A 50,000-nucleotide genomic window follows, 5' to 3' on the forward strand; every position below is an offset into this window, starting at 1 on the left:
ACGGAAAGCCGCAGTGAATAGGCCCAAGCGACTGTTTAGCAAAAACACAGGTCTCTGCGAAGCCGTAAGGCGAAGTATAGGGGCTGACACCTGCCCGGTGCTGGAAGGTTAAGGAGAGGGGTTAGCGCAAGCGAAGCTCTGAACTGAAGCCCCAGTAAACGGCGGCCGTAACTATAACGGTCCTAAGGTAGCGAAATTCCTTGTCGGGTAAGTTCCGACCCGCACGAAAGGTGTAACGATTTGGGCACTGTCTCAACCAGAGACTCGGTGAAATTATAGTACCTGTGAAGATGCAGGTTACCCGCGACAGGACGGAAAGACCCCGTGGAGCTTTACTGTAGCCTGATATTGAATTTTGGTACAGTTTGTACAGGATAGGCGGGAGCCATTGAAACCGGAGCGCTAGCTTCGGTGGAGGCGCTGGTGGGATACCGCCCTGACTGTATTGAAATTCTAACCTACGGGTCTCATCGACCCGGGAGACAGTGTCAGGTGGGCAGTTTGACTGGGGCGGTCGCCTCCTAAAGTGTAACGGAGGCGCCCAAAGGTTCCCTCAGAATGGTTGGAAATCATTCGTAGAGTGCAAAGGCATAAGGGAGCTTGACTGCGAGACCTACAAGTCGAGCAGGGACGAAAGTCGGGCTTAGTGATCCGGTGGTTCCGCATGGAAGGGCCATCGCTCAACGGATAAAAGCTACCCCGGGGATAACAGGCTTATCTCCCCCAAGAGTCCACATCGACGGGGAGGTTTGGCACCTCGATGTCGGCTCATCGCATCCTGGGGCTGTAGTCGGTCCCAAGGGTTGGGCTGTTCGCCCATTAAAGCGGTACGCGAGCTGGGTTCAGAACGTCGTGAGACAGTTCGGTCCCTATCCGTCGTGGGCGCAGGAAATTTGAGAGGAGCTGTCCTTAGTACGAGAGGACCGGGATGGACGCACCGCTGGTGTACCAGTTGTTCTGCCAAGGGCATAGCTGGGTAGCTATGTGCGGAAGGGATAAGTGCTGAAAGCATCTAAGCATGAAGCCCCCCTCAAGATGAGATTTCCCATAGCGTAAGCTAGTAAGATCCCTGAAAGATGATCAGGTTGATAGGTTCGAGGTGGAAGCATGGTGACATGTGGAGCTGACGAATACTAATAGATCGAGGACTTAACCATATAATATGAAGCAATGTTATCTAGTTTTGAAGGAACATCCTTCATAGTTTGGTGATGATGGCAGAGAGGTCACACCCGTTCCCATACCGAACACGGAAGTTAAGCTCTCTAGCGCCGATGGTAGTTGGGACCTTGTCCCTGTGAGAGTAGGACGTCGCCAAGCAATCAAAGACGAGTCAATTGACTCGTCTTTTTTGTATTTCAGGAAAATAAAAGTCAAAGATATGAGTTGAATGAATCATCAATGGAGAATAGAATGTCTTACTGATGGAAGTTTTATTTTATCCCGCTATTTGCGAGCAGTGTTAGGTCGAGGATAAACTGCCCGCGAATAGCGGATGTGTTTAACTAATGATCAGTGGAGGATGAAGAAAACCCCTACTGATCAAAGTTTCACTTTATTATATTGGGTGACAAACACGATGCCTAAATATCATTCATATAATACATATATAAAGAAAGGATGTATATTTTCCTGAAAATTGTTAAGGACTGTAAGTATATTAATTGAGTTAGTCTTATAAGAAAAAAACACACAAATGATCGAGAAATGGAAGTTTTACTATTTAAAGAGGGGAGGAAGTGTCTTGCATCGTTTCTTGTTATTCATGAAAGAGAAGCGATAAGGGCGTATATTATGAACATAGACGAAAAGGTTTGTATCGTATGCGAACATAAGAAAGATGATGGAATACATTTATATACCAGCTTTATATGCGAAGCTTGTGAAAGAGACATGGTAGAAACGGAGACAAATGACCCTAAATATATATATTTTTTACAACAACTGAGAAAAATACAAACATTGTATTCATAAATAGGCGAACATGCCTATTATTTTTTTTGCCCCATTCTCTGTATAATGGATAGAGAATGAAAAGTAAGGAAGAGGTAAGTATGAATCAAAAGCAAATGCCATTATATGAAGCGTTAATACAATTTAGGGATAAGCAGCCTTTGTCTTTACATGTTCCAGGACATAAAAATGGATTAAATTTTCCCAAGCAGGCTCGGGCTGGTTTTAATGATATACTTTCTATTGATGTGACAGAATTAACAGGGCTAGATGATCTTCATAGTCCTTTTGAATGTATAGATCAAGCACAACGTTTGTTAGCGGATGTATATGATGTACAAAAGAGTTATTTTTTGATTAATGGTTCTACAGTTGGAAATTTAGCAATGATTTTATCTTGCTGTAAGGAGCATGATATTGTACTTGTACAAAGAAACTGTCATAAATCTATTCTAAATGGTTTGAAGTTAGCAGGAACGCGTCCGGTCTTTTTAGAACCTTGGATTGATGAAGCATATGGTGTACCAGTTGGTATACAACATGAAGTCATTCAAAAGGCAATTGAACGACATCCAGAAGCAAAGGCACTAATTTTAACACATCCGAATTATTATGGTATGGGGATAGACTTAAAAGAGAGTATTAAATGTGCACATGCGCAAGGGATTCCTGTTTTAGTAGATGAAGCACATGGGGCACATTTTTGTATTGGAGAGCCTTTTCCAAAGTCAGCATTGGCATATGGTGCTGATATTGTGGTACATTCGGCGCATAAAACATTACCCGCTATGACAATGGGCTCTTACTTACATATAAATAGTAATGTAATTGATGAAGAAAAAGTATCTTCTTATTTAGCTATGTTACAATCTAGCAGCCCGTCCTATCCAATTATGGCTTCGTTAGATGTGGCTCGTTTTGCATTAGCGAAAATAAAAGAAGAAGGTTGTCATGACATTTTTAGATTCCTTCAGCGCTTTAGAAAAGAGCTACAATGTATTCCGCAAATTACGGTTTTACAGTATCCCCTTCAGGATGAGTTGAAAATGACAGTACAAACGCGTTGTCAGTTATCTGGATATGAATTGCAACGCATATTTGAAGAAGCTGGCATATACGCGGAAATGGCCGATCCATATAATGTTCTGCTTATTTTACCACTGCAAGTAAATGATAGGTACATAAAAGCGGTGCAGATGATAAAATCAGCCTTACATGTTTATGAGGTAACAGACAGAACGCCATCTATTCGGTATACTTACAAAGGGGCTTTTTCTTCTTTACCATTTACATATAAGCAATTAGAAAAGTATAAGAAGAAAGTTGTACCCTTGCAAGAAGCAATCGGGATGATTACAGCGGATATGGTTATACCGTATCCGCCAGGAATTCCTTTACTTATGTACGGAGAAGAAATTACTGCAGAGCATATTGAACAAATTTCTTATTTAGAAGAAACGGGCGCTCGTTTTCAAGGAAACATAAAATATATGACTGTATATGATATAGAGAGAAAGTAGGTTTTAGGATGAAAGGATTATTTGTAACAATTGAAGGGCCAGAGGGTTCAGGTAAATCAACATTAATTACAAAGATATTGCCGTACTTTGAACAGAAAGAGCAAAAGGTAATGGCAACGCGCGAACCAGGCGGTATTGCCATTTCAGAAGAGATTCGAACGATTTTACATAAACAAGAATATACGATGATGGAAGCGCGCACAGAGGCGTTATTATATGCTGCGGCACGTAGACAGCATTTAGTAGAAAAGGTAATGCCAGCTTTAGAGAAGGACTATCTTGTGTTATGCGATCGTTTTATTGACAGCTCTCTTGCCTACCAGGGTTATGCGAGAGGTCTTGGGGTTGATAAAGTATTTGAAATTAATCGTTTTGCAACAGAAGATTGTATGCCGGGATTGACTATTTATTTAGACATTGAACCAGAAGTAGGCTTAGCGCGTATTGAAAAAGATGCTGATCGTGAAGTAAATCGTTTAGATTTAGAAAGTATTGCATTTCATAAGAGGGTACATGAAGGGTATTTACAAGTTGTAGATCGTTTCTCAGATCGCATTGTCGTTGTGGATGCAAATAAACCAATGGAAAAGATTGTGGAAGAAGTCATTCAGCTTATAGAAGGAAAATTGTTATAATAGAGGGAAAGTATAAAACAAGTGAGGTATGCATTATGACGAAGACGTGGGAGCAGCTTTCTGCTATACAGCCCATTGGTGTAAAGATGTTGATGAATAGTATTGAAAAGGAGCGTATATCCCACGCTTATTTGTTAGAAGGGCCAAAAGGAACTGGAAAGTTTGAAACAGCAATTCAAATGGCCAAAAGCTTTCTTTGTTTACAAAGAAATGGTGTAGAACCATGTCATACATGTACGAATTGTCGCCGAATTGATTCAGGGAATCATCCAAATATACACATTGTGAAGCCAGATGGACTGTCTATTAAAAAACAACAGATTCATGACTTGCAGGAAGAGTTTTCGAAAACAGGTTTAGAAGCAAATAAAAAGGTGTATATTATTGAGCATGCAGATCGAATGACAGCAAATGCTGCCAATACTTTATTGAAATTTTTAGAAGAACCAAGTAGCGATACGACTGCTATTTTACTCACAGAACAAAGTCATCAAATTTTAAATACCATTTTATCACGCTGTCAAGTTGTTACATTTCGGCCGCTTTCTGCAGAATCTTTAATTCAGAGATTGCAAGATGAAGGCATTACAATTTCTTTATCTACCCTAGCGGCACAACTTACGAATAGTTTTGAGGAAGCATTATTGCTATGCAATGATGAATGGTTTGCACAAGCACGAGCTTTAGTGATAAAATTATGTGAAGCGCTCGAAAAAGATATAGCCTCTCTTTTTTTTGTACAAGAAAAATGGGTGAAACACTTTGGAGAGAAAGAACAATTACAACAAGGTTTAGATATGTTACTCCTTATTTATAAGGATTTATTATATGTTCACTTAGGAGAAGAAGATCGTCTTGTTTTTCAAGAGCAAAAAGAGATGTTCCAATCTTTCACCTATGCTCAGAAGCGCATTGTATCAGCTCTTTTCAATATATTAGAAGCAAAAAATAGAATCAACGCTAATGTAAATGCGCAGCTTGTATTCGAGCAGTTAGTGTTGCGGTTGCAGGAGGGATGACCGTTTGTACGATGTAGTAGGTGTTCGCTTTAAGAAGGCCGGAAAAGTATATTACTTTGACCCGAATCAATTTGATATCTCGGAAAATGAATTTGTGATCGTGGAAACAGTGCGAGGTATTGAATATGGGAAAGTGGTTATTACAAAAAAACAAGTTGATGAAAACGATGTTGTACTACCATTGAAGAAAGTCATTCGTATTGCAAATGAAAATGACCGGACCATTGTTGAAGAGAACAAGCATGCTGCAAAAGAAGCATATCAAGTTTGTCAACAAAAGGTAGGAGAACACAACCTTGATATGAAACTTGTAGATGTAGAATATACTTTTGATCGTAATAAGATTATTTTTTATTTTACAGCGGATGGTCGTATTGATTTCCGTGAGCTTGTAAAAGACTTAGCTGCAATTTTTCGGACAAGAATTGAGCTAAGGCAAATTGGGGTTCGTGATGAAGCGAAAATGCTTGGTGGCATTGGTCCATGTGGTCGTATGCTTTGTTGTTCTACATTTTTAGGAGATTTTGAACCTGTATCCATTAAAATGGCAAAGGATCAAAATTTATCATTAAATCCTGCGAAAATTTCTGGGTTATGCGGCCGACTAATGTGCTGTTTAAAATATGAGAATGATGAGTATGAAGCAGCGAAAGAACAGCTTCCTGATTTAGATCAAAGAATACAAACACCACATGGTCTTGGACGTGTAATCGGATTAAATATTTTAGAAAGATTAATTCAAGTGGAACTAGTAGACAAGGAACGGATAGTGGAATATACGTTAGATGAATTAATTAATGAAGGGGTCGTTTCGAGTCAAACCACAGATTAATGAGGTGGGTGCTTGTGGAGAAAAAGGATATTTTTGCAGCAGTTTCCAGTATGGAAGAGCAAATTGGACATCTATATAAACAGTTGGGAGAATTAAAGCAGCATCTAGCAGAGTTACTTGAGGAAAACCAACATATTAAAATGGAAAATGAAAATTTGCGACATCGTTTTGAAGAAGTGCAGAATAAAGAAAAACAAAAAACTCAGAAACGAAAAGAAATGAAACCTAAAACAGATATTGGCGAAGGATATGATAATTTAGCACGCTTATATCAAGAAGGTTTCCATATTTGTAATTTACATTACGGAAGTGTACGTAAAGAAGGAGATTGTTTATTCTGTCTGTCATTTTTAAATAAAAAATGAAATTACCTTTCCAATATATTGGAAAGGTAATTTTTTATACATGAAAACAAAATTAAGGTAAAACGAGTCTTACTTTCACGTTAGTGAGGGATAAAATAGGGCAGGTTAAGTATAAGAAAGGAAACAGTATATGCATTTATATGAAGATGAGCGTTTAGATTATCTACTAGCAGAAGAAATGAAAATTATTCAAAGTCCATCCGTATTTAATTTTTCTTTAGATGCGGTCTTACTTGCAAACTTTGCTTGGGTTCCGATTCAAAAAGGGAATTTACTTGATTTATGTACAGGAAATGCTGTAATTCCACTTTTATTAAGTACGAAAACAAAAGGAGTAATTACAGGGGTAGAAATTCAAGAACGTCTGTATGATATGGGTGTAAGAAGTGTTCAGTACAATAGGTTAGAAGAGCGAATTCATTTGATTCACGGAGATTTAAAGGATATGCCAGAAGAGCTTGGACGTCATCAGTACGATGTTGTGACATGTAATCCACCATATTTCCAAACACCAAAGACATCTGAGAAAAATATAAATGAACATTTAGCGATTGCTCGTCATGAAATTATGTGTACGCTAGAAGATGTGGTACGTGTTAGTAGCCAGCTTGTAAAGCAGGGCGGGAAAGTCGCATTTGTACATCGTCCTGGGCGTTTGCTTGATATTGTAACGCTAATGAGAAAATATAAGATTGAGCCGAAACGTGTGCAGTTTGTATATCCAAAGGCTGGTAAAGAAGCAAATACGCTTTTAATTGAAGGAATTAAAGATGGAAATGCAGATTTGAAAATTTTACCGCCACTTTTTGTATATGAAGACAATAATGAGTATACAAAGGAGCTTCGTTCAATTTTATATGGAGAAGAATAAGGATTGCTTTTATGTTGTAGAATGTTCAGATAGAAGTTATTATGCAGGATATACAAATAATATAGAGAAGCGACTTCAAACTCACAACAGTGGAAAAGGGGCACGCTATACGCGTGCTCGACTTCCTGTTGTTTTGAAGTATGTGGAATACCATGAGGACAAACGAACAGCCATGCAAGCAGAATACCATTTTAAACAGTTAAAACGAAAAGAAAAAGAGGCATATATGCAAAAAGGAGAACGTTATGTGGCAGCAAAAAAGCTTTCAACAAAATGAAAAAGGGGTCTTATATTTAGTTCCGACTCCGATTGGCAATTTAGAAGATATGACGTTTCGTTCCATTCGGATATTGAAAGAAGCAGATATCATTGCTGCTGAGGATACGAGGCAAACGAAAAAACTTTGTAACTATTTTGAAATTGACACGCCGGTTATGAGTTATCATGAACACAATAAGGAAGTAAGTGGACGTAAGATTTTAGATAAGTTAGAGGACGGAAAAACAGTAGCACTTGTAAGTGATGCTGGTATGCCGTGTATTTCTGATCCTGGCTACGATATTGTTGTAGAAGCTGTAGCAGGGCAATATCATGTTATTCCACTTCCAGGAGCAAATGCTGCGCTTACAGCGTTAATTGCATCGGGACTAGAAACGAGGCATTTCTATTTTTATGGATTTTTACAAAGAAACAAAAAGGAACGAAAAGCTGAATTAGAAAAACTTCGCTATGTTCCAACTACGATGATGTTTTATGAAGCACCGCACCGATTAGATGATACATTAATTTCTATGAAAGAAGTACTTGGAGATAGAGAGATCGTATTATGCAGGGAACTAACGAAAAAGTTTGAGGAATTTATTCGTGGTTCAGTGGAAGAAGCAATTGAATGGACGAAGCAAAATGAAGTTCGCGGTGAATTTTGCATCTTAGTAGCGGGTTCAAAAGAGGAAGTTGCCCCGCCAGAACAGTGGTGGGAATCTATATCTGTGTACGAGCATATAGAACATTACATAAATGAACAAGAGATGTCTTCGAAAGAAGCGATTAAAACAGTGGCAAAGGATCGAAGTTTGTCGAAAAGAGATGTCTATCAAACCTATCATGTCGATAAAAAATAAGCTTCTCATAATTGAGAAGCTTATTTTACTGCCTGAATATATTGTTGAAGTTCGTTTAAGATTTGTTCTGCGCCTTCTTTGCTTAAGATAATTTTACCTTCAGCTAAAGAAAGGTTACCGTCAGATACTTCACCAGTTATTTGGCAAGTCATATTTGGTTTATATTTTTTTAGGATGATTTTTTCTTCATCAACGTAAATTTCAAGAGCATCCTTTTCTGCAATACCTAATGTACGGCGTAACTCAATCGGAATTACAACACGACCTAATTCATCAACTTTACGAACGATACCAGTAGATTTCATGTTCGTTATCCTCCTCATATTTTGTAAGTTTGCGAGTCTATTTTTTGATTCGTCATTTTTCGACAAAATACCCTATGAACATATGATACCAATCATTTACATTTCCGTCAATTATTAAATTCTATATTTTATAAAAGATTTATATATTTTTTATCTTCCTTATATATACTAGAAAATGGAAGACTTGCACAAGGATTTTACTGCATTTTTAAATTTTATCAATATTTCAGAAAATATACTGTATATTTTTTTTGAATATGAGTAATAGATGATAAAGATATCGAGCATTCATTCGTCTTTATGAGCCAGTTTTTGATATACTGTTTATAAATACATATGAGGTCATTTGGGAGGTTCTAAACAATGACAGAGGAAAATAAGAATTTTTATATTACAACTCCAATTTATTATCCAAGCGGAAAGCTTCATATTGGACATGCTTATACGACGGTAGCTGGAGATGCAATGGCACGCTATAAGCGTATGCAAGGATATAATGTTCATTATTTAACAGGTACTGATGAACATGGACAAAAGATTCAAAAGAAAGCAGAAGAACTACAAGTTACACCGCAAGCATACGTAGATAACATCGTAGCAGGAATTAAAGATTTATGGAAAAAAATGGATATTTCTTATGACGACTTTATTCGTACAACTGAAGATCGTCATAAAGACGTTGTTGAAAAGATTTTTAAACAACTCGTTGATCAAGGGGATATTTATCTTGATGAATATGAAGGATGGTACTCTGTACAAGATGAAACATTCTATACAGAACATCAGCTTGTTGATCCGATTGTAGAAGGTGAAAAGGTAGTAGGCGGAAAAAGCCCAGACAGCGGTCATGCTGTAGAGCTTGTTCGTGAAGAATCTTATTTCTTTAGAATGGGTAAATATGTAGATCGACTTCTGAAATTTTATGAAGAAAATCCGCAGTTCATCCAACCAGAATCTCGTAAAAATGAAATGATTAATAACTTTATTAAACCAGGCTTAGAAGATTTAGCAGTTTCTCGTACCTCTTTTGACTGGGGGATTCGTGTGCCAGGTAACCCGAAACATGTTATTTACGTGTGGGTAGATGCATTATCTAACTACATTACGGCACTAGGATATGGAACAGCAAATGAAGAAAAGTATAAAAAGTATTGGCCAGCAGATGTTCATTTAGTTGGAAAAGAAATTGTTCGCTTCCATACAATTTATTGGCCAATTATTTTAATGGCGCTAGACTTACCACTTCCGAAAAAAGTATTTGCACATGGATGGATTTTAATGAAAGACGGAAAAATGAGTAAATCAAAAGGTAATGTAGTGGATCCTGTTACGTTAATTGATCGTTATGGATTAGATGCACTACGTTACTATTTACTTCGTGAAGTTCCGTTTGGATCAGATGGTGTATTTACACCAGAAGGTTTTGTTGAACGTATTAATTTTGATCTTGCAAATGATTTAGGAAACTTGTTAAATCGTACAGTAGCAATGATTGATAAGTATTTTAATGGAGAAATCCCTGCCTTTAAAGCAAATGTAACAGAATTTGATGAAACGTTAGTATCGTTTGCACAAAATACATTGCAAAAAGTAGAAGATGCGATGGAGAACATGGAGTTTTCAGTAGCATTAAGCTCGATTTGGCAATTGGTTAGCCGTACAAATAAATATATTGATGAAACGCAACCTTGGGTATTGGCAAAAGATGAAGCAGATCGCGACAAGCTTGCTTCTGTAATGGCACATCTCGCAGAAGTACTTCGTCAAACAGGTATCATGCTTATGCCATTCTTAACAGCAACGCCAGGGAAAATCTTTGCACAACTGGGTATTACAGATGAAGCATATCAAAATTGGAACAGTCTTTCTACAATTGGTTGTATTCCAGCTGGTACGAAAGTAGTAAAAGGACAGCCAATCTTCCCACGTTTAGAAGTGGAAGTAGAGGTAGAATATATTAAAGAGAAAATGAAAAGTTCTGCTCCAAAAGTAGAAGAGAAAAAAGAAGAAGAACCAAAAGCCGAAGAAATTACAATTGATGATTTCTTTAAAGTAGAAATGCGCGTAGCAGAAGTAGTAGAAGTAGAGCCTGTGAAAAAAGCAGACAAGCTTCTGAAAATTCAACTTGATTTAGGTACAGAAAAACGACAAGTTATATCTGGAATTGCTAAATTTTATACGCCAGAAGAACTAAAAGGAAAAAAAGTGATTTGTGTTACGAATTTAAAACCAGTGAAATTACGTGGTGAATTATCACAAGGTATGATTTTAGCGGGTGAAGAAAATGGAGTATTGTCGTTAGCAACAATCTACCAAAATCTACCAAATGGTACAAAAATCAAGTAATGATGACAAAATAAGAGATGTTTCACGTGTAACATTCGTGAAGCATCTTTTTTCTTGCTAGAAATTTTTATAAATTTTCCTTTTTTGCATTAAAATTGTAATATCGTTGTCATTACGCTGTTAGGAAATTGTTTTTTCCTATGATAGAATTTATTTCAAATAAAAGGAGTTATTATAATGCTGTTTGATACACACTCACATTTAAATGCAGAGCAATTTGAAGAGGATTTACAGGAAGTTATTGTAAGAATGAAAGAAGCTGGTGTTACTTATACAGTTGTTGTTGGGTTTGATGAAGTGACAATTAGAAAGGCAATTGAACTTGCAGAAACATACGATTTTATTTATGCAGCCGTTGGTTGGCATCCTGTTGATGCAATTGATATGACAGATGATCATTTAGCGTGGTTAGAAGAGTTAGCCGCTCATCCAAAGGTTGTTGCTCTTGGAGAAATGGGTCTAGATTACCACTGGGATAAATCTCCGAAAGAAGTGCAGAAGGATGTATTTCGCAAGCAAATTCAGTTAGCGAAGAAAGTAAAGTTACCTATTATTATACATAACCGTGATGCAACGCAAGATATCGTGGATATTTTAGAAGAAGAAAATGCAGCTGAAGTGGGCGGCATTATGCATTGCTTTAGTGGTAGTGTAGAGGTGGCAAAACAATGTATTGATATGAATTTCCTAATTTCATTAGGTGGACCAGTGACTTTTAAAAATGCGAAAAAACCAAAAGAAGTTGCAGTGGAAATTCCGATGGAAAAATTATTAATAGAGACAGATTGTCCATACTTAACACCACATCCGTTTCGTGGTAAACGAAATGAACCAAGCTACGTCAAACTTGTAGCAGAAGAAATTGCAGACCTAAAAGGAATTTCATATGAAGAAGTTGCAAAAGTAACAACAGACAATGCAAAGAATTTATTTGGTATTTAATGAGTAAAGGAATGGGGGTATTCCCATTCCTTTACTTTCTTCCTTCTTCTATCATTGTCTTCCGGTGAAAAAGATTTGTTAATTGGGTTAAACGCGAGTAAAAGTTGTAAGTACAGGCATATTCATAGGGAAGAAAACAGGCGAAGATTAAAGTGTTACAATAAAGTGAGACTTCCGTAGTGGAAAAGGGTCCCCTGCTTATGGTTAGTATTCACCAATTGAGCTTTTGTGGGCAGTTATTCTGTATGTAAGCCTTTTAATTGTTTAAGTTTTTGAAGCGGAAATTTTACTGCCCGTTAGTGCGGGTAATAATGGTGAGCAGAGGGATTTTGTCTCCTCTGTTTTTTAAATTCTATGAATGGGAAAATAATAATGGAAAAGTAGTCATTTTTTTGTTTTACTAAGTAGAGACGAAATGAGTGTGGAGGCAGGCATGAAAATTAAAGAGATTATCGTTGTAGAAGGTAAAGACGACACAGTTGCGATTAAGCGTGCTGTGAATGCAGATACAATTGAAACGAACGGTTCAGCAATCGGTGATCATGTTATTGAACAAGTAAAATTAGCACAGCAAAAACGAGGCGTTATTATTTTGACGGATCCTGATTATCCCGGAGAGCGTATTCGGAAAATTATATCTGAAAAAGTTCCGGGATGTAAGCATGCTTTCTTACCGAAAGAAGAGGCGATTGCCAAGCGAAATAAAGGGGTAGGAATTGAACATGCATCTAACGAATCGATTCGTCGTGCTTTAGAAAACATTCATGAAGAAATGGAAACATATACGAGTGATATTAGCTGGAGTGATTTAGTAGACGCTGGTCTGGTGGGCGGAGAACAGGCAAAAAGTCGTAGAGAAAGAATCGGTAAATTATTAAAGATAGGTTATACGAATGCAAAGCAGTTACATAAACGTTTACAAATGTTTCAAGTTTCAAAAGAAGCATTTGCGGAAGCATATAAACAAGTATTACAGGAGGAAAAGAAATGAAGGATATCGCAACGCCGAATCGCACGAAAGATATAGTTGAAAAATATGGATTTTCATTCAAAAAGAGTTTAGGGCAAAACTTTTTAATTGATACAAATGTATTAAATCGTATTGTTGATTATGCGGAGGTTGGACCGAAGAGCGGAGCAATTGAAATTGGACCGGGTATTGGTGCATTAACAGAGCAGCTTGCAAAACGTGCTAAGAAAGTGGTAGCGTTTGAAATCGACCAGCGTCTTTTACCTATCCTAGATGAGACTTTGGCTCCCTACGGTAACGTAACAGTAATTAATAAGGATGTTCTAAAAGCGGATGTGCACGAAGTGTTCCAAGAGCAATTTGAAGAAGGACAAGATGTAATGGTAGTAGCAAACTTACCATACTACGTGACAACGCCCATTTTATTTAAATTACTGGAAGAACAGTTGCCAGTTCGTGGCTTTGTTGTCATGATGCAAAAAGAAGTAGGAGATCGTTTAGCAGCTAAACCAGGAACAAAAGATTACGGTTCTTTATCTATTGCAATTCAATATTACACTGAAGTGGAAACAGTGATGACAGTTCCGCGCACTGTATTTGTACCGCAACCGAATGTAGATTCAGCGGTTATTCGTCTTTTAAAACGTCCGAAACCGATTGTAGAAGTAGCGGATGAGAAATTTTTCTTTGAGGTAGTAAGAGCGAGTTTTGCACAGCGTCGTAAAACGTTAATGAATAATTTATCAAATAACTTAAATGATTTTCCAAAAGATAAAGAGTTGTTAGATCGTATTTTAACAGAGGTAGGCATTGATCCAAAGCGAAGAGGCGAAACATTATCCATTGAAGAATTTGCAGCATTAAGCAATGCGTTAATTTCTCATAAATAATAAAAGGACAGCTCCATTAGAGCTGTCCTTTTTGTCACCCTTTTTACTCTAAATTCATACGTTAAAAACAGAACATGGTTAGTGAGATGGCCCAATGAATTTGGAGGTAGAACAATGGTTGTACATGTTGGGGATTTAGTGGAACGACAGTCTTATAACCGAGACATTCTTTTTCGCATTAAAGAAATAAAAGGCGAAATCGCCATACTGTTTGGAGAAGAGGTACGACTTGTGGCAGATGCGCCACTTGAAGATTTAGTTGCAATTGATCATCGTGAGTATAAAAAAAGAGAAAAACGTGAAAAGGAAACGATGGAGAGAACGTATCGCTTATTTCAACAAGACTATGTATTGATGAAGCAACGTCATGAACATAACTCTACAGGTGGATATACGAGTGAAGTGAATTACTTTCAAATGCCAGGGAGGGTTTTGCATATAGATGGAGACCCGTTGTATTTACGGAAATGTTTAGATTTATATACAAAGATGGGTGTTCCAGTTCAAGGTGTTCATTGTAAAGAAACAGAAATGCATGAAAAGGTAGTGGATTTAATAGATCATTTTCGCCCTGATATTTTGGTAATTACAGGTCATGATGCGTATACAAAATCTAAAGGGGGTATGGGTGATTTAGCAGCTTACCGTCATTCTAGGCATTTTGTACAGGCTGTTCGGGAAGTAAGAAAAAAATATCCATCTTTAGATCAACTTGTTATTTTTGCTGGAGCATGTCAGTCTCATTTTGAAGCATTGATTCGAGCGGGGGCTAATTTTGCAAGCTCACCATCACGTATTAATATTCATGCATTAGATCCAGTGTATGTAGTAGGGAAGGTTAGCTTTACTTCTTTTATGGAACGCGTGAATGTATGGGATGTTGTGCGCAATACAATTACTGGAGAAAAAGGCCTTGGTGGGATTGAAACCCGAGGGATTTTACGAACGGGATTACCTTTTCAACATTACGAAGAGTAAGCAAGGTATATATGTACCTTGCTTTTTATCATGCAGGAAAGTTTCATATAACATGGTAAATGATGTACACTAAACAAGGATTTGTAAGAGGTTGGATAAAAAAACATAAGAAGGTACAGACTATACAATGATACTTTTATGAAATAGCATTTCTTCTACCTAGTCGAACGCATTAGGTTCTTGCGAAGATATTGCCTGTTACTGACAGTCAATGATTGGGATAGATATATCATGTATTCATGCATTCAATCTGAATTACAGCGAGGTGTAGCAAGGTATATGTCAAAACGTTTAGATGAAATTAAAAGCGAATTAGATCATCATCTTGGGCAGCGACTTATGTTAAAGGCGAATAGTGGAAGAAGAAAGACAGTGGAGCAGTCTGGTGTGCTAGCAGAAACATATCGTTCTGTTTTTGTTGTACAGCTTGATCAACAAGAAGATACACTGCAACGTGTTTCTTATAGCTATGCGGATGTTTTAACAGAAACGGTGGAATTGACATTTTATGATGACCCACATAACGAGGTTATTTTAGGATAATTATCTGTTTTGTTACATATATTCCCATAAATAAAGAGAAGCATTCTCTCTCATACTAATTATACCGTAGCAACATAAGGAGGGACTTGCATTGAGTAGACGAAAAGGAGTCATGTCAAATCAATTTAAAGAAGAGCTTGCAAAGGAGCTTGGATTTTATGATGTTGTTCAGAAAGAAGGATGGGGCGGAATTCGTGCGAAAGATGCTGGTAATATGGTGAAACGTGCCATTGAAATTGCAGAGCAGCAATTGATGAAACAGAACCAGTAGTTGTAAGATACTTCTATGCTACGGTAGCCGAGGAGAAATTCCTCGGCTTTTTGCACGCCAAAAAGTTTCTTCATTGTGTATAAGTAGTTTCATTCTGAATGCTTTTCGTTATAATTAGGAAAGTGTCATCGTCTTGCTATAAATTTATGGTAAAATAAACGATAAAAGATTGAGTACATAGAGTGGGTGAATAGATTGAAGCTACTAGTGAAAGCACCAGCAAAGATTAATCTGTCGTTAGATGTACTGGGGAAAAGACCGGACGGTTATCATGAAGTGAAAATGATTATGACAACAATCGATTTAGCAGATCGTTTAGAGCTAACGGAGTTATCAGAAGACCGTATCGAAATCGTATCCCATAATCGGTATGTCCCAGACGACCAACGAAATTTGGCTTATCAAGCAGCAAAGTTATTAAAAGAGAGATTTAAAGTAAAGAAAGGCGTATCTATTGCAATTGAAAAAACAATTCCAGTAGCGGCGGGATTAGCAGGTGGAAGTAGCGATGCTGCAGCTACATTACGCGGTCTTAATAAGTTATGGAATCTAGGACTTACAATAGATGAATTGGCTGACCTTGGAGCGAAAATCGGATCAGATGTATCCTTTTGTGTGTATGGAGGGACAGCAATTGCTACAGGAAGAGGAGAAAAGATACAACATATAAAGACACCTCCTTCTTGTTGGGTCATTTTGGCCAAGCCCCATATTGGGGTATCGACCGCTGACGTATATGGAAACTTGCAATTAAATCGCGTAATGCATCCCGATGTAGATCAAATGGTTGAAGTCATAGAGCAAGGTGATTACAAAGGAATCTGTCACGCTGTTGGAAATGTGCTAGAAGATGTGACGTTTGCGATGCATCCTGAAGTTGCTCATATTAAGGCACAGATGAAGCGCTTTGGTGCGGATGCAGTTTTAATGAGTGGTAGTGGACCAACTGTGTTTGGATTAGTCCATCATGATTCACGTATGAACCGTATTTATAATGGGTTAAAAGGATTTTGCGAGCAAGTATATGCCGTACGTCTACTAGGAAAACGAGAAACCCTTGAATAAAGACGTATAATACGTTATGATTTGTTTAGAATATTCGTGATTTGAGGTGAGAGTGTGAAAATTAGACGTAGTACAAGATTGGTCGATATGACTTATTATTTGTTACAAAACCCTCGTCAGTTAGTTTCTCTCACTTTTTTTGCTGAACGGTATCAGTCTGCTAAATCCTCTATTAGTGAAGATTTAGTCATTATTAAGCAAACGTTTGAGCAACAAGGGGTCGGCACATTGCAAACGGTACCAGGTGCAGCAGGAGGAGTGAAATATATTCCTTATATAAGTGAAGTGGAAGCAAATCAAATTATTGATGAGCTTTGTGGATTATTTGAAAATCCAGATCGTATTCTTCCAGGTGAATACTTATATATGACGGATCTTTTAAGCAATCCGCGTTATATTAATGGAGCAGGGCGTCTCTTTGCTTCTGTATTTGCAAGACAGCCAATTGATGCTGTTATGACGGTGGCAACAAAAGGGATTCCACTTGCATATGCAGTAGCAAACTATTTAAACGTTCCTGTTGTGATTGCAAGAAAAGATAATAAGGTAACAGAAGGACCGACAGTTAGTATTAATTATGTATCTGGCTCATCTAAGCGTATTCAAACGATGACATTAGCAAAGCGTAGTCTTCCAGAAGGTTCCAATGTATTAATCATTGATGACTTTATGAAGGCTGGCGGAACGATTCAAGGCATGATCAGTATGCTGGAAGAATTTAAGGCTAATGTTGTTGGAATTGGTGTATTAGTAGAGTCAAGTGACATTGAAGAACGAATTATTGATAACTTTGTTTCGTTAATTCGTTTATCTGAAGTAGATATAAAAGAGAAAACCATTCAAATGGAAAAAGGAAACTATTCACTTGTACCATTTGCTGAAGAGCTTGTAGAAGCTGAATAAAAAGATAAAGCAGGAGCTTTATCTTTTTTTGTAAAGTAAAAGTGCTAACGGATGGTAAGTCTTTTATTTACTACTAAAGACTTACCGCCCGTTAGCACGGGGCTCCCACTCATGGTGAGCGGAACAAAATTGAGCTTGTATTGGCATTCTTTTTTTGGAGTGTAAAGTTACTGCCTATTCAAGCAAAATAAAATTATAAAAGGACAAAAGGGTGAGAAATATGAAAGTAGTTCAAACAAATCAAGCGCCACAAGCAATTGGTCCATATTCACAAGGGATTATCGTAAATAATATGTTTTATAGCTCAGGACAAATTCCATTATTAGCAAATGGGGAGCTTGTAACAGGAGATGTAAAGGTACAGACAGAACAAGTATTTCAAAATTTACAGGCTGTATTAGAAGAAGCTGGGGCATCATTTGAGACAGTTATAAAAACAACTGTATTTTTAAAAGATATGGATGACTTTAATAATGTAAATGAGGTGTATGAAGCATATTTTTCTACACATAAACCAGCTCGATCTTGTGTACAAGTTGCAAAATTACCGAAAGATGTTGCCGTCGAAATTGAAGTCATCGCCCTCGTAAAATAATGTTTTGTAAGCGATAACGTCCATTAATTCTTATATTCCATTAAAATAAAAATTTTTATTTTAAAAATTTTAGAAAAATTAGAGGGAAAATAGAAAATTTGTGGAATTTATACAAACATATCGCTTATTTAGAAAAGGGTGGTGAACACAAGATGGAAGTGACTGACGTAAGATTACGCCGCGTAAACACAGAAGGCCGCATGAGAGCGATTGCCTCCATTACACTAGACCATGAGTTTGTTGTTCATGATATTCGTGTAATTGATGGCAATAATGGGTTATTTGTAGCAATGCCAAGCAAACGTACTCCAGATGGGGAGTTCCGTGACATTGCTCATCCAATTAATTCTAACACACGCTCTAAAATTCAAGATGCGGTTTTAACCGAGTATCACCGTTTAGGCGAGTTAGAAGAAGTTGAGTTTGAAGAAGCCGGTGCTTCGTAAAATTCGAATAAAAAGAGTTCTAGGAAAAAGGGCTCTATAATTTTGTCGCAAACTCCTGTAACCACTTACAGGAGTTTGTTTTTTTTGCTTCAATTGCCCCTCATTATAAAATAACTTCTAAATTCTGCAAAATTGTTCAAAATAGTATAGCTTATTTTGTAAAAAAGATACTAAAGAGTAAAACATCTCATAAGAAGTATGGTAAAATTTAATAGTTATGCCTTGTTTCTTGAAATATATAATGATTTAGGATAATATCTTTAATGGATAAATAGGTTGCGATGGAGGGTCTATATGTCAAACAGATTTGCAGTGATTTTAGCTGCAGGCAAAGGCACACGTATGAAGTCCAAGCTATACAAAGTGCTTCATCCTGTATGTGGAAAACCAATGGTACAGCATGTAGTTGATCAAGTATCTCAGTTAGGATTGCAGAAACTTGTAACAGTTGTTGGGCACGGTGCTGAAAAAGTACAAGAACAACTAGGGAATGTAAGTGAGTTTGCATTGCAATCAGAACAACTTGGTACAGCACACGCAGTTGAGCAAGCATCTAATGTGCTTGTAAACGAAGAGGGAACAACTTTAGTTATTTGTGGTGATACGCCGCTTATAACAGCAGAAACAATGGAAGCATTGTTAAAGCATCATGAAGAAGCCGGGGCGAAAGCAACGGTGCTAACAGCATACGTAGAAGAGCCTGCTGGATATGGCCGCATTGTTCGTAATGAGAATGGTCATGTTGAAAAAATTGTTGAGCATAAAGATGCAAATGAAGTAGAGCGAGCTATTAAAGAAATTAATACGGGTACGTATTGTTTCGATAATCAGGCACTATTTGCTTCGCTTTCTAAAGTTTCAAACGAAAATGTTCAAGGTGAATATTACCTTCCAGATGTCATTGAAATTTTGAAAAATGAAGGTCATATTGTATCGGCTTATCAAACAGAGCATTTTGATGAAACATTAGGTGTTAATGACAGAGTCGCTCTATCGCAAGCGGAAAACATTATGAAAAAGCGTATCAACCAAAAGAATATGGTAAATGGTGTTACAATCATCGATCCAAATAACACATACATTTCTGCAGATGCAATCATCGGCAGTGATACAGTTATTCATCCAGGAACAGTTATCGAAGGAAATACTGTAATTGGTTCTGATTGTGAAATTGGACCACATACAGTAGTGCGTGATAGTGAAATCGGAGATCATACGACAATTCGCCAATCTACTATACACGATAGTAAGCTTGGTAAAGATGTTTCAGTTGGTCCGTTTGCACACATTCGTCCAGATTCTGTAATCGGTGACGAGGTACGTGTCGGAAACTTTGTGGAAATTAAAAAGACTGTTTTTGGAAATAGAAGTAAAGCTTCTCACTTAAGTTATATCGGGGATGCGCAAATTGGAGAAGACGTGAATCTTGGTTGTGGTTCAATTACGGTGAACTACGATGGTAAGAACAAATTTAAAACAGTTATTGGTGATGGCGTATTTATTGGTTGTAATTCAAACCTTGTCGCTCCTGTAACAGTTGAAGATGGTGCTTATGTTGCGGCGGGCTCTACAATTACAGAAAATGTCCCATCAAAAGCATTATCGATTGCACGTGCACGTCAAACAAACAAAGAAGACTATGTTGATCAATTGCTGAACAAGAAAAAATCATAATGTGGAGGGTTAATCTAGATGTCGACTCAATATCTAAATTCTAACTTGAAAGTATTCTCTTTAAACTCTAATAAGGAACTTGCAGAGCAAATTGCAAATCACATTGGAGTAAGACTAGGGAAATGTTCTGTTGACCGTTTTAGTGATGGAGAAGTTCAAATTAACATTGAAGAAAGTATTCGTGGTTGCGATGTATTCATTATTCAATCTACAAGCTTTCCGGTAAACGAACACATCATGGAATTACTTATTATGATTGATGCGTTAAAACGTGCATCTGCAAAAACAATTAACATTGTTATTCCTTATTATGGTTATGCACGTCAAGATCGTAAAGCGCGCTCTCGTGAGCCAATTACATCGAAACTTGTAGCAAACTTGCTTGAAACAGCAGGTGCAACTCGTGTAATCACTCTAGATTTACATGCTCCACAAATTCAAGGGTTCTTTGATATTCCAATAGACCACTTAATGGGTGTACCGATTCTTTCTGATTATTTCGAGACGAAAGGTCTTAAGGATATCGTAATTGTATCTCCTGACCATGGTGGTGTAACGCGTGCAAGAAAAATGGCAGATCGCTTAAAAGCGCCGATTGCTATTATTGATAAACGCCGTCCACGTCCGAACGTATCGGAAGTTATGAATATCATCGGTAACATTGAAGGAAAAACAGCAATTTTAATTGATGACATCATTGATACAGCTGGTACAATTACATTAGCAGCAAACGCTCTTGTTGAGAACGGTGCTTCTGAAGTATATGCTTGCTGTACACACCCAGTTTTATCTGGTCCAGCAATTGAACGCATTCAAAATTCAAATATTAAAGAGTTAGTTGTAACAAACTCTATCGTATTACCAGAAGAGAAGAAAATTGATAAAGTGCATGAACTTTCTGTTGCTCCATTAATCGGAGAAGCAATCATTCGTGTTTACGAAGAAGAATCTGTGAGCGTATTATTTAATTAATTGGATAGAATGAGACGTAACCAACTTTGGTTACGTCTTTTCGTATCGTAAAAAGAAAGTAGTGGTACAAGAATGAAATTAATAGTAGGACTTGGGAACCCAGGTAGAGAATATGAATTAACAAGGCATAATATTGGATTTATGGCAATTGACGAGCTTGCAAAGCGATGGAGTATCTCTTTAAATGAACAAAAGTTCAAAGGTTTATTTGGTGCAGGATTTGTTAATGGGGAGAAAGTGATTTTATTAAAACCACTTACGTATATGAATTTATCTGGGGAAAGTATTCGTCCTCTTATGGATTACTATAAAATTGATGTGGAAGATTTTGTTGTGATGTACGATGATCTAGATATTCCGGTAGGAAAATTACGTCTTCGTATGAAAGGTAGTGCGGGTGGCCATAATGGTGTGAAATCGACAATTGCACATTTAGGAACTCAAGAATTCCAGCGCATTCGTATGGGGATTGATCGCCCGAAAAACGGCATGAAAGTAGTGGATTATGTACTAGGTCGTTTTACGGCAGAAGAGCTGCCTGAAGTGGAACAATCGATTGGAAAAGCTGCTGATGCATGTGAAGAATGGTTAAAGAAACCATTTCTCCAAATTATGAATACTTTTAACAATTAATGTTTTGAACAGGAATATTTTTTTATGTTTATATCCATACTAGTAGTAATTGTACGACTAGGAGGATTCTATGGACGGACATTATTACTGCAGACACTGTGGATGTAACGTAGGTTCCATTGCTGCGGAAAAAGTATACAGTCAAGTTTTATTTCAACTAACAGAGCAAGAGCGGTTAGAAATGATTCATTTTCACGAAAATGGAAATATATATATAAAAACAATTTGTGAATCGTGCCAAGAAACGCTCTCATCTTATCCTGAATATTATGAGTATGAACTATTTCTGCAATAAAATGTTATTGCTTTGGCATGCCCAAAGCATTTTTCTGTTTTCCTTTTCCAAAATATTTGCATAAAAATATATTAACTTGCTCTTTATGTTGAGAGGAGTTTTGAAAATGATAGGTTTACTAGAGCAATTTTATAAAAATAAAGAAATACAATCCATTATGGATGGGCTAGAAGAAGGTTTGAGAGAGCAGCTGGTATCTGGTATGGCAACTTCTTCGCGCTCTTTATTAATGGCTGCTTTATATAAAAAGACAAAGCGGTCGCAGCTTGTTGTGACACACAATTTATATCAAGCGCAAAAAGTATATGAGGATTTAGTATCACTGCTTGGAGAGCAAGACGTATGGCTATATCCAGTTAATGAATTAATTGCATCAGAAATTGGGGTCGCAAGTCCAGAATTAAAGGCGCAGCGTATTGAAGTATTAAATCGTTTAGCGATGGGTGAGAGTGGGATTATTGTTGTTCCTGTTGCTGGATTACGCCGATTTTTACCTATAAAAGAACTATGGAAGCAAAAACAAATTGAAATCCGTCTAGGGCAAGAGATTGATTTAGAGGCGTTGCTTCATACGTTACATCATATTGGTTATGAGCGTAAATCGATGGTAGAGGCTCCAGGAGAGTTTAGCCTCCGTGGTGGCATATTAGATATTTATCCGTTAACCGAGGAGTTGCCGCTTCGCATAGAATTTTTTGATACGGAAGTAGATTCTATTCGTTCGTTCGATGTAGAAGAACAACGCTCTCAAGATAAGAAGGAAAGCATACGGTTCGGTCCTGCAACGGAGTTTCTGTTTTCAAAAGGTGAGTTAGAACTTGGAGTGGAGCGTCTTGAAGAAGGGTTAATGAAGACGATGCAGAAGCTTTCAGATGACAAAATAAAAACAGCGGTACTTGAAACGGTTAGTCATGAAATAGAGGTACTGAAAAACGGACAGATCATCGAGCAGATGTTTAAATATTTATCTATTTTCTACAAGGAACCTGCTAGTCTAATAGATTATTTACCCGAAAATGGTGTCGTAATTTTAGATGAAGTTTCACGTATTCAAGAAACGGCATCTCATCTTGAGACGGAAGAGGCAGAATGGTATACGTCACTTCTTGGTGAAGGTACAATTATTCAGGATTTGGTGTTCTCTCATCAATTCGAAGAGTTTATGCATCATAAGAAAAGAAGCTTTGTGTATTTAACATTATTTTTACGCCATATTGCGCACACACATCCGCAGAATCTTGTGAATGTAACATGTAAAACAATGCAAGATTTTCATGGGCAAATGCAGCTATTAAAAACTGAAATTGCTAGATGGACCGAGGGGAATTTTACAACGGTTGTACTAGGAACAGATGAAGAACGCGCAAAAAAGTTGCAATATATTTTAAGTGATTATGATATTGAAGCAGATATTATAAAATCTACAGATGTATTACTTCCTGGTCGTCTTCAAATTGCTGTAGGTGATTTACATGCAGGATTTGAAATGCCGATGCAAAAATTTGTTGTCATCACAGAGAAGGAACTTTTTCATAAAAAGGTAAAAAAATCACAGCGTAAACAAAAGCTATCGAATGCAGAGCGTATTAAAAGCTATTCAGAGCTAAAAGTTGGCGACTACGTCGTTCATGTGAATCATGGTATTGGTAAGTTTTTAGGGATTGAAACGTTAGAGATTAACGGTGTTCATAAAGATTACTTGAATATTAAATATCAAGGTAATGATAAATTATATGTACCGATTGAACAAATAGATCAAGTACAGAAATATGTAGGGTCAGAAGGGAAAGACCCGAAAGTTTATAAATTAGGCGGGAATGATTGGAAGAAAGTAAAGACAAAAGTAGAAAAATCTGTACAAGATATCGCGGATGATTTAATTAAATTATATGCAGAGCGCGAGGCGTCTAAAGGGTATGCATATACACCGGATACTTCTGAACAGCAAGAATTCGAATCATCATTCCCATATCAAGAGACAGAAGATCAATTGCGTTCTATTGAAGAAATTAAGAAAGATATGGAACGCGGACGTCCGATGGACCGACTTCTTTGTGGTGATGTTGGATACGGTAAAACAGAAGTGGCGATTCGTGCGGCGTTTAAAGCAATTATGGACGAAAAGCAAGTGGCGATTCTAGTACCGACAACGATTCTTGCTCAGCAGCACTATGAAACGATTCGAGAGCGTTTTCAAGATTATCCAATTAATATTGGCTTGTTAAGCCGCTTCCGCACAAGAAAGCAACAAAATGAGACAATCAAAGGCTTAAAAGATGGGACAGTTGATATCGTTATTGGAACACATCGTATTTTATCCAAAGATGTAACTTATAAAGATTTAGGATTACTCATTATTGATGAAGAACAACGTTTTGGTGTTACACATAAAGAAAAGATTAAACAATTGAAATCGAATGTTGATGTCTTGACGTTAACAGCAACACCAATTCCGCGTACGCTTCATATGTCTATGCTTGGTGTACGTGATTTATCTGTTATTGAAACACCTCCAGAAAATCGTTTCCCGGTACAAACGTATGTGGTTGAGTATAATCCAGGATTGATTCGAGAAGCGATAGAAAGGGAACTTGCAAGGGGTGGCCAAATCTACTTCTTATATAATCGTGTGGAGGATATTGAAAGAAAAGCAGATGAAATTTCTATGCTAGTCCCTGATGCGCGTGTGACGTATGCGCATGGAAAAATGAATGAGGGCGAGTTAGAGTCTGTGATGCTATCATTTTTAGATGGGCAGCATGATGTGCTTGTAAGTACAACTATTATTGAAACGGGTGTTGATATTCCAAATGTAAATACATTGATTGTATTCGATGCAGACCGTATGGGATTATCGCAGTTGTATCAACTTCGTGGGCGTGTTGGGCGTTCAAATCGTGTGGCTTATGCATACTTTGCATATAAGCGTGATAAAGTGTTGTCAGAGGTCGCTGAGAGACGCTTACAAGCGATTAAAGAATTTACGGAACTCGGATCTGGCTTTAAGATTGCGATGCGTGATTTATCGATTCGTGGTGCTGGTAACTTATTAGGTGCAGAGCAGCATGGATTTATTGATTCTGTTGGATTTGATTTATATTCTCAAATGTTAAAAGATGCAATTGAACAGCGCAGAGGAACACAAGGAGCTGAAAGTACAATTGACGTCGAAATTGACTTAGAGGTCGATGCATATTTACCGGATGCTTATATTTCTGATAGTAAGCAAAAAATTATGATGTACAAACAATTTAGAGGCATTTCCGCTATTGAAGATATTGAGGAATTACAAGAGGAAATGATTGATCGCTTTGGAGATTATCCGCAGGAAGTTGGATATTTATTACAAATTGCAAGTATTAAAGTATTAGCAATGAAAGAGCAAATTGAGCTTATTAAACAGACGAAACTTGAAGTCACGTTCTTATTTTCCGAGCAAGCAAGCCAAAATATTGATGGCGGAAAGCTATTTATGCTTGGAAATAGCTTTGGTCGCATGATTGGGCTCGGCATGGAAGGCTCTCGTCTGAAAGTTGTGATGAAAATTAATGGATTAGAAACGTCAAAATGGCTAACAATTGCTGAAAATTTATTAAAAGGCCTGTCTGATGTGAAAAAAGAAGTGATAAATGCTTAAATCAGGATAAAAAATGTAATTCGGCGTGCATAGAAGAACTAATGTGTAAAATACTATGTTTAACAGTTGGTGATTTTTACATGAACAGGTAAATTCACCACTTTCATCATCAGTAGAAAGTGAGGCAGCATTAGAATGAAAGCAACTGGAATCGTACGTCGAATTGATGATTTAGGTAGGGTTGTTATCCCGAAAGAAATCCGCAGGACTCTGCGCATTCGGGAAGGAGACCCATTAGAAATTTTTGTTGATCGCGATGGAGAAGTAATTTTGAAAAAATATTCTCCAATTAGCGAGTTGGGTAATTTTGCAAAAGAATATGCAGAGGCCTTATATGATAGCTTAGGACATAATATACTGATTTGTGATAGGGATTCTATTATCGCTGTATCAGGAGTATCAAAGAAAGAGTATTTAAATAAAAGTGTTGGCGATTTAGTTGAAAAGGCAATGGAAGACCGAAAATCTGTTGTTATGACAGATGAAAGCGAAATTTCTATTGTTGATGGGGTAACAGAAAAGGTTACCTCTTATACAATCGGCCCAATTGTTGCAAATGGAGACCCGATTGGAGCTGTTGTCATTTTTTCGAAAGAAGCAATTATAAGTGAAGTAGAGCATAAAGCGGTAAATACCGCCGCAAGCTTTTTAGCGAAACAGATGGAGCAGTAAAGCGAAACTTCCGCCAGTGGGAATTTTTCCTGCTGATGGTTAGCTGAGCCAATCGGGGTCATAGAGGCAGTTATCCCCTGTGGAATACTGAAATATACCGCCTGTAAGACCGGGTTAAAGCGAAACTTCCGTCAGTGGTAATTTTTTCCGCTGATGGTTTTGCTTTATCCCGCATTAACGGGCAGTAATACCCCCACCTCAAGATTCAGAGAGAAACAAAGAAGATAGGTGGGGATAAACGACCCGTAAAAGCCCGATTGGTTCAACTAATTCTCAGTGGGGGATGAAGAAACCCCCCACTGAGAAAAGTTTCACTTTATAAAACGTATCAAATATTGTTCGGAAAGTGGAACCATATTTGATTGTAAGGTAGCGCCCTGCTACCTTTTTTATATTGTATAAATCTAAATGGAAGTCTGCTTTTTTCTTTATGATATAATACGAGGGATGAGAATAGGAAAAAGGAGTTTTCTCGTATGGAAGCGAAGAAGTATCAAGCTTTTTGGCGCGGAGCTATCATATTAACAATTGCGAGTTTTGTCACGAAAGTATTAAGCGCCTTTTACCGTATTCCATATCAAAATATAGCGGGAGATGTCGGGTTTTATATTTATCAACAAATTTACCCGTTTTATGGATTTTGTTTAGTTCTAGCTACTTATGGTTTTCCGATTATTATTTCTAAGATGGTTGCGGAGCGTTTGGAGAAAGGAAAACAAAAAGAGGCAGAAGAGATTATTTTTGTTTCCTTTTGGTTTCTATTAGGTATCGGTTGTATTGGCTTTTTTACATTGTTCTTTGGTGCCCATACGATCGCCTCAGTCATAGGTGATGCGAATTTAGATAAGTTATTGCGGGTTATCTCGTTTTCCTTCTTGTTGATGCCTTTTTTATCTGTTGCACGAGGGTATTTTCAAGGTTTTAACAATATGATGCCGACAGCTGTATCACAAGTGATCGAGCAAACAATCCGTGTGTCAATTATTGTATTTTTATCGATGCTTCTTATGGCACATGGATTTGATTTATATACGGTTGGAGCAGGTGCAATGTTAGGATCCATCGCGGGAGGAGTCGTTGGTGTAGGCGTACTTTTATTTTACATGCGTCATCATGTCCGTTCGATTTTCCTAAAAGGATGGAAAAACATACGAAACAAGAAAAAGATAATTCGAATTCTTTTTTGGCAAGGAATGGCTATCTGTGTCAGTAACCTAGTGTTAATTTTTATACAAATGGCAGATTCGGTTTCATTTTATACCTTGCTTGTTCATGCAGGAGAACCAATGGAAATTGCGAAGGTATTAAAAGGTGTGTATGACAGAAGTATTCCTCTTATGCAGCTTGGAACTGTTGTGACAACTTCATTTTCACTCTCTCTTATTCCTCTAATTACAGCAGCGAAAGAGAGAGGGGATTACCTTTTTATTCGTGAAAAGGTAAAGCTAGCGATGAAAATTACATTTGTGATTGGATTAGGTGCAGCATTAGGGTTAGCGTGCATTATTAGGCCGACAAACATTATGCTGTTTGAAAATAGTGAAGGCTCTGGTGTATTGGCTATTTTAGCGATTTCGATTTTATTTAGTTCGTTATCAATTACGACAGCTTCCATCTTGCAGGGGTTAGGTCAAACGGCAAAACCAGCCCTCTTTGTTGTATTTGGAAGTTGTTTGAAATTATTGTTAAACCATCTGTTAATGCCGCACTTTGGTGTAACTGGATCGGCGATTGCAACTGTCATTGCCCTCATGAGCATTGCTTTGTTAAATAGCGCATTGCTTATTCGCATTGTTGAAGAGCCTCTCGTCCATAAACAAAATATCATTGGTGTAACAATCGGTGGGTTAGGTATGGTTGTTATATTAATGTTATTTATGCATATGTATGAAGGGTTTGGACCAGTCAGTGATGAAGGTCATAGAGGGTTAGCTGTGATTGAAGCTATGACAGGTGTAGCAGTTGGTGGATTGGTATATGTATTTTTGATTATGAAATTACGTGTTTTTACAACGGAAGAATTAGGAACGGTTATGAAGCAAGATAAAGTACAAGCTTCATTAAAGAAGAGTGGATAGAGGTGACTGATTGTGAGTGGAGTAATTACCATTTTAGGATTAGGAGCTGGTGAATTAGATCAGCTGACAATGGGTGTGTACCGGAAAATAAGAGAAGCAGATCATATGTATGTGCGAACGAAAGAACACCCTGTTATCGAAGAATTAGAAAAAGAGGGTATAAAGTATACCGCTTTTGATGATATATATGAAGCGCATGATACGTTTGAGGTTGTATATGAAACAATTGCAAATACGTTGATGAGCAAAGCGCAAGGGGCGGATATTATATATGCCGTGCCAGGTCATCCACTTGTTGCAGAACGAACAGTTCAATTGCTTTTACAAAAAGGAAAAACTGAGCAAATTGAGGTTCGTATCGAAGGTGGACAAAGCTTTTTAGACCCAATGTTTGCTAGTTTGAAAATTGATCCAATTGAAGGGTTTCAGCTAATTGACGCTACGTCATTTGAACGAGGACAATTAGAATTACGTCAACATTTAATCTTCTGCCAAGTATATGATGCGTTTATTGCATCTGAAGTGAAACTAACATTAATGGAAATGTTACCCGATGAATACGAAGTATATATTGTAACGGCTGCAGGAACATCGTTTGAACAAGTGAAAAAAGTACCGCTTTATTTGTTGGATCATGAAACAGAGCTGAATAACTTAACGAGCGTGTACGTGCCACCTGTTGCAGAGCGTGATGCGTTATATCAACAGTTTGATGTACTGCGAGAAATTATTGCTGAGCTTCGTGGGCCTAGTGGTTGTCCATGGGATAAAAAACAAACACATCAGTCATTAAAGAAGTATTTAATTGAAGAAGCGTATGAAGTATTAGAAGCAATTGATGAAGAGGATGATGATCACCTTGTTGAAGAACTTGGTGATGTACTGCTGCAAGTCATGCTTCATGCTCAAATTGGTGAGGATGAAGGGTGGTTCTCTATTGATGATATCATTCGTACGTTATCTGAAAAAATGGTGCGTCGCCATCCACATGTGTTTGGAAACATAGACGTTGATAATGCAGAAGAAGTTGTTTCAAACTGGGAAGAAATTAAAAAACAAGAAAAAGGGCATGTAAGAGAGTCGGTTTTAGCGGGAATTCCAAAAAGTTTACCGCAGCTGATGCGCGCATATGAAATTCAGAAAAAAGCAGGGAAAGTTGGCTTTGATTGGGATGATGTGCAGCCGATGATGGACAAAGCTTGGGAAGAGTGGCAGGAATTCCAACAAGAAGTTGTAAAGATGGATGAAGAAAAAATGTTAGGTGAATTTGGAGATTTATTATTCGCCTTTGTTAATATTGCCCGTCATTATAAATTGGATCCAGAAGAAGCCCTTCATACAACAAATGAGAAATTCATGCGTCGTTTTTTATACATGGAGGCAAAAGTGGCTGACATGAACAAGGAGATGCAGGAGTTAACGTTAGAGCAATTGGACATCCTGTGGGAAGAAGCGAAGCGGACCGAGAAGGAATAAGGGGGAAATGAGATGCGTTTAGATAAATTTTTAAAAGTATCACGTTTAATTAAAAGAAGAACATTGGCAAAAGAAGTTGCTGATCAAGGGAGAATTGCAATTAATGGAGTAGCGGCGAAGGCAAGCTCTGTTGTAAAGGTAGATGATGAATTGACGATTCGTTTTGGACAAAAAGTAGTAACTGTAAAGATCAATGAATTAAAAGAAACAACTAAAAAAGAAGATGCAGCTAATATGTACACTGTTGTTCGCGAAGAGAAAGTGAAAGCAGAAGAAGGCTTGTTCTAAACACTTCTTTCCTCTCATACATTGATACTAGACAGTATAAAGCTATGGGGGGATGGACGTGAATAAAGGTTACTCAGTTTCGTCTTCTAATCAACAAAACGTTTCCGTAGAGCATGATATCACTATGAGAGGAAGACGTGTAATTGATATTACTGGGGTGAAGCAAGTAGAGAGTTTTGATAGTGAAGAATTTTTATTAGAAACCGTAATGGGATTTTTAACAATTCGCGGTCAAAACTTACAAATGAAAAACCTGGATGTTGAAAAAGGCATTGTGTCCATTAAAGGTAAAATTCATGAGTTAATGTATATTGATGACCAACAAGGGGAGAAAGCTAAAGGGTTCTTTAGCAAGTTGTTTAAATGAGTTTGACAGTTCAACTGTATACAATGCTTTCTATGATCGGCATGGGTGCTTGGATCGGAGCTGCGTTAGATACATACCAACGCTTTTTAAAACGGACAGAGCGTAAGCGTTGGCTTGTATTTATACATGATATACTATTTTGGATTGTCCAAGCACTATTTGTTTTTTATGTATTGTTGCTCGTGAATGAAGCAGAATTACGAATATATGTTTTTGTAGCATTACTTTGTGGTTTTGCTGCATATCAAAGCTTATTGAAATCATTGTACATGCGAATATTGAACCTTATCATTCATGTTTTTTTACGGATGATACAATTTTTTATTCAAATTGTACAGCTACTCATGATAAAACCTGTTATTATTATGACACAGCTCATTATTGCATTTATATTATTTTTATTTCGTGTACTACTTTCAATTGGGAATGTATTGTGGAAGTTTTTAATTGGGATATTACTTTTCATATGGAAAGTTTTTTTCTGGCCTGTTCGATTTCTTACTTTGCTTATATGGAAACTTCTCCCTAACCGTGTTAAACTTTTTATAAAGAGACATGAAGGGTTTCTGCAACATACAAAGAAATTGGAGAAGTATATCTCTCTAGTTTGGAAACGTATAAAAAAGAAGTTAGGGGGACCTCGGAAATGAGGGAACTGAAAGAAAGATCGATCGGAGAACAGAATCCAAATCCTGTTAAAGAACATACAATACAAACGAACGAAAACAGGAGGCGCTTGTATCGTCGTTTAGCAGTCTTTCTTGTCTTTGCCTTTACAATTGTTTTGAGTATTGGTGTGATATTTTATCAGCAAAATAGCTCCATTAAAGCAAAAGAGGCTAAGGTCAAAGAAATGAAAAAAGAAATGAATACATTAACGACGAAAGAGAAAAAGCTAAAAGATGACGTTCGGAAATTGAATGACGAAGAGCATGTTTTAAAGATTGCTAGAAGGGATTATTTCTTCTCCGGAAAAGGGGAGATAATTTTTCCTGTTTCTAAGTAGAGCACGTCTTATTGACACTATATTTTAGGATTATATATAATAAAGTAAAATTTGACTTTTTAACCACTAAGGAGGAGCATTTTTTTTATGTCAATCGAGGTAGGCAGCAAGTTACAAGGTAAAGTAACAGGTATTACAAATTTTGGGGCTTTTGTAGAGCTGCCAGAAGGCTTAACGGGTCTTGTTCATATTAGTGAAGTCGCTGATAACTACGTGAAAGATATTAATGATCACTTAAAAGTAGGCGACCAAGTAGAAGTGAAAGTTATCAACGTTGAGAAAGATGGCAAAATTGGTTTATCTATTAAAAAAGCCAAAGAACGTGAAAGAACAGAGGGAGATCGTCCACGCAGTGAACATCAACGTGGTGGTGATCGTGATCAGCAACGTTCTGGGCGTCCGCAGCGTAATCGCTCTTTTAGCAGGGATAACCGTGGTGGTGGCCGTGATAACACAAATCAAAAAGAAACATTTGAGCAAAAGATGGCGCGCTTCTTAAAAGATAGTGAAGATCGTTTGACTTCTTTAAAGCGTAATACAGAATCTAAACGTGGTGGCCGTGGCGCTCGTCGCGGATAAAACTTACCGTTTATTTAAAGTATAGAGAAGCACCCCCGAGTGGTCACTCGGGGGTGCTTTTTTTATGTGAATATAAGTATTTTAAAAAAGAATGAAAAATTTTTTTGAAATATGTTGACTTCATATAAGGTTTGAGATATGATACTAATTGTCCGTTAAATAAAACGACATGGCGGTGTAGCTCAGCTGGCTAGAGCGTACGGTTCATACCCGTGAGGTCGGGGGTTCGATCCCCTCCGCCGCTATATATTTTAACGGCCCGTTGGTCAAGTGGTTAAGACACCGCCCTTTCACGGCGGTAACACGGGTTCGAATCCCGTACGGGTCATCTAAAAAAGATCATGCACATGTGCATGATCTTTTTTTATTAAATTAATTGTAAAGATATACAATTATTCTACAAAAACGCTCTTTATTTTCTGAATTTTCTATCTAATAATACTTTTTGTTCTTAACAACTTGTATATATATAGGGTTATTTTGAATAAAAAGTCGAACGATTATGATGATGATAACTGTTGTTTTGACAAAAATTCCGATAACTTTCTTTTATAATTGCAGTAATTAAACTATGCAGGTGGTGTTGAAAATATGCCGAGAGCAGGAAGGAATACTGTGAATACAAGTACATTGGCTATGGATGATGGACAGATAAGAACGATAAAGTGGACAAGCAAATTGAAAGTGAAGTTAGAGCAAGTTTTCTTTAGATGGGGATTTGTTATTGCGGTAATTGGTTTTCTTTTAGGACGAGCATATATTTTAACGAATATTTTACCGTTTGCGCTACCGTTTTTTGCTGCTGTTTATGTGATGAAACGAGATAAGATGCCCCTTGCTTTTCTCGCTCTTATGGGAGGTGCACTTTCCGTTTCGCTGGATAATTTACTTTTTGCTTTTGCATCTATATTTACTTTCTTTATTTATAATATCTTCTTTAGTCGATTTACGCGTAAAATGGTGGGACTTGTACCGTTTCAAGTATTTATCTCCGCGTTAACCGCGCATCTCGCTGTTGTTTACTTCGCGCAGCAAACAGTTAGTATGTATGATTTACTAGTCAGTACCATTGAGGCAGGTCTTAGTTTTGTCCTGACGATGATTTTCTTGCAGAGTGTACCGTTATTAACAGAAAGAAAGGGAAAACAGCAATCATTAGAAACGGAAGAAATTGTTTGTTTAATTATATTGCTCGCATCTGTATTAACGGGTACGACAGATTGGTTTATTTACGATACTTCAGTTCAACACATTTTCACTAGGTATTTAGTATTATTATTTGCTTTTGTTGCAGGGGCAGCTACAGGCTCAACGGTAGGAGTTGTCACAGGATTGATATTGAGTTTGGCGAATGTGGCAAGTTTGTCTCAATTAAGTTTATTGGCCTTTTCGGGATTGCTTGGTGGGCTATTAAAAGAAGGAAAACGTATTGGGGTCAGTTTAGGATTATTAATTGGGACAAGTTTGATCACATTATATGTTGATAAGCAGGCAAACATTGTAACAACCTTACTAGAATCTGGGGTAGCAATTGTCCTCTTTTTATTAACACCAAAGATAATTATTGACCGACTTGCTAAATTTATGCCTGGAACACAAGAACATTCCAATGATCAACAGCAGTATTTACGAAGAATGCGAGATGTAACAGCTAATAAAATAAATCAGTTTGCAAACGTGTTTGCAGCATTGTCTAATAGTTTTTCAGTATACGGGTATGTGGAAGAAGATAATAAAGAAACAGAAACAGATTTGTTTTTGAGTACGATTACTGCGAAGACATGTCAAACGTGTTTCAAAAAGGATCAATGCTGGGTGGTGAACTTTGATAAAACATATGACTATATGAGGGAGATTATGAATGAATCGGAGGAAGGGGCGCTTCAGCACAATCGTAAGTTAGTTCGTGAATGGGATAAATACTGCGTAAGAGGAAAGAAAGTAACAGACTTAGTAGAAGGTGAATTAGGACATTTTTATGAGGGACAAAAATTACGTAAACAAATGAAAGAGAATCGTAGAATTGTTGCAGAGCAACTACTAGGTGTTTCAAAAGTAATGGAGGATTTCGCAAAAGAAATCCAACGAGAAAGGGAAAATCATCAAGTACAAGAAGAAAAAATATTACAAGCGTTTCGCGATTTTGGTGTAGAGGTTGAACATGTTGATATCTATTGTTTAGATAGAGGGAATATCGATATTGAGATGATGATTCCATCAGCATCCAATCAACATGGAGAATGCGACAAACTAGTTGCTCCGATGCTTTCAGATATTTTAAAGGAAAATATTATTGTAAAACACGAGGAGCCGTCTGCTTATCCAAATGGTCATAGTATGATATCGTTTGGGTCTGCAAAAACGTTTTCTCTTGATACAGGGCTTGCTACAGCGGCAAAAGGAGGTGGATTTGTCTCAGGTGATTCATACGCCATGATGGAATTAAGTGTTGGAAAATATGCCCTTGCGATTAGTGATGGGATGGGAAATGGCCAACGTGCGCATATGGAAAGTAAGGAAACGGTAAAGTTGTTGCAAAAAATATTGCAATCGGGTATTGATGAGGAAATTGCCATTAAATCCATCAATTCCATTCTTTCTTTGCGAACCACTGAAGAAATGTTTACGACGCTTGACTTAGCCATGGTCGACTTACGTGATGCGAGTGCTAAGTTTCTAAAAATTGGTTCCACTCCAAGTTTTGTGAAACGTGGGAATAGCGTCTTTAAAATAGAGGCAGGTAACTTGCCGATGGGCATCATTGAGGATGTTGAGGTAGATGTTGTGGGAGAACAATTAAAAACAGAGGATATTCTAGTTATGATGAGTGATGGTATTTTTGAAGGGGCACAGCATGTGGAAAATCATGAAGTATGGATGAAACGCAAAATTAAGGAATTGCAAACAGATGATCCACAAGAAATCGCTGATATTATTATGGAAGATGTCATTCGTTCTAGTGATGGATATATTAATGATGATATGACAATTGTTGTTGCGAAGGTGAAGAAGAATATGCCTAAGTGGGCTACAATTCCAATTGTGGGTAAACAAGCACAGTAAAAAGTTTGCTCATTTCTGTCATGAGGTCTAGGGTGATACCTGGACCTTTTTCTATGGGAAGAAATAGTTTCATTCCTTGTGTGAAGATAAGAAGTGACATGTAAGATAAAAATGTGAATTTTGCACATCTTTGTTTTGCACAAAGTTTATAAAAGTTGTACCATTATAAGCAAGGTAAGGTATGCTATCGTTTTTGTTTAATGAAAGGTGATTGCGACGTTGAAAGATACATTTGTTGAAAAAGTAAATGATTTTGCAAAGCGGCATGATGTATTGAAAGAACATTCTACAATTGTCGTAGGGGTTTCTGGAGGTCCTGATTCTTTAGCTCTTTTATATTATTTGTTAGAGAAAAGGGAAGAGAAAGCATTACAAATTGTAGTCGCACATGTTGATCACATGTTTAGAGGAGAAGAATCTTATCAAGATTTACAATTTGTGAAGGGACTTTGCCAGAGTATGGGAGTCATTTGTGAAACAATAAGAATAGATGTTTCGCAATATCAACAGCAATATAGAATGAACGCACAAGTTGCTGCTAGAGAATGCCGATATGCATTTTTGGAAAGAATAATGAAGAAATATAATGCACTGTATGTAGCTCTTGGACATCATGGAGATGATCAAGTCGAGACGATTTTAATGCGTCTCGTACGAGGGAGTACTCCAAAGGGATATGCCGGAATTGCTGTGAAACGTCCTTTCCATGGCGGGTATTTAATCAGACCGCTATTAGCGGTAACGAAAGAAGAAATTACTGATTACTGTAATAGAAAAGGAATTACACCACGCATTGATCCAAGTAATGCAAAGGAAACATATACAAGGAATCGATTGCGTAAGCATGTTCTACCTTATTTAAAACAGGAAAATCCACATGTGCATGAGCGATTTCAAAATTTTAGTACGCTTATGCAAGAGGATGAGGCATATTTGCAGGAATTAGCTTTTGAAAAGATGAATAAAGTAATTACAAAAAAAAGTGACAAAAATATTGTCTTATCAATTCCTGCCTTTGAATCCATGTCTATGCCTTTACAAAGAAGAGGGATTCAACTAATATTAAACTATCTTTATGAATATGAGATTCCGTCTTCGCTTTCTTCTATACATATTGACAACGTTATTGCATTTTTTAAACGGACACATCCTTCAGGTTCACTCGATTTTCCTAATGGATTAGAAATTGTTCGTACATATGAAGAGTGTAGCTTCCGATTTAAAAAAGAAACTGTTCTACCTTTGTTGCAGGCTTTGCCAATACCTGGAAAGATTACGTTAGTAAACGGGGATGAGTTTGTAACTGAAGTGAGTAAGGAGTTACCAAGTAACATGAATGAAACGGTATTTGTTGCTAAATATAATGATGTATCATATCCGCTTCTTATTCGCTCAAGGGAAAATGGAGATCGCATGTCAATACAAGGTATGAGTGGCACAAAAAAGATAAAAGCTATTTTTATCGAAGCCAAAGTACCGAAAGAAAAAAGGGAAGAGTGGCCGATTGTTTGTGATGCAAGCGGGAATGTTATTTGGGTTCCATTGTTGAAACGATCTGCATTTGCTATTTCGCAAGGAACAGTAAATAAGGATAAATATATTATTATTCACTACAAAAGCAAGAAGTCTTCCGGGAGGATAATGAAATGATGAATCAAGATATCGAAAAAGTATTAATTTCCGAAGAGCAAATACAAGGAAAAGTGCATGAACTAGGTGCAATTATTGCAGAGGATTACAAAAACACAGTACCTCTTGCGATCGGTGTACTAAAAGGTGCAATGCCATTTATGGCAGATTTATTGAAACGAACAGATACATATCTTGAAATGGATTTTATGGCTGTTTCTAGCTACGGTCATTCTACAGTTTCAACAGGTGAAGTGAAAATTTTAAAAGACCTTGATACTTCTGTAGAAGGTCGCGATATTTTAATCGTTGAAGATATTATTGATAGTGGTCTTACACTAAGCTATTTAGTAGACTTATTCAAATATCGCAAGGCGAAATCTGTAAAGATTGTTACATTATTGGATAAGCCGACTGGTCGAAAAGTTGATCTTAAAGCAGACTATGTTGGATTCACTGTTCCACATGAATTTGTTGTAGGATATGGCTTAGACTACAAGGAGCAATATCGTAACCTTCCTTATGTCGGAGTATTAAAACCAAGCGTTTACTCAAATTAATTAAATACAGGCGTTGCAATTGTATAGGAAAATTTTTCTATGTTAAGATTTACTATAGTGTTTATGCCGTGAGAGGAGGTTAGGGATGAATCGTATCTTCCGTAATACCATCTTTTATTTACTGATATTTTTAGTAGTGATTGGTATCGTGAGCTATTTTAATGGTTCAACGCAAAAAATAACATCAGTTAGCTACGATAAATTCATTACTAAACTTGAAAAAGGTGAAGTGCGCAATGTGCAACTTCAACCCAAAAATGGTGTATTTGAGGTAAAAGGACAATTTGACAAGGACAGTCAAGATTCGCAATTCGTCACTTATGCACCAAATACTGAAGAATTACAAAAGAAAATTAATGACAAAGCACAAGGTGCTGAAGTGAAGTATCAACCAGCAGAAGAAACAAGTGCTTGGGTAACGTTCTTTACATCTATCATTCCGTTTGTCATTATCTTCATTTTATTCTTCTTCTTACTGAACCAAGCGCAGGGCGGCGGTAGTCGTGTTATGAACTTCGGGAAAAGTAAGGCGAAGTTATACAATGATGAAAAGAAAAAAGTACGCTTCAGAGATGTAGCTGGAGCAGATGAAGAAAAACAAGAACTTGTTGAGGTAGTAGAGTTCTTAAAAGACCCTCGTAAGTTTGCAGAGGTCGGTGCCCGTATTCCGAAGGGTGTCCTATTAGTTGGACCTCCAGGTACAGGTAAAACATTACTTGCACGTGCCGTTGCAGGTGAGGCTGGCGTTCCGTTCTTCTCTATTAGTGGTTCTGACTTCGTAGAGATGTTCGTTGGTGTCGGTGCTTCTCGTGTACGTGATTTATTCGAAAATGCAAAGAAAAATGCACCTTGTATCATTTTCATTGATGAAATTGATGCGGTAGGTCGTCAACGTGGCGCTGGTCTTGGCGGTGGTCATGATGAGCGTGAACAAACATTAAACCAACTTCTTGTTGAAATGGATGGATTCGGCGCAAACGAAGGTATTATCATCATCGCTGCAACAAACCGTCCAGATATCCTTGACCCAGCGTTATTACGTCCAGGACGATTTGACCGTCAAATTACAGTTGACCGTCCAGATGTAAACGGACGTGAAGCAGTACTGAAAGTACATGCTCGCAATAAACCGCTTGATGAGGATATCAACTTACGAGCAATTGCAACTCGTACACCAGGATTCTCTGGTGCGGATCTTGAAAACTTATTAAACGAAGCTGCTTTAGTGGCGGCACGTCAAGATAAGAAGAAAATTGACATGTCTGATGTTGATGAAGCAACAGACCGTGTTATTGCAGGTCCTGCTAAGAAAAGTCGTGTTATTTCTGAAAAAGAACGTAATATTGTGGCATTCCATGAAGCGGGTCACACTGTAATTGGTGTCGTGCTTGATGAAGCAGATATCGTTCATAAAGTAACAATTGTTCCTCGTGGTCAAGCTGGTGGATATGCAGTAATGCTTCCAAAAGAAGATCGTTACTTCATGACGAAACCGGAATTATTGGATAAAATCACTGGTTTACTTGGTGGACGAGTGGCTGAAGAAATTGTATTTGGTGAAGTGAGTACAGGAGCTCATAATGACTTCCAACGTGCGACTGGCATTGCCAGACGTATGGTAACGGAATTTGGTATGAGTGATAAACTTGGACCAATGCAATTTGGTAGCTCACAAGGTGGTCAAGTGTTCTTAGGAAGAGACTTCCATTCAGAACAAAACTATAGTGATGCAATTGCACATGACATTGATGTGGAAATGCAAACAATTATGAAAGATTGTTATGCTCGTGCAAAACAAATTCTTACTGAAAAACGTGATAAGCTTGATATTATCGCAAAAACGTTACTTGAAGTGGAAACGTTAGATGCAGAGCAAATTAATCATTTATATGATCATGGAACTTTACCAGAGCGTAAAAAGTCTTCAGAAGATGATGTGAAAGTCAACATCACAACGAAAAAAGAAGATGAAGAAGAAACGAAGGAGTGACAATAGTCACTCCTTTTTCTCGTTATATGAAAGCTTGTATGAACTATGTGCATGTAATGAAGGAAATAGGGACCTCTTTAAATAAATATAAAATTTATTGATGTTAAAAATTGAAAAGATGACTGATCTTTTTGTAAAATGGTGAGGATAGAAAAACTGATTATATGGGTATGTATGATATGATGTCATTATAAGTTTTGTACATATTGCGTAAATATAGATTAAATAAGATAAGTGGTGAGAATATGATTTTCGTATTGGATGTAGGGAATACAAATGCTGTGCTCGGTGTATTTGAAAATGGTAAGCTTCGCCAACATTGGCGTATGGAGACGGATCGTCATAAAACAGAAGATGAATATGGTATGTTAGTGAAACAATTGCTTGAACATGAAGGACTTTCATTTCATGATGTGCAAGGAATTATTGTTTCTTCTGTTGTGCCGCCGATTATGTTTGCATTAGAGCGTATGTGTGAAAAATATTTCAAAATTAAACCTCTTGTAGTCGGACCGGGCATTAAAACGGGATTAAATATTAAGTATGAAAATCCACGTGAAGTTGGAGCGGACCGTATTGTAAATGCTGTAGCAGGTATTCAATTATACGGAAGTCCTCTTATTATTGTCGACTTTGGAACGGCAACTACATATTGTTATATTAACGAGAATAAGCATTATATGGGTGGTGTTATTACACCAGGTATTATGATTTCAGCAGAAGCGTTATACAGCCGGGCAGCGAAACTTCCTCGTATTGAGATTACAAAACCAAGTAGTGTTGTTGGAAAAAACACGGTAAGTGCCATGCAATCAGGTATTTTATATGGGTATGTTGGACAAGTAGAAGGTATTGTTAAGCGAATGAAAGAAGAAGCTAAACAAGAACCGACTGTTATTGCAACTGGTGGATTAGCAAAATTAATTGCAGAGGAATCTAATGTAATTGATATTGTAGATCCGTTTTTAACATTAAAAGGTTTGTACATGTTATATGAACGTAATGCAAACTTACAACATGAGAAGGGTGAATAAATAAATATGAAAGATTATTTAGTAAAGGCGTTAGCGTTTGATGGAGAAGTCCGTGCGTATAGTGTGCGTACAACAAATACAGTAAGCGAGGCACAGAGACGTCATGATACGTGGAGAACTGCTTCTGCAGCGCTTGGGCGTTCATTGACAGCTGGTGCAATTATGGGAGCCATGCTAAAAGGAGATCAGAAGCTGACAATTAAAGTGGAAGGCAACGGTCCGATTGGCCCGATCTTAGTAGATGCTCACGCTAACGGGGATGTACGTGGATATGTAACGAATCCGCATGTTGATTTTGAGGCAACGGAGCAAGGGAAGTTACGTGTGTATGAAGCGGTAGGAACAGAAGGATTCTTAACGGTAATTAAAGATATCGGTATGCGTGAACCATTTATCGGGCAATCTCCAATCGTTTCAGGTGAATTAGGAGAGGACTTCACGTATTATTTCGCTGTTTCTGAACAAACGCCTTCTTCTGTTGGTGTTGGTATTCTTGTAAATGGTGATGACAGTATATTAGCTGCTGGTGGATTTATCTTGCAAATTATGCCTGGGGCACAAGAAGAGACAATTTCATTTATTGAAGGACGTTTGCAACAAATTCCACCTGTTTCAAAATTAATTGAGCAAGGTCTTTCACCAGAAGAATTATTATATGAAGTGTTGGGGAAAGAACAAGTGAAGGTTCTAGAAACGATGGATGTTCAATTTAATTGCACATGTTCTCGTGAGCGTATTGAAACGGTATTAATTAGCTTAGGTAAAGAAGAATTAGAACAAGTTCGTGAAGAAGAGGATGAGACAGAAGTACATTGTCATTTCTGTAATGAACGATATAAATTTTCCGAAGAAGATATTACAAACATAATCGAAAGTTTGTAAAGAGGAACGGTTGTTAATCTATTTTTAATCATCGCAATAGATTGACAAATAAAAAATTTTCTGACAAAATTGAATTGTATATAAAACCAATAAAAATACTCGGTGTTAGGAGTGACAGGAATGCGAGTGGCACAATCAGTTTCAGAATTAATCGGGAAAACGCCGATCGTCAAGTTGAACCGCATCGTAGAACAAGACAGCGCAGAAATTTATCTAAAATTAGAATTTATGAATCCAGGGAGTAGTGTGAAAGATCGTATCGCATTATCTATGATCGAAGCTGCTGAACAAAAAGGATTATTAAAAGAGGGCGATACGATCATTGAGCCGACAAGCGGTAACACAGGAATCGGTTTAGCGATGGTAGCGGCTGCTAAAGGATATAAAGCGATTTTAGTAATGCCAGAAACGATGAGTATTGAACGTCGTAATTTATTACGTGCTTATGGAGCTGAGTTAGTATTGACTCCAGGTCCAGAAGGAATGGGCGGTGCAATTCATAAAGCGACTGAATTAGCGAAAGAGCATGGTTATTTCATACCACAACAATTCCAAAATGAAGCAAACCCAGAAATTCATCGTTTGACAACAGGTCCAGAAATTATTGAACAAATAGGTGACCAATTAGATGCATTTATTGCTGGTATTGGTACTGGTGGAACAATTACAGGTGCTGGTGAAGTATTAAAAGAAAAATATAAAGACATTAAAATTTATGCAGTAGAACCTGCGGATTCTCCGGTATTATCAGGTGGGAAACCAGGTCCACATAAAATTCAAGGTATCGGAGCTGGATTTATTCCTGAAACATTGGATGTAGAAGTATATGATGAAATTATTCAAGTGAAGACAGAACAGGCATTTGAATATGCAAGAAGAGTAGCGCGTGAAGAGGGGATCTTAGTTGGTATTTCTTCAGGAGCTGTCATTTATGCCGCGACAGAGGTTGCGAAAAAGCTTGGTAAAGGGAAAAAGATAGTTGTTATTATCCCAAGTAATGGGGAACGTTATTTAAGTACCCCACTTTATCAATTTGAATCATAAAGTGAAACTTTGATCAGTGGGGGTTTTCTTCATCCTCCACTGATCATTAGCCCTCACCAATCGGGCTTTTACGGGCAGTTTATCCCTCACTTAAGTTCTTTACTTCTTGCAGAACTTTGAGGTGGGGGGATTACTGCCCGCGAATAGCGGGATAATCCTATGATTAGAAAAAAAGCATTCCTGAAAAAGGAATGCTTTTTCTTTTTTCGTTTGAAAATAGGAAAAGAGTGAATGACTAGAAAACTTCATGTAAAATAAACAGTAGTAGTAAAGTTAAATCATTTTTGGTGCTTTAGCGGGCAGTTATTTCACACCGATCCTCTTTGATTTCTAGAAAATTTGAGTTGGTAAGGTTATGCAGTCTGATAGGGCAAGATATAAAGAAGACGAGGTGTTGATATGCAGCAACGAAAATCTTTAGCGATTTCTATTTCATATCGATTAGATTTTTTTAAGCAGTACAAATTTCTTTCACAACATAAACCTCAGCATATTTTGTTAGAAAGTGGGCGTGGGGGACGTTACAGTATTGTTGGGCTTGATCCTGTAGCGGTGATTCAAGGAAAGAATGAAACATTATATATAAGGGAAAGTGGAAAGGGAACAATAAAAAAGGGGAACCCTTTACACTTGATGCAGCAGTATATGGAGCAGTGGAAAACGGATCATAATCCGGAATATCCTCCGTTTCAAGGTGGTGCGATCGGCTACTTTAGCTATGATTGCATCCGGTATATTGAGAAGATTCCTTCTCTTGCAGAAGATGATGTGGATGTACCTGATATATTCTTTTTATTATTTGATGATGTGTTTGTGTATGATCAAAAAGAACAAATGCTATGGATTATTACGCATTATATAGATGAACGAGAAGAAGCAGAGCGACGTTTAGATGAATGGAAGAATCTTTGGTTACAAGAAGCGCCGGAAGTAACGATGCCGTTTGAGTGTCCTGAAAAGATGAACGAAGCAGTTTCTTTTACAGAAGAGGGCTTTATGGGAGCTGTTCAGCGTATTCAACAATATATTGGAGCTGGAGATGTGTTTCAAGTGAATCTGTCGACAAGACAAGAAAAAACACTGCAAACGCATCCGCTTGAGATTTATACGAAGCTTCGTGACATTAACCCATCACCATATATGGGGTATTTGGAACTTGGAGATTTCCAAATTGTCAGTGGTTCACCTGAATTGTTAATTAAAAAGCAAGGGAATGAAGTGAGTACTCGTCCAATTGCTGGTACGCGTTCTCGTGGGAAAAATGAACAAGAAGATGAAAGTCTGGCAAAAGATTTAATTGAAAATGAAAAAGAACGTGCAGAACACGTTATGCTTGTCGATTTAGAACGGAATGATTTAGGGCGTGTTTGTAAGTATGGGACCGTGGAAGTTGATGAATTTATGGTCATTGAAAAATACTCACATGTTATGCATATTGTCTCTAATGTTCGCGGTGAAGTGGAACAAGATAAGGATGCTTTTGATTTAGTGAAAGCTGTATTTCCAGGAGGGACGATTACCGGCGCACCGAAAATTCGTACGATGGAAATTATAGAAGAATTAGAACCTGTCCGCCGAGGGATTTATACGGGTTCAATTGGATGGATTGGGTATTCAGGAGATATGGAACTGAATATTGTCATCCGTACACTTCTTGCTAAAGGTGGACAAGCATATGTGCAAGCTGGAGCAGGAATTGTGATTGATTCGAATCCAAAAAATGAATATGAAGAGTCATTAAAGAAAGCAATCGCCCTGTGGCGTGCAAAAGAAAGCAGCGAAGAAACGGTTAGGTGAGAGAAATGATATTGATGATTGATAATTATGATTCCTTTACGTTTAATTTAGTGCAGTTTCTTGGGGAGCTTGGACAAGAGCTTGTTGTCAAACGCAATGATGGAATTACAATTTCGGATATTGAACAGATGAAACCGGATTTCTTAATGATCTCGCCGGGACCGTGTAGTCCGAATGAGGCTGGCGTAAGTATGGATGTCATCCGTCATTTTGCAGGAAAAATTCCGATTTTCGGTGTGTGCCTAGGGCATCAATCGATCGCACAAGTATTCGGAGGAGATGTTGTTCGTGCAGAACGCTTAATGCACGGCAAAACGTCACTAATGCACCATGATGGAAAAAAAATTTTTGCTAATATTCCGAATCCCTTTACGGCTACGAGATATCATTCTCTTATCGTAAAAAAAGAAACATTACCAGAATGTTTAGAAGTAACATCTTGGACAGAAGAAGGAGAGATTATGGCGCTTCGTCATAAATCATTGCCGATTGAAGGAGTACAATTCCATCCCGAGTCTATTATGACTTCTCATGGGAAGGAATTACTACAAAACTTCATTCGCAGTTATAGCCCGAGTGTAGCATCATGTTAATTTATGTGAACGGTTCATTTGTAGAAGCGAGTGAGGCGAAAATTTCTCCGTATGATCATGGATACTTATATGGACTAGGTGTATTTGAAACATTTCGCATTTACAATGGACATCCCTTTTTATTAGATGATCATTATGAGCGTTTAATGGCCGCTCTTTCTACACTGCATATTCAATGGGAGATGACGAGAGATGATGTGCTTCATATCTTGCAAGAATTGCTTGTCAGAAATGGGTTGGATCATGCGTATATTCGCTTTAATGTGTCTGCAGGTGCAGGGGAAATAGGTTTACAAACAGAAGCGTATGAACATCCTTCTGTTATAGTATTTATAAAACCATTACCGTCTCCAGGTGTGAGTGTAGAGAAAGAAGGCGTTATTTTACAGCAAACACGCAATACACCAGAAGGAGCGTTTCGTTTAAAATCCCATCATTATTTAAATAATATTTTAGGTAAACGTGAAATTGGAAATACAACGAGTAAGGAAGGGATTTTCTTTACTGAGGCAGGATATGTAGCGGAGGGTGTTGTTTCCAATCTTTTTTTTGTGAAAGATAGAGTATTGAATACACCGTCACTCGAAACAGGGATTTTAAATGGAATCACTCGTGCTTTTATCATAAGGGCTGTTGGAACATTAAATATACAAATAGAAGAGGGATTCTTTACAAAAGAGGAGTTACTTTCGGCAGATGAGGTGTTTGTCACAAATTCTATTCAAGAAATCGTGCCACTTCGTTGTATGGAAGGGGTGAACTTCCCTGGTAAGGATGGCGAAATGACAAAGCGTCTTATGCGGATATATGAAATGCATAGAGAAAGTCTTTGGAGCCGAAATGAATTACTAAGAGGAGATGTGTAACATGAAGTGGGATTATGATCTACGCTGCGGCGAATATACATTAAACTTAAATGAAAAAACATTGATTATGGGTATTTTAAACGTTACACCGGATTCTTTCTCAGATGGTGGACATTATGATGAAGTTGAATCAGCTGTGCAACATGCAAAAGAAATGGCGCGTGCAGGTGCTGATATAATTGATATTGGCGGGGAATCGACTCGTCCTGGTTTTGCAAAAGTATCAGTGGAACAGGAATTAGGACGTGTAATTCCGATGATTCAAGCTGTTTCAAGAGAAGTGAAATTACCGATTTCTATCGATACGTATAAAGCGGAAGTTGCAAGGCAAGCAATTGAAGCTGGAGCTCATGTTATTAATGATGTTTGGGGAGCGAAAGCAGAACCAAAAATTGCAGAAGTAGCAGCGCATTATAATGTGCCGATCATTTTAATGCATAACCGTGATAATACAAATTATCGCAATCTCATGGCAGATATGATTGCGGATTTATATGAGAGTGTTAAAATTGCAAAAGGTGCAGGTGTACGTGATGAAAATATTATCTTAGACCCAGGTATCGGTTTTGCGAAGACGCCCGAACAAAATTTAGAAGCGATGCGTAATTTAGAAAAACTAAATGTGTTGGGCTATCCAGTTCTTCTTGCAACTTCGAGAAAATCATTTATCGGTCATGTTTTAGATTTACCGGTAGAAGAACGTGTAGAGGGCACAGGCGCATCGGTATGTCTTGGTATTGAAAAGGGCTGCGAAATGGTCCGTGTCCATGATGTGAAAGAAATGGCACGTATGGCAAAGATGATGGATGCGATGATTGGCAAGGGGGAAAAGTGATTGGATAAAATTTATATCCATGATATGGAGTTTTACGGTTATCATGGTGTATTTCCAGAAGAGAATAAATTAGGGCAGCGTTTTAAAGTAGATTTAACGGTTGAATTGGATTTGAAGCAAGCGGGGGAAAGTGATAACCTAGAGCATTCGGTAAATTATGGAGAGCTCTTTGAAGTTTGTAGACAAATTGTAGAGGGTCAAACATACAAGCTTGTAGAAAGTATTGCAGAAAATATTGCGGCGCAGATTTTACAGCAGTATGAAAGCATTTTGCGTTGTACAGTAAAGGTTGTTAAACCGGATCCGCCAATACCAGGACATTACCGTGCTGTAGCGGTAGAAATTATGAGAGAACGCTCATGAGTAATATTGTTTACGTTGCGTTAGGATCAAATATTGGTGACCGTTATAAGTATTTATTACAAGCGATTGAACTGTTAAATAAAAATCCTTATATTCATGTGGAAGATATATCCTCTGTATATGAAACGGACCCGGTTGGATATACAGAGCAAGATTGTTTTTTAAATATAGTCATAAAAATTTCTACCAATTTATTGCCGCAAGAATTATTGAAAGTAACGCAAAAGATTGAGGTTGATCTAGGAAGAAAAAGGGAAATTAGATGGGGACCCCGGACCATTGACCTTGACATTTTACTCTATAATCAAGAAAATATTGAAGCAGAGAATCTTATTGTTCCGCATCCGCGGATGTTCGAAAGAGCTTTTGTTATCGTTCCGTTGTTAGAAATTAATCAAGAAATAAAGCAAAACATTTCACGTTCACAAGTAGAAGAAATGAAAAGGCGAGAGGGAGTAACGGTATGGAAGCAGAAAAATGGGGAAGACGCATTCGTGCTTTTCGGAAGCTGAAAGGTTATACGCAAGAAGGTTTCGCAAAAGAATTAGGGGTATCTGTATCTGTTTTAGGTGAAGTTGAGAGAGGGAATCGAGCTCCTTCTCAAGATTTTGTAGTGGAAGTTGCTAAAACATTAAATGTTTCAATAGACGAATTAATGCCAAAGTGAGGATAAAGAAGGGAGGCAGCCGAGTGTTAAAGATTGCAAATGTTGAAATGAAAAATCCAGTCGTACTAGCACCGATGGCGGGCGTGTGTAACTCTGCATTCCGTTTAACAGTAAAAGAATTTGGTGCAGGTTTAGTATGTGCTGAAATGGTAAGTGATAAGGCGATTTTATTTAATAACCAAAAAACATTAGATATGTTATATATCGATGAAAGAGAGAAACCATTAAGCTTACAAATTTTTGGTGGTGAAAAAGAAACACTTGTCGGAGCGGCAAAATATGTAGATAAAAATACAACAGCGGATATTATTGATATTAATATGGGTTGTCCGGTTCCGAAAATCACAAAGTGTGATGCGGGTGCAAAGTGGCTTTTAGATCCGAATAAAGTATATGAAATGGTGGCAGCAGTTGTAGACGCGGTTGAAAAGCCGGTTACAGTTAAGATGCGTATCGGCTGGGATGAAGATCATATTTTCGCAATTGAAAATGCTAGAGCTGTTGAACGTGCTGGCGGTCAAGCGGTGGCGGTTCATGGTCGTACACGTGTTCAAATGTATGAAGGAAAAGCAGATTGGGACATTATCAAGCAAGTAAAACAGTCTGTAAATATTCCTGTTATCGGAAACGGTGATGTAGAAACGCCTCAAGATGCGAAACGTATGCTTGATGAAGTTGGTGTGGATGGCGTTATGATTGGCCGAGCAGCTCTTGGTAATCCGTGGATGATTTATCGTACGGTAAAATATTTAGAAACAGGAGAATTAATGCCGGATCCAACAGTGCGTGAGAAAATGGATGTATGTATGCTGCACTTAGATCGTCTTATTGACTTGAAGAATGAGGATATTGCGGTGAGAGAGATGAGAAAGCATGCAGCTTGGTATTTAAAAGGTGTCCGTGGTAACGCGAGAGTGCGTAATGAGATTAATGGTTGTAATACGCGTGCCGATCTTGCTTCTTTATTAAATTCATTTGTAGAAGAAGTGGAAGCGAAACAAAAAACAATTCATGTTGGATAAGGAGCGGGAGTAGGAGTGTGTTTGACATTCCTTCTCTCACTACCTATAATTACGTGAAAGAAAGAAGAACTGCCAGTGTGTTGCTGGCAGTTTTTCTAGTTGACTAGAAAATGATATACTGTATATATTGTAAAAATTAATAGAGCTGGAGTGATATCAATACCATGGATAACATGAACCACGAAGAATTAAATGACCAATTGCTCGTTCGTCGCGAGAAGTTACATAACTTACGTGAACAAGGGATCGATCCATTTGGTAAACGTTTTGAACGTACAAATTCAACAACAGAATTAGTAAGCTTGTACGGAGAATTTTCTAAAGAAGAATTAGAAGAGAAAGAAATCCCTGTTTCTATTGCTGGCCGTATTATGACGAAGCGTGGTAAAGGGAAGGCGGGCTTCGCGCATATTCAAGACTTACATGGACAAGTTCAAATTTACGTTCGTAAAGATGCTGTTGGAGATGACCAGTATGAACTATTTACTACAGCTGACTTAGGTGACTTAATAGGGATTGAAGGGAAAGTGTTCAAAACGAAAGTAGGAGAGCTTTCAGTAAAAGCGACAAGCTTTACGTTATTAACAAAATCTCTTCGTCCACTTCCAGATAAATATCATGGATTAAAAGATGTTGAACAACGTTACCGTCAACGTTACTTAGATTTAATTACAAGTATGGAAAGCCGCGAGACATTCGTTACTCGTAGTAAAATCATTCGTGAAATGAGAAGATACTTAGATGATAACGGCTATCTTGAAGTAGAAACACCAATGATGCATGCAATTGCTGGTGGGGCATCTGCTCGTCCGTTTATTACGCACCATAATGCGTTAGATATGGAACTTTATATGCGTATTGCGATTGAGTTACATTTAAAACGCCTTATTGTGGGTGGTTTAGAGAAAGTATATGAAATCGGCCGCGTATTCCGTAATGAAGGTGTATCGACACGCCATAACCCAGAGTTTACAATGATTGAATTATATGAAGCGTATGCTGACTATAAAGATATTATGAAACTAACAGAAAATATGGTTGCTCATATTGCGAAAAAGGTATTAGGTACAACGACAATCCAATATGGTGAACAAGAAATTAATTTAGAACCAGAATGGGCGCGTCTTCACATGGTAGATGCAATTAAGCAATATTCTGGAGCTGACTTCTGGAATCCAATGAGTGTAGAAGAAGCACGCGCGTTAGCGAAAGAGCATGGTGTGGAGATTAAAGATACAATGGAAGTTGGTCATATTATTAATGAATTCTTCGAACAGAAAGTAGAAGAAAACTTAATTCAACCTACATTTATCTATGGTCACCCAGTGGAAATTTCTCCTCTTGCGAAAAAGAATGATGAAGATCCACGCTTTACGGATCGTTTCGAATTATTCATTGTTGCACGTGA

General features: G+C 37.6%; 50 protein-coding genes, 2 tRNA genes and 2 rRNA genes (2 of these 54 running past the window's edge). 53 read left to right on the forward strand and 1 reads right to left on the reverse strand.

What is annotated here, in order from left to right:
• The 11 genes from QRE67_RS00165 to rsmI form a co-directional block, all read left to right on the forward strand.
• A 23S ribosomal RNA gene (locus QRE67_RS00165) occupies positions 1-1,157 on the forward strand; it begins 1,765 nt to the left of the window's first position.
• 47 nt (positions 1,158-1,204) lie between these two features.
• Positions 1,205-1,320 (forward strand): 5S ribosomal RNA (rrf, locus tag QRE67_RS00170).
• A 474-nt stretch (positions 1,321-1,794) separates the two neighbouring features.
• Entirely contained in the window at positions 1,795-1,974 is a 180-nt protein-coding gene (locus QRE67_RS00175) for a sigma factor G inhibitor Gin (protein WP_286123032.1), read from the forward strand.
• 80 nt (positions 1,975-2,054) lie between these two features.
• Positions 2,055-3,473 carry an aminotransferase class I/II-fold pyridoxal phosphate-dependent enzyme gene (locus QRE67_RS00180; protein WP_286123033.1) on the forward strand — a complete coding sequence of 473 codons (1,419 nt, stop codon included), beginning with the start codon at positions 2,055-2,057 and terminating at the stop codon, positions 3,471-3,473.
• An 8-nt stretch (positions 3,474-3,481) separates the two neighbouring features.
• Positions 3,482-4,108 carry a dTMP kinase gene (gene tmk / locus QRE67_RS00185; protein ID WP_286123034.1) on the forward strand — a complete coding sequence of 209 codons (627 nt, stop codon included), beginning with the start codon at positions 3,482-3,484 and terminating at the stop codon, positions 4,106-4,108.
• 35 nt (positions 4,109-4,143) lie between these two features.
• Entirely contained in the window at positions 4,144-5,127 is a 984-nt protein-coding gene (gene holB, locus QRE67_RS00190; protein WP_286123035.1) for a DNA polymerase III subunit delta', read from the forward strand.
• 4 nt (positions 5,128-5,131) lie between these two features.
• Positions 5,132-5,959 carry a PSP1 domain-containing protein gene (locus QRE67_RS00195; protein WP_141523165.1) on the forward strand — a complete coding sequence of 276 codons (828 nt, stop codon included), beginning with the start codon at positions 5,132-5,134 and terminating at the stop codon, positions 5,957-5,959.
• A gap of 14 nt (positions 5,960-5,973) precedes the next feature.
• Positions 5,974-6,324 (forward strand): DNA replication initiation control protein YabA, encoded by a 351-nt coding sequence (yabA, locus tag QRE67_RS00200; RefSeq protein WP_286123037.1) that lies wholly within the window; start codon positions 5,974-5,976, stop codon positions 6,322-6,324.
• A 130-nt stretch (positions 6,325-6,454) separates the two neighbouring features.
• On the forward strand, positions 6,455-7,195 hold the full coding sequence (locus QRE67_RS00205) for a tRNA1(Val) (adenine(37)-N6)-methyltransferase (RefSeq protein WP_286123038.1): 741 nt from the start codon (positions 6,455-6,457) through the stop codon (positions 7,193-7,195).
• Entirely contained in the window at positions 7,182-7,472 is a 291-nt protein-coding gene (locus QRE67_RS00210; protein ID WP_286123039.1) for a GIY-YIG nuclease family protein, read from the forward strand. Before QRE67_RS00205 ends, QRE67_RS00210 begins: the two co-directional genes overlap by 14 nt.
• Positions 7,441-8,316: a 16S rRNA (cytidine(1402)-2'-O)-methyltransferase gene (rsmI, locus tag QRE67_RS00215; RefSeq protein WP_286123040.1), complete on the forward strand. Its 876-nt coding sequence runs from the start codon at positions 7,441-7,443 to the stop codon at positions 8,314-8,316. The genes QRE67_RS00210 and rsmI overlap by 32 nt, the downstream gene beginning before the upstream one ends.
• Before the next feature lie 20 nt (positions 8,317-8,336).
• Here the strand turns inward: rsmI and abrB are convergent, their stop codons facing one another.
• Positions 8,337-8,621: a transition state genes transcriptional regulator AbrB gene (gene abrB / locus QRE67_RS00220; protein ID WP_286123041.1), complete on the reverse strand. Its 285-nt coding sequence runs from the start codon at positions 8,619-8,621 to the stop codon at positions 8,337-8,339.
• Positions 8,622-8,984: 363 nt separating this feature from the next.
• Between abrB and metG the strand changes: the two genes are divergently transcribed.
• The 42 genes from metG to lysS all read left to right on the forward strand — a co-directional run.
• Positions 8,985-10,967, forward strand: a complete 1,983-nt coding sequence (gene metG / locus QRE67_RS00225) for a methionine--tRNA ligase (protein WP_286123042.1) — start codon at positions 8,985-8,987, stop codon at positions 10,965-10,967.
• 177 nt (positions 10,968-11,144) lie between these two features.
• Positions 11,145-11,909: a TatD family hydrolase gene (locus tag QRE67_RS00230; protein ID WP_286123043.1), complete on the forward strand. Its 765-nt coding sequence runs from the start codon at positions 11,145-11,147 to the stop codon at positions 11,907-11,909.
• A gap of 433 nt (positions 11,910-12,342) precedes the next feature.
• A complete protein-coding gene (gene rnmV / locus QRE67_RS00235) occupies positions 12,343-12,900 on the forward strand; it encodes a ribonuclease M5 (RefSeq protein ID WP_286123044.1) in 558 nt (185 codons plus the stop codon).
• Complete coding sequence (gene rsmA / locus QRE67_RS00240; protein ID WP_286123045.1) at positions 12,897-13,769, forward strand: 16S rRNA (adenine(1518)-N(6)/adenine(1519)-N(6))-dimethyltransferase RsmA; 873 nt, start codon at positions 12,897-12,899, stop codon at positions 13,767-13,769. Before rnmV ends, rsmA begins: the two co-directional genes overlap by 4 nt.
• A gap of 114 nt (positions 13,770-13,883) precedes the next feature.
• On the forward strand, positions 13,884-14,747 hold the full coding sequence (gene yabG, locus QRE67_RS00245) for a sporulation peptidase YabG (protein ID WP_286123046.1): 864 nt from the start codon (positions 13,884-13,886) through the stop codon (positions 14,745-14,747).
• Positions 14,748-15,026: 279 nt separating this feature from the next.
• Positions 15,027-15,290 carry a biofilm formation stimulator Veg gene (gene veg, locus QRE67_RS00250; protein ID WP_286125162.1) on the forward strand — a complete coding sequence of 88 codons (264 nt, stop codon included), beginning with the start codon at positions 15,027-15,029 and terminating at the stop codon, positions 15,288-15,290.
• A 91-nt stretch (positions 15,291-15,381) separates the two neighbouring features.
• On the forward strand, positions 15,382-15,561 hold the full coding sequence (sspF, locus tag QRE67_RS00255; protein WP_371932392.1) for an acid-soluble spore protein SspF: 180 nt from the start codon (positions 15,382-15,384) through the stop codon (positions 15,559-15,561).
• A gap of 195 nt (positions 15,562-15,756) precedes the next feature.
• Positions 15,757-16,626 (forward strand): 4-(cytidine 5'-diphospho)-2-C-methyl-D-erythritol kinase, encoded by an 870-nt coding sequence (gene ispE, locus QRE67_RS00260; protein WP_286123047.1) that lies wholly within the window; start codon positions 15,757-15,759, stop codon positions 16,624-16,626.
• A 54-nt stretch (positions 16,627-16,680) separates the two neighbouring features.
• A complete protein-coding gene (gene purR / locus QRE67_RS00265) occupies positions 16,681-17,529 on the forward strand; it encodes a pur operon repressor (RefSeq protein ID WP_286123048.1) in 849 nt (282 codons plus the stop codon).
• A 220-nt stretch (positions 17,530-17,749) separates the two neighbouring features.
• Positions 17,750-18,124 (forward strand): RidA family protein, encoded by a 375-nt coding sequence (locus tag QRE67_RS00270; protein WP_286123049.1) that lies wholly within the window; start codon positions 17,750-17,752, stop codon positions 18,122-18,124.
• A 152-nt stretch (positions 18,125-18,276) separates the two neighbouring features.
• Entirely contained in the window at positions 18,277-18,570 is a 294-nt protein-coding gene (gene spoVG, locus QRE67_RS00275) for a septation regulator SpoVG (protein WP_000454042.1), read from the forward strand.
• A gap of 294 nt (positions 18,571-18,864) precedes the next feature.
• Complete coding sequence (gene glmU / locus QRE67_RS00280) at positions 18,865-20,244, forward strand: bifunctional UDP-N-acetylglucosamine diphosphorylase/glucosamine-1-phosphate N-acetyltransferase GlmU (RefSeq protein WP_286123050.1); 1,380 nt, start codon at positions 18,865-18,867, stop codon at positions 20,242-20,244.
• 18 nt (positions 20,245-20,262) lie between these two features.
• Positions 20,263-21,216: a ribose-phosphate diphosphokinase gene (locus QRE67_RS00285; protein WP_286123051.1), complete on the forward strand. Its 954-nt coding sequence runs from the start codon at positions 20,263-20,265 to the stop codon at positions 21,214-21,216.
• A 72-nt stretch (positions 21,217-21,288) separates the two neighbouring features.
• Positions 21,289-21,849: an aminoacyl-tRNA hydrolase gene (gene pth / locus QRE67_RS00290; protein ID WP_286123052.1), complete on the forward strand. Its 561-nt coding sequence runs from the start codon at positions 21,289-21,291 to the stop codon at positions 21,847-21,849.
• Between the two features lie 70 nt (positions 21,850-21,919).
• Entirely contained in the window at positions 21,920-22,144 is a 225-nt protein-coding gene (locus QRE67_RS00295; protein ID WP_286123053.1) for an anti-sigma-F factor Fin family protein, read from the forward strand.
• A gap of 106 nt (positions 22,145-22,250) precedes the next feature.
• The gene (gene mfd, locus QRE67_RS00300; protein WP_286123054.1) at positions 22,251-25,781 is read left to right on the forward strand and encodes a transcription-repair coupling factor; all 3,531 of its coding nucleotides are present in this window, start codon (positions 22,251-22,253) and stop codon (positions 25,779-25,781) included.
• 135 nt (positions 25,782-25,916) lie between these two features.
• Positions 25,917-26,453, forward strand: a complete 537-nt coding sequence (spoVT, locus tag QRE67_RS00305) for a stage V sporulation protein T (RefSeq protein WP_286123055.1) — start codon at positions 25,917-25,919, stop codon at positions 26,451-26,453.
• Between the two features lie 476 nt (positions 26,454-26,929).
• A complete protein-coding gene (locus QRE67_RS00310; RefSeq protein WP_286123056.1) occupies positions 26,930-28,531 on the forward strand; it encodes a putative polysaccharide biosynthesis protein in 1,602 nt (533 codons plus the stop codon).
• 12 nt (positions 28,532-28,543) lie between these two features.
• Complete coding sequence (yabN, locus tag QRE67_RS00315) at positions 28,544-30,007, forward strand: bifunctional methyltransferase/pyrophosphohydrolase YabN (RefSeq protein ID WP_286123057.1); 1,464 nt, start codon at positions 28,544-28,546, stop codon at positions 30,005-30,007.
• Between the two features lie 12 nt (positions 30,008-30,019).
• Positions 30,020-30,295 (forward strand): RNA-binding S4 domain-containing protein, encoded by a 276-nt coding sequence (locus tag QRE67_RS00320; protein WP_286123058.1) that lies wholly within the window; start codon positions 30,020-30,022, stop codon positions 30,293-30,295.
• Between the two features lie 58 nt (positions 30,296-30,353).
• Positions 30,354-30,662: a sporulation protein YabP gene (gene yabP, locus QRE67_RS00325; RefSeq protein ID WP_286123059.1), complete on the forward strand. Its 309-nt coding sequence runs from the start codon at positions 30,354-30,356 to the stop codon at positions 30,660-30,662.
• On the forward strand, positions 30,659-31,312 hold the full coding sequence (yabQ, locus tag QRE67_RS00330; protein WP_286123060.1) for a spore cortex biosynthesis protein YabQ: 654 nt from the start codon (positions 30,659-30,661) through the stop codon (positions 31,310-31,312). Before yabP ends, yabQ begins: the two co-directional genes overlap by 4 nt.
• Positions 31,309-31,668, forward strand: a complete 360-nt coding sequence (gene divIC, locus QRE67_RS00335) for a cell division protein DivIC (protein WP_286123061.1) — start codon at positions 31,309-31,311, stop codon at positions 31,666-31,668. Before yabQ ends, divIC begins: the two co-directional genes overlap by 4 nt.
• A gap of 87 nt (positions 31,669-31,755) precedes the next feature.
• Positions 31,756-32,247 carry a S1 domain-containing RNA-binding protein gene (locus tag QRE67_RS00340; protein WP_286123062.1) on the forward strand — a complete coding sequence of 164 codons (492 nt, stop codon included), beginning with the start codon at positions 31,756-31,758 and terminating at the stop codon, positions 32,245-32,247.
• Positions 32,248-32,418: 171 nt separating this feature from the next.
• Positions 32,419-32,492, forward strand: a tRNA-Met gene (locus tag QRE67_RS00345).
• A gap of 11 nt (positions 32,493-32,503) precedes the next feature.
• A tRNA-Glu gene (locus QRE67_RS00350) sits at positions 32,504-32,575 on the forward strand.
• Positions 32,576-32,838: 263 nt separating this feature from the next.
• Complete coding sequence (gene spoIIE, locus QRE67_RS00355) at positions 32,839-35,310, forward strand: stage II sporulation protein E (RefSeq protein WP_286123063.1); 2,472 nt, start codon at positions 32,839-32,841, stop codon at positions 35,308-35,310.
• Positions 35,311-35,529: 219 nt separating this feature from the next.
• Positions 35,530-36,960, forward strand: coding sequence for a tRNA lysidine(34) synthetase TilS (gene tilS, locus QRE67_RS00360; protein WP_286123064.1), 1,431 nt, complete (start codon positions 35,530-35,532; stop codon positions 36,958-36,960).
• Positions 36,957-37,499, forward strand: a complete 543-nt coding sequence (gene hpt / locus QRE67_RS00365) for a hypoxanthine phosphoribosyltransferase (protein WP_286123065.1) — start codon at positions 36,957-36,959, stop codon at positions 37,497-37,499. The genes tilS and hpt overlap by 4 nt, the downstream gene beginning before the upstream one ends.
• Positions 37,500-37,584: 85 nt before the next feature.
• Positions 37,585-39,489 (forward strand): ATP-dependent zinc metalloprotease FtsH, encoded by a 1,905-nt coding sequence (ftsH, locus tag QRE67_RS00370; RefSeq protein ID WP_286123066.1) that lies wholly within the window; start codon positions 37,585-37,587, stop codon positions 39,487-39,489.
• A gap of 245 nt (positions 39,490-39,734) precedes the next feature.
• Positions 39,735-40,523 carry a type III pantothenate kinase gene (locus QRE67_RS00375; protein ID WP_286123067.1) on the forward strand — a complete coding sequence of 263 codons (789 nt, stop codon included), beginning with the start codon at positions 39,735-39,737 and terminating at the stop codon, positions 40,521-40,523.
• Between the two features lie 6 nt (positions 40,524-40,529).
• Positions 40,530-41,405 (forward strand): Hsp33 family molecular chaperone HslO, encoded by an 876-nt coding sequence (gene hslO / locus QRE67_RS00380; protein ID WP_286123068.1) that lies wholly within the window; start codon positions 40,530-40,532, stop codon positions 41,403-41,405.
• 120 nt (positions 41,406-41,525) lie between these two features.
• Complete coding sequence (gene cysK, locus QRE67_RS00385) at positions 41,526-42,449, forward strand: cysteine synthase A (protein WP_286123069.1); 924 nt, start codon at positions 41,526-41,528, stop codon at positions 42,447-42,449.
• Between the two features lie 399 nt (positions 42,450-42,848).
• Complete coding sequence (gene trpE / locus QRE67_RS00390; protein ID WP_286123070.1) at positions 42,849-44,246, forward strand: anthranilate synthase component I; 1,398 nt, start codon at positions 42,849-42,851, stop codon at positions 44,244-44,246.
• 5 nt (positions 44,247-44,251) lie between these two features.
• The gene (gene pabA, locus QRE67_RS00395; protein WP_286123071.1) at positions 44,252-44,839 is read left to right on the forward strand and encodes an aminodeoxychorismate/anthranilate synthase component II; all 588 of its coding nucleotides are present in this window, start codon (positions 44,252-44,254) and stop codon (positions 44,837-44,839) included.
• Complete coding sequence (gene pabC / locus QRE67_RS00400) at positions 44,833-45,705, forward strand: aminodeoxychorismate lyase (protein WP_286123072.1); 873 nt, start codon at positions 44,833-44,835, stop codon at positions 45,703-45,705. The genes pabA and pabC overlap by 7 nt, the downstream gene beginning before the upstream one ends.
• Before the next feature lies 1 nt (position 45,706).
• Positions 45,707-46,540 (forward strand): dihydropteroate synthase, encoded by an 834-nt coding sequence (gene folP / locus QRE67_RS00405; protein WP_483298656.1) that lies wholly within the window; start codon positions 45,707-45,709, stop codon positions 46,538-46,540.
• Entirely contained in the window at positions 46,541-46,903 is a 363-nt protein-coding gene (folB, locus tag QRE67_RS00410; RefSeq protein WP_286123074.1) for a dihydroneopterin aldolase, read from the forward strand. It abuts the gene before it with no gap.
• Entirely contained in the window at positions 46,900-47,415 is a 516-nt protein-coding gene (gene folK / locus QRE67_RS00415; protein ID WP_286123075.1) for a 2-amino-4-hydroxy-6-hydroxymethyldihydropteridine diphosphokinase, read from the forward strand. Before folB ends, folK begins: the two co-directional genes overlap by 4 nt.
• A complete protein-coding gene (locus QRE67_RS00420; protein WP_286123076.1) occupies positions 47,367-47,570 on the forward strand; it encodes a helix-turn-helix domain-containing protein in 204 nt (67 codons plus the stop codon). Before folK ends, QRE67_RS00420 begins: the two co-directional genes overlap by 49 nt.
• Positions 47,571-47,593: 23 nt before the next feature.
• Positions 47,594-48,592, forward strand: coding sequence for a tRNA dihydrouridine synthase DusB (dusB, locus tag QRE67_RS00425; RefSeq protein WP_286123077.1), 999 nt, complete (start codon positions 47,594-47,596; stop codon positions 48,590-48,592).
• 164 nt (positions 48,593-48,756) lie between these two features.
• A protein-coding gene (gene lysS, locus QRE67_RS00430) for a lysine--tRNA ligase (protein ID WP_286123078.1) crosses the window boundary here: on the forward strand, positions 48,757-50,000 show its 5' portion. Its footprint extends 256 nt past the window's final position; only the first 1,244 of its 1,500 coding nucleotides appear in the window; it begins with the start codon at positions 48,757-48,759; its stop codon lies beyond the right edge, outside the window.

This window comes from Bacillus sp. DX3.1 (genome assembly GCF_030292155.1).
Lineage (GTDB): Bacteria > Bacillota > Bacilli > Bacillales > Bacillaceae_G > Bacillus_A.

Coding starts and splice junctions, on each gene's coding strand:
- metG (WP_286123042.1), top strand. CDS start 8,985: ATGACAGAGGAAAATAAGAATTTTTATATTACAACTCCAATTTATTAT.
- holB (WP_286123035.1), top strand. CDS start 4,144: ATGACGAAGACGTGGGAGCAGCTTTCTGCTATACAGCCCATTGGTGTA.
- hslO (WP_286123068.1), top strand. CDS start 40,530: ATGAAAGATTATTTAGTAAAGGCGTTAGCGTTTGATGGAGAAGTCCGT.
- QRE67_RS00270 (WP_286123049.1), top strand. CDS start 17,750: ATGAAAGTAGTTCAAACAAATCAAGCGCCACAAGCAATTGGTCCATAT.
- QRE67_RS00205 (WP_286123038.1), top strand. CDS start 6,455: ATGCATTTATATGAAGATGAGCGTTTAGATTATCTACTAGCAGAAGAA.
- spoVT (WP_286123055.1), top strand. CDS start 25,917: ATGAAAGCAACTGGAATCGTACGTCGAATTGATGATTTAGGTAGGGTT.
- QRE67_RS00210 (WP_286123039.1), top strand. CDS start 7,182: ATGGAGAAGAATAAGGATTGCTTTTATGTTGTAGAATGTTCAGATAGA.
- ftsH (WP_286123066.1), top strand. CDS start 37,585: ATGAATCGTATCTTCCGTAATACCATCTTTTATTTACTGATATTTTTA.
- divIC (WP_286123061.1), top strand. CDS start 31,309: ATGAGGGAACTGAAAGAAAGATCGATCGGAGAACAGAATCCAAATCCT.
- rnmV (WP_286123044.1), top strand. CDS start 12,343: ATGAAAATTAAAGAGATTATCGTTGTAGAAGGTAAAGACGACACAGTT.
- QRE67_RS00180 (WP_286123033.1), top strand. CDS start 2,055: ATGAATCAAAAGCAAATGCCATTATATGAAGCGTTAATACAATTTAGG.
- QRE67_RS00340 (WP_286123062.1), top strand. CDS start 31,756: ATGTCAATCGAGGTAGGCAGCAAGTTACAAGGTAAAGTAACAGGTATT.
- QRE67_RS00295 (WP_286123053.1), top strand. CDS start 21,920: ATGGACGGACATTATTACTGCAGACACTGTGGATGTAACGTAGGTTCC.
- yabG (WP_286123046.1), top strand. CDS start 13,884: ATGGTTGTACATGTTGGGGATTTAGTGGAACGACAGTCTTATAACCGA.
- QRE67_RS00320 (WP_286123058.1), top strand. CDS start 30,020: ATGCGTTTAGATAAATTTTTAAAAGTATCACGTTTAATTAAAAGAAGA.
- pabA (WP_286123071.1), top strand. CDS start 44,252: ATGATATTGATGATTGATAATTATGATTCCTTTACGTTTAATTTAGTG.
- folK (WP_286123075.1), top strand. CDS start 46,900: ATGAGTAATATTGTTTACGTTGCGTTAGGATCAAATATTGGTGACCGT.
- rsmA (WP_286123045.1), top strand. CDS start 12,897: ATGAAGGATATCGCAACGCCGAATCGCACGAAAGATATAGTTGAAAAA.
- cysK (WP_286123069.1), top strand. CDS start 41,526: ATGCGAGTGGCACAATCAGTTTCAGAATTAATCGGGAAAACGCCGATC.
- veg (WP_286125162.1), top strand. CDS start 15,027: ATGTCAAAACGTTTAGATGAAATTAAAAGCGAATTAGATCATCATCTT.
- yabQ (WP_286123060.1), top strand. CDS start 30,659: ATGAGTTTGACAGTTCAACTGTATACAATGCTTTCTATGATCGGCATG.
- rsmI (WP_286123040.1), top strand. CDS start 7,441: ATGTGGCAGCAAAAAAGCTTTCAACAAAATGAAAAAGGGGTCTTATAT.
- pabC (WP_286123072.1), top strand. CDS start 44,833: ATGTTAATTTATGTGAACGGTTCATTTGTAGAAGCGAGTGAGGCGAAA.
- QRE67_RS00420 (WP_286123076.1), top strand. CDS start 47,367: ATGGAAGCAGAAAAATGGGGAAGACGCATTCGTGCTTTTCGGAAGCTG.
- QRE67_RS00285 (WP_286123051.1), top strand. CDS start 20,263: ATGTCGACTCAATATCTAAATTCTAACTTGAAAGTATTCTCTTTAAAC.
- abrB (WP_286123041.1), bottom strand. CDS start 8,621: ATGAAATCTACTGGTATCGTTCGTAAAGTTGATGAATTAGGTCGTGTT.
- pth (WP_286123052.1), top strand. CDS start 21,289: ATGAAATTAATAGTAGGACTTGGGAACCCAGGTAGAGAATATGAATTA.
- QRE67_RS00310 (WP_286123056.1), top strand. CDS start 26,930: ATGGAAGCGAAGAAGTATCAAGCTTTTTGGCGCGGAGCTATCATATTA.
- tmk (WP_286123034.1), top strand. CDS start 3,482: ATGAAAGGATTATTTGTAACAATTGAAGGGCCAGAGGGTTCAGGTAAA.
- trpE (WP_286123070.1), top strand. CDS start 42,849: ATGCAGCAACGAAAATCTTTAGCGATTTCTATTTCATATCGATTAGAT.
- QRE67_RS00375 (WP_286123067.1), top strand. CDS start 39,735: ATGATTTTCGTATTGGATGTAGGGAATACAAATGCTGTGCTCGGTGTA.
- glmU (WP_286123050.1), top strand. CDS start 18,865: ATGTCAAACAGATTTGCAGTGATTTTAGCTGCAGGCAAAGGCACACGT.
- spoIIE (WP_286123063.1), top strand. CDS start 32,839: ATGCCGAGAGCAGGAAGGAATACTGTGAATACAAGTACATTGGCTATG.
- QRE67_RS00175 (WP_286123032.1), top strand. CDS start 1,795: ATGAACATAGACGAAAAGGTTTGTATCGTATGCGAACATAAGAAAGAT.
- mfd (WP_286123054.1), top strand. CDS start 22,251: ATGATAGGTTTACTAGAGCAATTTTATAAAAATAAAGAAATACAATCC.
- QRE67_RS00230 (WP_286123043.1), top strand. CDS start 11,145: ATGCTGTTTGATACACACTCACATTTAAATGCAGAGCAATTTGAAGAG.
- folP (WP_483298656.1), top strand. CDS start 45,707: ATGAAGTGGGATTATGATCTACGCTGCGGCGAATATACATTAAACTTA.
- hpt (WP_286123065.1), top strand. CDS start 36,957: ATGATGAATCAAGATATCGAAAAAGTATTAATTTCCGAAGAGCAAATA.
- spoVG (WP_000454042.1), top strand. CDS start 18,277: ATGGAAGTGACTGACGTAAGATTACGCCGCGTAAACACAGAAGGCCGC.